The organism is Bacteroides caecimuris (assembly GCF_001688725.2).
Taxonomy (GTDB): domain Bacteria; phylum Bacteroidota; class Bacteroidia; order Bacteroidales; family Bacteroidaceae; genus Bacteroides; species Bacteroides caecimuris.
Map to the genome: position 1 here is coordinate 2823029 of NZ_CP015401.2, position 57671 is coordinate 2880699.

48 protein-coding genes, 3 tRNA genes and 4 pseudogenes (2 of these 55 running past the window's edge) are annotated in these 57671 nt (G+C 42.8%); 20 read left to right on the top strand and 35 right to left on the bottom strand.

Going from position 1 to position 57671, the window contains the following annotated elements; translation table 11 throughout:
* On the bottom strand, nucleotides 1–675 hold the 5' end (the start) of the coding sequence (gene istA, locus A4V03_RS12340) for an IS21 family transposase (protein ID WP_065539103.1). 891 nt of this gene lie to the left of the window's left edge; 675 of the gene's 1566 nt are visible here — the first part of the coding sequence; the start codon lies at nucleotides 673–675; its stop codon lies beyond the left edge, outside the window.
* A gap of 182 nt (nucleotides 676–857) precedes the next feature.
* Between istA and A4V03_RS12345 the strand changes: the two are divergent.
* Nucleotides 858–1211: pseudogene (locus A4V03_RS12345) on the top strand (transposase); the annotation flags it as partial.
* A gap of 74 nt (nucleotides 1212–1285) precedes the next feature.
* Here A4V03_RS12345 and A4V03_RS12350 read toward each other — a convergent pair.
* The 3 genes from A4V03_RS12350 to feoB all read right to left on the bottom strand — a co-directional run bounded on the left by A4V03_RS12350 (nucleotide 1286) and on the right by feoB (nucleotide 4107).
* A tRNA-Cys gene (locus A4V03_RS12350) sits at nucleotides 1286–1357 on the bottom strand.
* Nucleotides 1358–1408: 51 nt separating this feature from the next.
* The gene (locus tag A4V03_RS12355; RefSeq protein ID WP_065539105.1) at nucleotides 1409–1624 is read right to left on the bottom strand and encodes a hypothetical protein; all 216 of its coding nucleotides are present in this window, start codon (nucleotides 1622–1624) and stop codon (nucleotides 1409–1411) included.
* Entirely contained in the window at nucleotides 1621–4107 is a 2487-nt protein-coding gene (gene feoB, locus A4V03_RS12360) for a ferrous iron transport protein B (RefSeq protein WP_065539106.1), read from the bottom strand. Before feoB ends, A4V03_RS12355 begins: the two co-directional genes overlap by 4 nt.
* Nucleotides 4108–4252: 145 nt before the next feature.
* On the opposite strand from feoB, the gene tilS reads away from it, so the two are divergent.
* A complete protein-coding gene (tilS, locus tag A4V03_RS12365) occupies nucleotides 4253–5533 on the top strand; it encodes a tRNA lysidine(34) synthetase TilS (RefSeq protein WP_065539107.1) in 1281 nt (426 codons plus the stop codon).
* Here tilS and A4V03_RS12370 read toward each other — a convergent pair.
* Nucleotides 5518–6354, bottom strand: a complete 837-nt coding sequence (locus A4V03_RS12370) for a 4Fe-4S binding protein (protein ID WP_065539108.1) — start codon at nucleotides 6352–6354, stop codon at nucleotides 5518–5520. The genes tilS and A4V03_RS12370 overlap by 16 nt on opposite strands.
* Nucleotides 6355–6592: 238 nt before the next feature.
* Between A4V03_RS12370 and rho the strand changes: the two genes are divergently transcribed.
* The 9 genes from rho to A4V03_RS12415 all read left to right on the top strand — a co-directional run bounded on the left by rho (nucleotide 6593) and on the right by A4V03_RS12415 (nucleotide 17452).
* Entirely contained in the window at nucleotides 6593–8812 is a 2220-nt protein-coding gene (rho, locus tag A4V03_RS12375; RefSeq protein ID WP_065539109.1) for a transcription termination factor Rho, read from the top strand.
* Between the two features lie 285 nt (nucleotides 8813–9097).
* The gene (locus A4V03_RS12380; protein ID WP_065539110.1) at nucleotides 9098–10564 is read left to right on the top strand and encodes a sulfatase family protein; all 1467 of its coding nucleotides are present in this window, start codon (nucleotides 9098–9100) and stop codon (nucleotides 10562–10564) included.
* Between the two features lie 207 nt (nucleotides 10565–10771).
* Nucleotides 10772–12094, top strand: a complete 1323-nt coding sequence (locus tag A4V03_RS12385) for an MATE family efflux transporter (protein WP_065539111.1) — start codon at nucleotides 10772–10774, stop codon at nucleotides 12092–12094.
* 104 nt (nucleotides 12095–12198) lie between these two features.
* Complete coding sequence (gene ffh / locus A4V03_RS12390) at nucleotides 12199–13521, top strand: signal recognition particle protein (protein ID WP_065539112.1); 1323 nt, start codon at nucleotides 12199–12201, stop codon at nucleotides 13519–13521.
* A 271-nt stretch (nucleotides 13522–13792) separates the two neighbouring features.
* Entirely contained in the window at nucleotides 13793–14674 is an 882-nt protein-coding gene (folD, locus tag A4V03_RS12395; RefSeq protein ID WP_004312924.1) for a bifunctional methylenetetrahydrofolate dehydrogenase/methenyltetrahydrofolate cyclohydrolase FolD, read from the top strand.
* Nucleotides 14671–15852 carry a CapA family protein gene (locus A4V03_RS12400; protein WP_065539113.1) on the top strand — a complete coding sequence of 394 codons (1182 nt, stop codon included), beginning with the start codon at nucleotides 14671–14673 and terminating at the stop codon, nucleotides 15850–15852. Before folD ends, A4V03_RS12400 begins: the two co-directional genes overlap by 4 nt.
* 37 nt (nucleotides 15853–15889) lie before the next feature.
* Nucleotides 15890–15965: transfer RNA gene (locus tag A4V03_RS12405), tRNA-His, on the top strand.
* Nucleotides 15966–16104: 139 nt separating this feature from the next.
* Nucleotides 16105–16476: an ISAon1 family transposase N-terminal region protein gene (locus A4V03_RS12410; protein ID WP_065537581.1), complete on the top strand. Its 372-nt coding sequence runs from the start codon at nucleotides 16105–16107 to the stop codon at nucleotides 16474–16476.
* Entirely contained in the window at nucleotides 16469–17452 is a 984-nt protein-coding gene (locus A4V03_RS12415) for an ISAon1 family transposase (RefSeq protein WP_236588618.1), read from the top strand. Before A4V03_RS12410 ends, A4V03_RS12415 begins: the two co-directional genes overlap by 8 nt.
* Nucleotides 17453–18267: 815 nt before the next feature.
* On the opposite strand, the gene A4V03_RS12420 is transcribed toward A4V03_RS12415, so the two are convergent.
* Nucleotides 18268–20133, bottom strand: a complete 1866-nt coding sequence (locus tag A4V03_RS12420; protein WP_065540410.1) for a DNA polymerase III subunit gamma/tau — start codon at nucleotides 20131–20133, stop codon at nucleotides 18268–18270.
* 160 nt (nucleotides 20134–20293) lie between these two features.
* Between A4V03_RS12420 and A4V03_RS12425 the strand changes: the two genes are divergently transcribed.
* The gene (locus tag A4V03_RS12425; protein ID WP_065539114.1) at nucleotides 20294–20590 is read left to right on the top strand and encodes an FtsB family cell division protein; all 297 of its coding nucleotides are present in this window, start codon (nucleotides 20294–20296) and stop codon (nucleotides 20588–20590) included.
* A 3-nt stretch (nucleotides 20591–20593) separates the two neighbouring features.
* Nucleotides 20594–20935 carry a hypothetical protein gene (locus A4V03_RS12430; protein WP_065539115.1) on the top strand — a complete coding sequence of 114 codons (342 nt, stop codon included), beginning with the start codon at nucleotides 20594–20596 and terminating at the stop codon, nucleotides 20933–20935.
* 112 nt (nucleotides 20936–21047) lie between these two features.
* On the opposite strand, the gene A4V03_RS12435 is transcribed toward A4V03_RS12430, so the two are convergent.
* Entirely contained in the window at nucleotides 21048–21650 is a 603-nt protein-coding gene (locus A4V03_RS12435; protein ID WP_008771479.1) for an OmpH/Skp family outer membrane protein, read from the bottom strand.
* 27 nt (nucleotides 21651–21677) lie between these two features.
* Nucleotides 21678–21911 carry a hypothetical protein gene (locus tag A4V03_RS12440; protein WP_008026083.1) on the bottom strand — a complete coding sequence of 78 codons (234 nt, stop codon included), beginning with the start codon at nucleotides 21909–21911 and terminating at the stop codon, nucleotides 21678–21680.
* Nucleotides 21912–22044: 133 nt separating this feature from the next.
* Here A4V03_RS12440 and A4V03_RS12445 point away from each other — a divergent pair, with 133 nt between their 5' ends.
* Nucleotides 22045–23505: an aminoacyl-histidine dipeptidase gene (locus tag A4V03_RS12445; protein ID WP_065539116.1), complete on the top strand. Its 1461-nt coding sequence runs from the start codon at nucleotides 22045–22047 to the stop codon at nucleotides 23503–23505.
* Nucleotides 23486–24700 carry an endonuclease/exonuclease/phosphatase family protein gene (locus A4V03_RS12450; protein WP_065539117.1) on the top strand — a complete coding sequence of 405 codons (1215 nt, stop codon included), beginning with the start codon at nucleotides 23486–23488 and terminating at the stop codon, nucleotides 24698–24700. The genes A4V03_RS12445 and A4V03_RS12450 overlap by 20 nt, the downstream gene beginning before the upstream one ends.
* Nucleotides 24701–24962: 262 nt before the next feature.
* On the opposite strand, the gene A4V03_RS12455 is transcribed toward A4V03_RS12450, so the two are convergent.
* The 19 genes and pseudogenes from A4V03_RS12455 to A4V03_RS12550 all read right to left on the bottom strand — a co-directional run bounded on the left by A4V03_RS12455 (nucleotide 24963) and on the right by A4V03_RS12550 (nucleotide 47285).
* Nucleotides 24963–26573 (bottom strand): ATP-binding protein, encoded by a 1611-nt coding sequence (locus tag A4V03_RS12455; RefSeq protein ID WP_065539118.1) that lies wholly within the window; start codon nucleotides 26571–26573, stop codon nucleotides 24963–24965.
* Nucleotides 26574–26680: 107 nt separating this feature from the next.
* The gene (locus A4V03_RS12460; protein ID WP_065539119.1) at nucleotides 26681–27856 is read right to left on the bottom strand and encodes a mechanosensitive ion channel family protein; all 1176 of its coding nucleotides are present in this window, start codon (nucleotides 27854–27856) and stop codon (nucleotides 26681–26683) included.
* 66 nt (nucleotides 27857–27922) lie between these two features.
* Nucleotides 27923–28672 carry a nucleotidyltransferase family protein gene (locus tag A4V03_RS12465; RefSeq protein WP_065540411.1) on the bottom strand — a complete coding sequence of 250 codons (750 nt, stop codon included), beginning with the start codon at nucleotides 28670–28672 and terminating at the stop codon, nucleotides 27923–27925.
* A 35-nt stretch (nucleotides 28673–28707) separates the two neighbouring features.
* Nucleotides 28708–30138, bottom strand: coding sequence for a RapZ C-terminal domain-containing protein (locus A4V03_RS12470; RefSeq protein ID WP_065539120.1), 1431 nt, complete (start codon nucleotides 30136–30138; stop codon nucleotides 28708–28710).
* Between the two features lie 113 nt (nucleotides 30139–30251).
* Nucleotides 30252–30509 (bottom strand): annotated as a pseudogene (locus tag A4V03_RS12475) (transaldolase family protein); the annotation flags it as partial.
* A gap of 274 nt (nucleotides 30510–30783) precedes the next feature.
* Nucleotides 30784–30864, bottom strand: a pseudogene (locus A4V03_RS20805) (histidine phosphatase family protein); the annotation flags it as partial.
* Between the two features lie 266 nt (nucleotides 30865–31130).
* The gene (gene tnpC, locus A4V03_RS12485) at nucleotides 31131–32891 is read right to left on the bottom strand and encodes an IS66 family transposase (protein ID WP_065539123.1); all 1761 of its coding nucleotides are present in this window, start codon (nucleotides 32889–32891) and stop codon (nucleotides 31131–31133) included.
* Between the two features lie 87 nt (nucleotides 32892–32978).
* Nucleotides 32979–33323: an IS66 family insertion sequence element accessory protein TnpB gene (tnpB, locus tag A4V03_RS12490; RefSeq protein ID WP_065538204.1), complete on the bottom strand. Its 345-nt coding sequence runs from the start codon at nucleotides 33321–33323 to the stop codon at nucleotides 32979–32981.
* 1 nt (nucleotide 33324) lies between these two features.
* Nucleotides 33325–33693 (bottom strand): hypothetical protein, encoded by a 369-nt coding sequence (locus tag A4V03_RS12495; RefSeq protein WP_065538241.1) that lies wholly within the window; start codon nucleotides 33691–33693, stop codon nucleotides 33325–33327.
* 365 nt (nucleotides 33694–34058) lie between these two features.
* Complete coding sequence (locus A4V03_RS12505; protein WP_008026044.1) at nucleotides 34059–34574, bottom strand: RNA polymerase sigma factor; 516 nt, start codon at nucleotides 34572–34574, stop codon at nucleotides 34059–34061.
* 95 nt (nucleotides 34575–34669) lie between these two features.
* Nucleotides 34670–36136 carry an ATP-binding cassette domain-containing protein gene (locus tag A4V03_RS12510; RefSeq protein WP_065539125.1) on the bottom strand — a complete coding sequence of 489 codons (1467 nt, stop codon included), beginning with the start codon at nucleotides 36134–36136 and terminating at the stop codon, nucleotides 34670–34672.
* Between the two features lie 130 nt (nucleotides 36137–36266).
* Nucleotides 36267–38408 carry an alpha-glucuronidase family glycosyl hydrolase gene (locus A4V03_RS12515; RefSeq protein ID WP_065539126.1) on the bottom strand — a complete coding sequence of 714 codons (2142 nt, stop codon included), beginning with the start codon at nucleotides 38406–38408 and terminating at the stop codon, nucleotides 36267–36269.
* A 43-nt stretch (nucleotides 38409–38451) separates the two neighbouring features.
* On the bottom strand, nucleotides 38452–39429 hold the full coding sequence (locus A4V03_RS12520; RefSeq protein ID WP_065539127.1) for a glycoside hydrolase family 43 protein: 978 nt from the start codon (nucleotides 39427–39429) through the stop codon (nucleotides 38452–38454).
* Between the two features lie 224 nt (nucleotides 39430–39653).
* On the bottom strand, nucleotides 39654–40790 hold the full coding sequence (locus A4V03_RS12525) for an endo-1,4-beta-xylanase (protein ID WP_065539128.1): 1137 nt from the start codon (nucleotides 40788–40790) through the stop codon (nucleotides 39654–39656).
* A gap of 29 nt (nucleotides 40791–40819) precedes the next feature.
* On the bottom strand, nucleotides 40820–42304 hold the full coding sequence (locus A4V03_RS12530) for an MFS transporter (RefSeq protein WP_065539129.1): 1485 nt from the start codon (nucleotides 42302–42304) through the stop codon (nucleotides 40820–40822).
* A 33-nt stretch (nucleotides 42305–42337) separates the two neighbouring features.
* Complete coding sequence (locus A4V03_RS12535) at nucleotides 42338–43972, bottom strand: sialate O-acetylesterase (protein WP_065539130.1); 1635 nt, start codon at nucleotides 43970–43972, stop codon at nucleotides 42338–42340.
* Nucleotides 43973–44358: 386 nt separating this feature from the next.
* A complete protein-coding gene (gene pulA, locus A4V03_RS12540; RefSeq protein ID WP_065539131.1) occupies nucleotides 44359–46365 on the bottom strand; it encodes a type I pullulanase in 2007 nt (668 codons plus the stop codon).
* Between the two features lie 54 nt (nucleotides 46366–46419).
* Nucleotides 46420–46986 (bottom strand): crossover junction endodeoxyribonuclease RuvC, encoded by a 567-nt coding sequence (gene ruvC / locus A4V03_RS12545; RefSeq protein WP_004312686.1) that lies wholly within the window; start codon nucleotides 46984–46986, stop codon nucleotides 46420–46422.
* A complete protein-coding gene (locus A4V03_RS12550) occupies nucleotides 46983–47285 on the bottom strand; it encodes a DUF4286 family protein (RefSeq protein ID WP_065539132.1) in 303 nt (100 codons plus the stop codon). Before A4V03_RS12550 ends, ruvC begins: the two co-directional genes overlap by 4 nt.
* A gap of 118 nt (nucleotides 47286–47403) precedes the next feature.
* On the opposite strand from A4V03_RS12550, the gene A4V03_RS12555 reads away from it, so the two are divergent.
* Nucleotides 47404–47477, top strand: a tRNA-Ala gene (locus A4V03_RS12555).
* Nucleotides 47478–47527: 50 nt separating this feature from the next.
* Here the strand turns inward: A4V03_RS12555 and A4V03_RS12560 are convergent.
* A complete protein-coding gene (locus tag A4V03_RS12560) occupies nucleotides 47528–48418 on the bottom strand; it encodes an Rpn family recombination-promoting nuclease/putative transposase (RefSeq protein WP_065539133.1) in 891 nt (296 codons plus the stop codon).
* A 216-nt stretch (nucleotides 48419–48634) separates the two neighbouring features.
* Between A4V03_RS12560 and A4V03_RS21335 the strand changes: the two are divergent.
* A pseudogene (locus A4V03_RS21335) lies at nucleotides 48635–48727 on the top strand (transposase); the annotation flags it as partial.
* A 313-nt stretch (nucleotides 48728–49040) separates the two neighbouring features.
* On the top strand, nucleotides 49041–49508 hold the full coding sequence (locus tag A4V03_RS12565; RefSeq protein ID WP_201442220.1) for a lipocalin family protein: 468 nt from the start codon (nucleotides 49041–49043) through the stop codon (nucleotides 49506–49508).
* A 104-nt stretch (nucleotides 49509–49612) separates the two neighbouring features.
* Here A4V03_RS12565 and tnpC (A4V03_RS12570) read toward each other — a convergent pair whose 3' ends face one another.
* The 5 genes from tnpC (A4V03_RS12570) to A4V03_RS12585 form a co-directional block, all read right to left on the bottom strand.
* The gene (gene tnpC / locus A4V03_RS12570; RefSeq protein ID WP_084081121.1) at nucleotides 49613–51214 is read right to left on the bottom strand and encodes an IS66 family transposase; all 1602 of its coding nucleotides are present in this window, start codon (nucleotides 51212–51214) and stop codon (nucleotides 49613–49615) included.
* A gap of 78 nt (nucleotides 51215–51292) precedes the next feature.
* Complete coding sequence (gene tnpB / locus A4V03_RS12575; protein ID WP_065538284.1) at nucleotides 51293–51649, bottom strand: IS66 family insertion sequence element accessory protein TnpB; 357 nt, start codon at nucleotides 51647–51649, stop codon at nucleotides 51293–51295.
* Complete coding sequence (locus tag A4V03_RS20810; protein ID WP_065538285.1) at nucleotides 51636–52205, bottom strand: hypothetical protein; 570 nt, start codon at nucleotides 52203–52205, stop codon at nucleotides 51636–51638. The genes tnpB (A4V03_RS12575) and A4V03_RS20810 overlap by 14 nt, the downstream gene beginning before the upstream one ends.
* A gap of 195 nt (nucleotides 52206–52400) precedes the next feature.
* Nucleotides 52401–52613, bottom strand: a complete 213-nt coding sequence (locus tag A4V03_RS12580; protein WP_065540412.1) for a hypothetical protein — start codon at nucleotides 52611–52613, stop codon at nucleotides 52401–52403.
* Between the two features lie 810 nt (nucleotides 52614–53423).
* Nucleotides 53424–54440 carry an energy transducer TonB gene (locus A4V03_RS12585; protein WP_065539135.1) on the bottom strand — a complete coding sequence of 339 codons (1017 nt, stop codon included), beginning with the start codon at nucleotides 54438–54440 and terminating at the stop codon, nucleotides 53424–53426.
* A gap of 360 nt (nucleotides 54441–54800) precedes the next feature.
* Between A4V03_RS12585 and A4V03_RS12590 the strand changes: the two genes are divergently transcribed.
* On the top strand, nucleotides 54801–56036 hold the full coding sequence (locus tag A4V03_RS12590) for a site-specific integrase (protein WP_065539136.1): 1236 nt from the start codon (nucleotides 54801–54803) through the stop codon (nucleotides 56034–56036).
* A gap of 13 nt (nucleotides 56037–56049) precedes the next feature.
* Nucleotides 56050–56412 carry a RhuM protein gene (locus tag A4V03_RS12595; RefSeq protein ID WP_065539137.1) on the top strand — a complete coding sequence of 121 codons (363 nt, stop codon included), beginning with the start codon at nucleotides 56050–56052 and terminating at the stop codon, nucleotides 56410–56412.
* 107 nt (nucleotides 56413–56519) lie between these two features.
* On the opposite strand, the gene A4V03_RS12600 is transcribed toward A4V03_RS12595, so the two are convergent.
* Nucleotides 56520–57533: a DUF2971 domain-containing protein gene (locus A4V03_RS12600; protein ID WP_065539138.1), complete on the bottom strand. Its 1014-nt coding sequence runs from the start codon at nucleotides 57531–57533 to the stop codon at nucleotides 56520–56522.
* Between the two features lie 57 nt (nucleotides 57534–57590).
* Nucleotides 57591–57671, bottom strand: partial view of a helix-turn-helix domain-containing protein gene (locus A4V03_RS12605; protein ID WP_065540413.1) — the 3' portion only. Its footprint extends 225 nt past the window's final position; the window shows 81 of its 306 coding nt (coding positions 226–306); its start codon lies off the right edge, out of view — the gene reads right to left on this strand; it ends in the stop codon at nucleotides 57591–57593.

A 57671-nucleotide genomic window follows, 5' to 3' on the forward strand; every position in this document is an offset into this window, starting at 1 on the left:
TACAGGTTCAACACCTCCAGGCTTTGTTACGGCTGATCTCAGGTTGTCTGGAACTATGGCATTGGGGACACCTCCAAAATAATGGAAAGCATTTTCACATGCCTGGATAAGGTGTTCTTTCTTTTGTGATGGTACAGCCTCGTAATAGGTAATCTGGCTGCATGGAAGTATGGCGGCAAATACTTCTACGGGAACCTTATTGCCTGTTCTTTCGTATGAGAGATAAAGTTTGTCACCGGCAAAATCCACATACATCTGATCACCGGCTATATGATCTATGCGTCCAACAGGAATCTTTACTTCCCTTTCTCGTCTGATATACAAACAAAAAGAACAGTAGCTGTAACCTTGTGGACGATTTTTAAGATATTCCTCATACAAGGACCTTCTTGTTGTCCCACGGACCTTAAGTCGTTTCATGTAATCAGGTATACGTTCTTGAAGATACTTATACTCTGCAGATCCAGACGATTCTTTGTCAGTCTCCGTACCGAAAAGCTCATGCAGATGCTGCTCGTCCATTTTCAACAGACGCTCAAGTTCTATACCCATATCTTCGTATATACGGATATAACGTTTGACTGTATTACGTGAAACAAGGAGAGAAGAACTGATACCGCGGATACTCATTCCTGACTGATAACACCGCAGTATGTGCTTGATTCTTATTTTCATTCTTTAAAATTTTATTCGGTTAATAATACCGGGTTAAAATGCTTTGTAAAGTACGAAAACAAGACTGAAATATGGTAATTATATAGGGGCAATTTTTATTATAATCACAGCGGATCAGTTTCGGTTATAAAGGTGGGTCAGAAGACTTTTATAATAGTGGGTCAATCGACTTTAAATTTTCCAACAGGACGATAGAACTGAATCACAGGCTCAGAAAATACAGGCAGAAAGCTAAAGAGTTGCTATGTTCCAAGGAAGGACTGAAACACAGAGGACAGAGATGCATAGAACCGGAAGCCGTGTTCGGACAAATGAAAAACAATATGAATTACAAACGTTTCCGCCATTTTGGAAAGGATAAGGTCTTCATGGACTTTGCCTTCTTTGCCGTTGCCTTCAATATAAAAAAGATGTGTGCAAAAATGGCTAAAGAAGGTATGGATTGGCTGATTAGACGGTTTTATGAGTTTACAGTAGCTATATTTAGATGTTGCGAACACATAAATCAAAGAAATCCTCAAAATATCGCAGCTTAAAGAAAATGAACCGAGTTGTATAGTAATGAATAAAAAAGAAGGTGTATCGTACATTACGACACACCTCCTTCTTGAGGTTCCTGGCGGATTCGAACCGCCGTACACGGTTTTGCAGACCGCTGACTAAGCCACTCATCCAAGGAACCATTATTTCTCGTTTGCGGTTGCAAAGGTAGTACAAATTTTGAAACTACCAACTATCCGCAGCAATTTTTCTTTGTACTTTTTTTCTTTACATCACACTCTCTGCGTTTCGTTTCCATCATATCCTTTAGTTCACAGCCACTTACGCAGCTTTCACAAGGATTCTGATTTTCCTGCGTACGACGAAAAAAAAGAAATATTCCATATACGACACGGGCAATGCAGAGCACAACGAGTAGTCCGACTACCCACTCCTGCCAATTACTCATACAAACAATCCTCCAATCTGATAAACAGCAAATGATACAAGCCAAGCTAATGCCGTTGTATAGCAGGCAGCAAAAAGCGCCCATTTCCAACTACCCGATTCCTGTTTGATAGCCGCCAACGCCGCAATACACGGGAAGTAAATCAATACAAACAGCATATAACAAAAAGCAACCAATGGAGTAATCGGAATACGTTCTGCCAGACTTACCGAGTCAGCATCCGGATCATCTGCATACAAAACGCCTAACGTACTTACCACCAATTCTTTCGCCCCTACACCGGAAAGCAAGCCAATACCTAATTTCCAATCAAATCCCAATGGTTTTATTACTGGCTCTATCCCGCGTCCCAACTGACCGATATAAGAATTTTCCTGCTGCTCGGCAACCGTTTCATAAGCATCATGATTCGGATAATAGCCCAAAAACCAGATAATAATAGAAGCAATCATAATAATTCCGCCCATCTTTTTCAGATACTGTGCTCCCTTTTCCCATGTATGCCGGAAGATAGACTTCGCTGTCGGCATTCGGTAAGGAGGAAGCTCCATCACAAACGGCGTATCATCACCCTTTATCAGAAACTTGCTAAACAAGCGAGCCATTACCACAGCCAGCACAATACCAATCACATAGATACTTAACAGCACCAAACTTGCATTGTTCGGGAAGAAAGCACCCACCAACAATAAATAAATCGGCAGACGTGCACTGCAAGACATCAATGGATTCACCAACATGGTAATGAGACGACTCTTCCGGTTCTCAATGGTACGGGACGCTATTATCGCAGGCACATTACATCCGAATCCCATAATCAGAGGAATGAACGACTTTCCGTGCAACCCCATTTTATGCATGATCTTATCCATGATAAAAGCCGCACGAGCCATATAACCAGAATCCTCCATGATAGAAATACAGAAATAAAGAATCAAGATATTCGGTAAAAAAACAATGACAGCTCCTACCCCACCGATAATTCCATCAATCAGCAGATCTTTAAATGGACCTTCCGACATGTTATTGCGCAACAATTCACCAAGCTGCTCTACCATCCATTCAATCCCCATCATCGGATATTCGCCAATGACAAATGTACCCTCAAACATCAGATACATAAAAAGAAAGAAAATAGGGAATCCCCAGACACGATGAGTTACAATCGAATCCAATACCTTTGTTGTCTGCGCCTGTTCCAGATGATTATCCGTAAACGTTTCTTTCAACGCGCCACTGATAAATCCATATTTAGCATCAGTAATAGCCGATTCACAATCCTCATTCATTGTCTCCTGAACACGCTTCGACATCTTGTCGCGGACATGAAGAATTTCATCCGCATTCGGCAATGTGCGTACAATACGCTCAATGTCAGGATCATTTTCCAACAATTTAATGGAGAGGAAACGGGTAGAATATTTATGCCGGATAAACTCATTCTTAGACACTTCACTTTTTACAGCCTCAATGGCTTTTTCTATATCAGGACCGTGATTTATATGAATATGCCGGAAGACACGCCCCGTCTTTTTATGTTCACGCACATAATCTTCCAAATGCTCTTCCTCATGGTTCTTACGGTCTTCCAAAGAGTCATGCCATTCAGTCAGGTCTTTGAGAACTTCCGGATTCATGTTTCCCTGTTTATCGAAGAAGTCTACTCCTTCATACAGATTGATAACTACATGAAACAACGTATCCAATCCACGATTTTTCTTACTGGCAGTAGGCAGCATCGGCACCCCGAACAGCTTGCTCAACAAATGGTAATCTAATGTATTTCCACTGGCTTCCAGTTCATCATAGATATTCAGAGCCACTACCATGCGGACATTCATATCTATCAATTGAGTAGTCAGATATAAGTTTCGCTCCAAATTAGAAGAATCGACGACATTAATAATCACGTCAGGAGTTTCATCGATAATATGACGGCGAACATAGATTTCTTCCGGTGTATAAGCAGATAAAGAATAAGTTCCCGGCAAATCGACAATACGGAAATGATAGCCTTCGAAGTCAAAATAACCTTCTTTGGCATCCACGGTCACACCGCTGTAATTTCCTACATGTTCATGAGCACCGGACGCAAGATTAAACAAAGAAGTCTTGCCACTGTTCGGATTTCCGACCAAGGCAACATTGATGGTACGACGTTTACCTAACGCCAACCGTTTCATATCTTCTTCTTTTACTGAAAGGTCTTCGGGTAATCCTTCATGATAAACAGTCTTTTCAGCCAGTTCTTTTGCCTCCTCCTCGCTGATTACTTCGATCATTTCAGCTTCCTGACGACGAAGGGATATCTCATAACCTAAGACTTTATATTTTATAGGATCTTTTAGCGGAGCGTTCAACAGCACTTCAACCGTTTTACCTTTAATGAAGCCCATCTCCACAATACGTTTACGAAAACCACCGTGCCCCAATACCTTTACAATAACACCTTTTTCTCCTGTTTCTAATTCGGACAAACGCATAACTCTCAAAATTTTCGGCAAAGATAATTCATAACTTCGGAGCACGCAAATTATTTAGAATGTTTTTAAATAGCAGTTATTTTTCTCCTCCAAAAGATTTAGAAAAAATAAAAGAACTTATTGATAAACTCGTATCTTTGCAAGTATGATACAACAACGAGTTACAAAATATATAGAAAAAGAACATTTGTTCTCACCAGATGCCAAAGTCCTGATTGCATTGAGTGGCGGCACCGACTCGGTGGCACTGCTATGTATTCTGCACACAGCAGGTTATCATTGCGAAGCCGCACACTGTAATTTCCACCTACGAGGCGAAGAATCAGACCGGGATGAACAGTTTGTCCGCCAACTTTGCAAAAGAACCGGAATCCATTTGCATACAATTGATTTTAACACGACACAATACGCACAGGAAAAGCAGATTTCGATTGAAATGGCTGCACGCGAATTACGCTATGCCTGGTTCGAAAAAACGAGAAAAGAATGCCAGGCAGATGTGATCGCCGTAGCACATCATCAGGATGATAGCGTAGAAACCATACTACTCAACCTGATTCGAGGTACAGGAATTACCGGTTTATTAGGAATCCGCCCCCGCAACGGAGCAATCGTGCGACCTCTGCTTTGCATCAACCGGGAAGACATCATTCATTATCTGGAGAGCATCGGACAAGATTATGTAACAGACAGCACCAATCTGGAAGACGAATATACCCGTAATAAAATCCGGCTCAATCTCCTTCCTCTTATGCAGGAAATCAATCCGTCAGTCAAAAAGAATCTGATAGACACAAGCAATTATCTGAACGATGTAGCTACCATATATAATAAATGTATAGAGGAAACCAAAAAGAATATTGTAACGACAGAAGGTATCCGAATCAGTGAGTTAGTAAAGGAACCGGCCCCCGAAGCTATTCTATTCGAAATCTTACATCCTCTAGGCTTCAATTCTGCACAAATTAAAGATATTGCCTTTTCGCTTCACAGCCAACCGGGCAAACAATTTTGCAGTAAAAAATGGAGAGTGATAAAAGACAGAGAATTCTTATTAATAGAAGCTATTGAATCGGAGAATAAAGTTCTTCCTCCTTTTCAAATCATCAAAGAAGAAAAAGAATACACCCCTGATTTCCTAATTCCACGCGACAAAGGAATAGCCTGTTTTGATGCCGACAAACTGAATGGAGATATTCATTACCGGAAATGGCAGACAGGAGACACTTTTATTCCTTTCGGAATGAAAGGAAAGAAAAAAATAAGCGATTATCTGACCGACCGCAAATTTTCTATCAGTCAAAAAGAACGCCAGTGGGTACTCTGTTGTGGAGAACACATTGCGTGGCTGATAGGCGAACGAACAGACAACCGCTTTCGTATTGATGAAACAACTAAGCGTATCGTAATCTACAAAATAGTTTGAGGCAATTTCTGTTTCTTGAAGCAATCTGACAACAAAGCCGCAAAAGGAGTATCATACACCCGTGCTTTCTTAACGCAGACTTTTACACAGGCACAACACTTGATACATTTAGCTTCATCTGTATGCAGTTCATCCCCTTTCGTTATAGCTCCTGCCGGACAACGGACCACACACAACCCACAATGGGTACACAAATTCTCATCCTCCACCCAAGGAGTACGGGGAAGCGGTGTTCCACTTTTACGCAACTTGATAACCCTCCTCAAAAAACGGAACAAAGGAAAGAATGGCTGGATCGGACGTTTAATAGCACGTACATCTACCGGATAAAGGGTATCCATACTATCGGCAATCTGTATTTTTCCCATGATTTTCTTCCCAAATTCCGTAGCAAAGGCTAAATCCGACTCATCAGGACGTCCCACCGCAATCGGATGTTTGTCAGTACTATATGAATGTTCTCCAATAAAAGTTGCCCCGGCAATCACTTTCAATCCATGAGGAATAGCAAAAGCATCCAGTTCCATTAAAGCTTTTTCATAAGCACGGTTTCCATATACCACCACTAAAACGGTCGGAGTATCCACTCCCCGGATATACCGTAAACGCTCCATTGCCAGAGGGGCGACATGACCTCCATACACAGGTACTACAACAACAGCCAAAGCAGATGCAGGAATCACAATTTCATCTGCAATTTGCTGCGTCACATTGATAGGAAGAATATTTTTTATGCCCGTTCCGTGAACAATCGCTTCCGCAACTTGTTTAGATGTATGTGTAGGCGAAAAATAAATTAAATAAGCTTCATTTACTGTCATACTATTTTCTTTTCTTCCTGCAAAGATACACTTTTACGTAGAAAAAAATGTTTGATTGTTCATGAAACCAAAAAAAAATTATTATCTTTGCCCCCGTTGAAACATACTACGATTCAACATATACATCCCTAATTCAGAATAAAAAACAAAACGTATGCTTGCATATCTGTAGCTATAAGCTGTAGTAATGCTGTCTATAATTCAGCAAAAAAGAAATATTAATAACTTACCATACTATATGTATAACATTATCCAATTAAACGACAAAAATCTGTCGGAACTTCAAGCTATTGCCAAAGAGTTAGGCATAAAAAAAGCAGACTCATACAAAAAAGAAGACCTCGTTTATAAAATACTTGATGAACAGGCTATTGTAGGAGCTACTAAGAAAGTTGCCGCAGATAAACTCAAAGAAGAACGCAAAAATGAAGAACAAAAGAAAAAGCGTTTACGGGTAGCTCCTGCCAAAAAAGAAGACAAGGTAGTTTCCGCAACAAAGAATGGAGAGGTTACTAAAACCAAAGAAGCCATTCCTGTAAAAGCACAACAACCTTCCAAGAAAGAAGAAAGTACAAACAAAGATAAAGAAGCTCCTGTTGTAGAAGCTAAATCAGAAAACGCTACTACTGCTCCCAAGCGTAAAGTGGGACGTCCACGTAAGAACGCTGACGCAGAAGAGAAGAAAGAAGTAGAAAATGCAAAACTGGCTGCTCCCAAAGCGGTGGAAACTGGGTCTGTTGTTGCAGAGAAAACTACTGAAACAACAGAAAAAACTGCTCCAGTACAACAGCCGACTGCTGAGAAGAAAGCAAAAAGCAAACCAGTTGCAGAAATAAATAAACCAGCCGCAGACCCCAACAAGCCTGTTGCAGAGAAAAAAAATATAGATAAACCACAAAAGAAAACTGCACTTGTTATCGACGAGGAAAGCAATATCTTATCCAGCGTTGACGATGATGATTTTATTCCAATCGAAGATCTGCCTTCTGAAAAAATAGAGCTTCCTACCGAACTCTTCGGCAAATTCGAAGCAACTAAAACAGAACCTGTACAAACAGCACCCGAACAACCATCTCATCCTCAACAGCAGCAACAACCTCAACAGCAGCAAGCGCAACAACAACGCCCGCGTATTGTCCGTCCACGCGACAATAACAACGGTAATAACAATGCTAATAACAATAACGCTAATAATAATTTCCAGCGTAACAACAATAATCAAAACCAACAGCGCTTACCGATGCCGCGTGCCACTCAACAGAACCATGCGAGCGATAATCTTCCGGCACAACAGCAGCAGGAGCGCAAGGTTATTGAACGCGAAAAGCCTTACGAATTTGATGATATTCTCAACGGAGTAGGCGTTTTGGAAATTATGCAGGATGGATACGGATTCCTCCGTTCTTCCGATTATAACTACCTTTCTTCTCCGGACGATATTTATGTATCACAGTCTCAAATCAAACTATTTGGTTTGAAAACCGGTGATGTAGTGGAAGGTGTTATCCGTCCTCCCAAAGAAGGAGAAAAATATTTCCCATTGGTAAAGGTTTCGAAAATCAACGGACGTGACGCAGCTTTCGTTCGCGACCGTGTTCCTTTCGAACATCTGACACCTCTCTTCCCGGATGAAAAGTTCAAACTTTGCAAAGGCGGTTATTCAGACTCTATGTCTGCACGCGTCGTTGATCTTTTCGCTCCTATCGGTAAAGGACAGCGCGCTTTGATCGTCGCCCAACCAAAGACAGGTAAGACTATCTTAATGAAAGATATCGCTAACGCCATCGCAGCCAATCACCCGGAAGTCTACATGATTATGTTGCTGATTGACGAACGTCCGGAAGAAGTAACCGATATGGCACGTAGCGTGAATGCAGAAGTTATCGCTTCTACTTTCGACGAACCGGCAGAACGTCACGTGAAAATTGCAGGTATTGTATTGGAAAAAGCAAAACGTTTGGTAGAATGTGGTCACGACGTAGTGATCTTCCTTGATTCTATCACCCGTCTGGCCCGTGCATACAATACAGTATCTCCTGCATCCGGTAAAGTTCTTTCCGGTGGTGTGGATGCAAATGCACTTCATAAACCTAAACGTTTCTTCGGTGCTGCCCGTAATATTGAAAACGGCGGCTCGTTGACCATCATCGCTACCGCATTGATCGATACCGGTTCTAAAATGGACGAAGTTATCTTCGAAGAATTTAAGGGTACCGGTAACATGGAGTTGCAGCTCGACCGCAACCTGTCTAACAAACGTATCTTCCCGGCAGTCAACATTACTGCATCCAGCACTCGTCGCGACGACCTGTTGCTTGATAGGACAACTCTTGACCGCATGTGGATATTACGTAAATATCTTGCAGACATGAATCCAATCGAAGCAATGGACTTCGTTAAAGACCGTTTGGACAAGACCAGAGATAACGATGAATTCCTGATGAGCATGAACAGCTAATCAACAGCAAACGATAAATGATGAACGGTGAACAAACTGCGTCCTGATAATTGCAGTTTGTTCACCGTTCTCTTTTTTAGCCACCCGGTTAATTAATTATCACATGCCGTTTATTTTTCACAAGCCAACATTCATCAACAATAGCCCCTTAATAATCCATCACATATTACATTTTTGTACAAAATACTTTCATTTGCGTCCAAAACCACGACTTCACCCTTTTTTGCGTTTCCCTTTTTTCCTACTTTTGTTTCAAAATCAACTATTACTTAATTCTAGCCAATAATGAAAACTATTTATCCATTTATGGGATTAACCCTGTGCGGCATACCAGCCCAAGCTCAAGAAAAGCCCAATTTCCTGATCATCCAGTGCGACCATCTGACACAACGCGTCGTAGGAGCATACGGGCAAACACAAGGCTGCACCCTTCCTATTGACGAAGTCGCTTCACGAGGAGTTATCTTCTCCAATGCCTATGTGGGTTGCCCTCTCAGCCAACCTTCACGCGCAGCTTTATGGAGCGGCATGACACCTCATCAAACGAATGTGCGTTCGAACTCCAACGAACCTATCAACACACGTATTCCCGAAAATGTACCGACATTAGGAAGCCTTTTCTCTGAAAACGGTTACGAAGCCGTACACTTCGGAAAAACACACGACATGGGGTCATTAAGAGGATTCAAGCACAAAGAACCGGTAGCCAAACCATTCACTGATCCGGAGTTCCCGGTTAACAACGACAGTTTCCTAGACGTAGGAACCTGCGAAGACGCAGTTGCTTATTTAAGCAATCCTCCCAAAGAACCCTTCATCTGCATTGCCGATTTTCAGAATCCTCACAACATTTGCGGATTCGTAGGAGCAAATGAAGGAGTACACACCGATCGTCCCATCAACGGAACTCTTCCTGAACTACCAGCCAACTTCGACGTGGAAGACTGGAACAATATCCCCCAACCGGTGCAGTACATCTGTTGCAGCCATCGCCGCATGACACAGGCATCTCAATGGAATGAAGAGAATTACCGCCACTACATTGCCGCTTTCCAGCACTATACTAAAATGGTGTCCAAGCAAGTAGACAGTGTATTAAAAGCTCTTTACTCCACTCCTGCCGGAAGAAACACCATCGTTGTTATCCTGGCCGATCATGGCGACGGAATGGCTTCGCACCGCATGGTAACCAAGCATATCAGTTTCTATGATGAAATGACAAACGTTCCGTTTATCTTTGCAGGTCCCGGCATCAAACAACAGAAAAAACCGGTAGATCAACTATTGACACAGCCTACGCTGGATCTTTTGCCTACCCTTTGCGATTTGGCAGGAATTTCCGTTCCGGTCGAAAAACAGGGAATCAGTCTCGCACCTACATTAAAAGGAGAGAAACAGAAAAAGACTCACCCTTATGTAGTTTCCGAATGGCACAGCGAATATGAATATGTCGTTACCCCCGGACGTATGATACGCGGACCGAGATACAAATACACACACTATCTGGAAGGCAACGGAGAAGAACTATATGATATGAAAAAAGATCCGGGAGAACGCAAGAATCTCGCTAAAGATCCGAAATACAGTAAAGTTCTGGCAGAACACCGTGCTATGCTTGATGATTACATCGCCCGCACAAAAGATGACTACCGAAGCTTGAAAGTAGATGCTGACCCACGATGCAGAAACCATACTCCCGGTTACCCCAATCACGAAGGTCCCGGAGTCCGGGAAATACTCAAAAGAAAATAAATAATAAAAAGAGGCTGTCTAAAAGTCGGTTCTATCCTCATTCTCCTCCTTCAGGAAGGGAATTAAAGTTACTGACGACTTTTTAGACAGCCTCTTTTTAGTTCTGATAAAACTCCCGAAGGTCCGGAAGTAGTTTTCATCTACCCCATCACTTCCGAATCGAAATAAAGCACTATCTTTGCAAAGTGTAAACTTAAACACTTAATTATGTACACCAACAAACAAATTTGGAGTGTCAGTTATCCGATACTACTAAGCTTGCTGGCACAAAATGTCATCAATGTCACCGACACAGCATTCCTCGGACACGTGAGCGAGGTAGCTCTTGGAGCATCGGCCATGGGCGGGTTATTTTATATATGTATATTCACCATCGCATTCGGATTCAGCACCGGTTCGCAGATTGTCATAGCGCGACGCAATGGCGAAGGACGCCATTCAGATGTCGGTCCTGTCATGATTCAGGGAATCATGTTCCTGTTCGTGATGGCACTGCTGCTATTTGGATTCACCAAGTTATTCGGTGGGAACATCATGCGCTTGCTAGTTTCTTCAGAATCCATCTACGAAGGAACAATGGAGTTTCTAGACTGGCGTATTTACGGTTTTTTTTTCTCTTTCATCAACGTTATGTTCCGAGCATTGTATATCGGTATTACACGCACTAAAGTGCTAACCATCAATGCTATTGTTATGGCATTTACCAATATCGTACTGGACTATGCATTAATCTTCGGAAAGTTCGGTTTGCCGGAAATGGGTATCAAAGGGGCTGCTATTGCTTCTGTATTGGCAGAAGCCTCCTCCATTCTCTTTTTCGTCATCTATACGTATGCCACGGTCGATTTAAAGAAATACGGTATGAACCGCCTGCGCACATTCGACCCTGCATTGTTGATGCGGATTCTTAGTATTTCCTGCTTCACCATGCTGCAATATTTCCTGTCGATGGCTACCTGGTTTGTTTTCTTCGTAGCCGTAGAACGGTTGGGACAACGGGAACTGGCGATTGCCAATATCGTCCGAAGTATTTATATCGTATTGCTGATTCCGGTCAATGCACTGGCTACGACTACCAATAGTCTTGTCAGCAATGCTATCGGTGCAGGAGGCATCCAGCATGTAATACCGCTTATTAATAAGATTGCACGGTTCTCCTTTTTCATCATGCTGGGATTGGTAGCGTTATCGGCACTTTTTCCGCAATTCCTGCTCTCTATCTACACCAGTGAAACTGCGCTCATTACGGAATCCGTCCCCTCAGTATATGTAATTTGTTGCGCCATGCTTATCGCATCCGTAGCCAATGTAGTGTTCAACGGAATCTCCGGAACAGGAAATACACAAGCAGCCTTGTTGCTCGAAACAATTACAATCATCATCTACGGATCCTATATCGTTTTCATCGGAATGTGGCTGAAAGCACCGATCGAAATTTGCTTTACGATTGAGATTGTGTATTATAGCTTGCTATTGACAACAAGTTATATTTATCTCAAAAAAGCAAAATGGCAGAATAAAAAGATATAAATACAAGAGATTTTTGTACATTTGCAAGCTCAAATAAAGAGTAGACGGAAAAGTCCCTCTTTCGCCCAAGTAAATTGTAATTAGTAATTCGTAATTAAATAACTATGTTCGATAATTTAAGTGAAAGACTAGAACGGTCATTCAAGATTCTGAAAGGTGAAGGCAAAATCACCGAAATCAACGTGGCGGAAACGCTGAAAGACGTACGTAAAGCACTTCTCGATGCCGACGTAAACTACAAGGTGGCAAAGAATTTCACGGATACGGTAAAAGAAAAAGCTCTTGGCCAGAACGTGCTTACGGCTGTGAAGCCAAGCCAGTTGATGGTGAAGATCGTACATGATGAGCTTACACAGTTGATGGGTGGAGAGACAGCCGAAATCAATATCAACGCCCGTCCGGCAGTTATCCTGATGTCAGGTTTGCAAGGTTCGGGTAAGACCACCTTCTCCGGTAAGTTGGCACGGATGCTGAAAACCAAGAAAAACCGTAAACCATTACTGGTGGCTTGTGACGTTTACCGTCCGGCAGCTATCGAACAGTTGCGCGTATTGGCAGAACAAATCGAAGTACCGATGTACTGCGAACTGGACAGCAAGAATCCGGTAGAAATCGCACAACACGCTATTCAGGAAGCTAAAGCCAAAGGATATGACCTCGTTATCGTCGATACAGCCGGACGTCTGGCAGTAGACGAACAGATGATGAACGAGATCGCCGCTATCAAAGAAGCAATCAATCCGAACGAAATTCTGTTCGTGGTAGACTCCATGACCGGTCAGGACGCTGTAAACACGGCTAAAGAATTTAACGAACGTCTGGACTTCAACGGTGTGGTACTGACCAAACTTGATGGTGATACCCGCGGTGGTGCGGCTCTTTCTATCCGTTCGGTAGTGAACAAACCGATCAAATTTGTAGGTACAGGTGAAAAGCTGGAAGCAATCGACCAATTCCACCCTGCCCGTATGGCCGACCGTATTCTCGGTATGGGTGACATCGTTTCATTGGTAGAACGTGCACAGGAACAATATGATGAAGAAGAGGCTAAACGTTTACAGAAGAAAATTGCCAAGAACCAATTCGACTTCAATGACTTCCTTAGCCAGATTGCACAAATCAAGAAAATGGGTAATCTGAAAGACCTTGCTTCCATGATTCCGGGAGTAGGAAAGGCAATCAAAGATATTGAAATTGACGACAATGCTTTCAAAAGCATCGAAGCTATCATCTATTCCATGACTCCGGCAGAACGTTCCAATCCGGAAATACTGAACGGATCACGTCGTACACGTATCGCAAAAGGTAGCGGAACGACTATTCAGGAAGTAAACCGCCTGCTGAAACAGTTCGACCAGACTCGCAAAATGATGAAAATGGTAACTAGCAGCAAGATGGGTAAGATGATGCCTAAAATGAAAAGATAATCATTCAATAGCTCCAAACTGATTATAACCCCAAAGAGGCTGTCTAAAAAGTCGGTTCTATCCTCATTCTCCTCCTTCAGGAAGGGAGTTAGAGTTACTGACGACTTTTTAGACAGCCTCTTTTTTGTATCCGGAAGCCTACAGTAGAAAGTCGTTTCTCCACTAACCGACTGATAATATACTGCTCAACTCCTGACAAAAATTCCAATCCTTTTGGAGAGTTCAGTTATTTATTTTACTTTTGCCTATCACCAATAAATACTCTGAAAATATGACTCTGATAGACGGAAAAGCCATTTCCGAACAAGTGAAACAAGAGATTGCAGCCGAAGTAGCCGAAATTGTGGCTCGTGGCGGAAAACGCCCGCATCTGGCAGCTATTCTTGTTGGACACGATGGTGGTAGCGAAACGTATGTAGCTGCCAAAGTAAAAGCCTGTGAAGTATGTGGATTCAAGTCCTCCCTCATCCGCTATGAAAGTGACGTGACTGAAGAAGAACTGCTTGCCAAAGTACGCGAACTGAACGAAGACGACGATGTAGACGGCTTTATCGTACAACTTCCCTTACCTAAACATATCTCCGAACAGAAAGTAATCGAAACAATAGATTACCGTAAAGATGTAGACGGCTTCCACCCGATCAACGTAGGCCGCATGTCCATCGGACTTCCGTGCTATGTATCCGCTACTCCCAACGGTATCCTCGAATTGCTGAAACGTTACGAAATAGAGACTTCCGGCAAAAAATGTGTTGTACTCGGACGTAGCAATATCGTCGGCAAACCAATGGCTGCCCTGATGATGCAGAAAGCCTATCCGGGCGACGCCACGGTGACGGTATGCCACAGCCGCAGCAAAGACCTGATAAAAGAATGTCAGGAAGCTGATATTATCATCGCTGCCCTAGGACAACCCAACTTTGTAAAAGCCGAAATGGTGAAAGAAGGTGCGGTAGTTATCGATGTAGGTACTACTCGTGTGCCGGATGCAACCAAGAAATCAGGCTTCAAACTGACTGGTGACGTGAAGTTTGACGAAGTTGCCCCAAAATGTTCCTTTATCACTCCCGTACCGGGCGGTGTTGGACCGATGACGATTGTATCGTTAATGAAAAATACACTCTTAGCTGGCAAGAAAGCTATTTATCAATGAGACATAGCTTGTTTCTAATGATTTTACTTCTCTCTTTGTCCTGCACCTCCCGGTCGCAGGCAAAGAGAGATTCAATCATCGATACCCTGTCGGACAGCCTTTCCGCAACCGACAGTATTTCCCCCACTGATACCCTACGACTTCTTTTCGTAGGTGACCTCATGCAACATCAAGGACAAATCAACGCTGCACGGACCTCAACCGGCTACGATTACTTCACCTGTTTTACGTACGTTAAAGAAGAAATAAGGAGAGCCGATCTCGCTATCGCCAATCTGGAAGTTACGTTAGGAGGCAAACCCTACAAAGGTTATCCAGCATTCAGCGCACCGGACGAATTTCTGACCGCAATTCATGACGCAGGTTTCAATGTTTTAGTGACTGCCAACAATCATAGTCTCGACCGTGGCAAATCCGGACTGGAGCGTACCATTCAACTTATCGACTCGTTGAAAATTCCACATGCCGGCACGTATATCAACACCGAAGAACGCGACAAGAAATATCCTCTTTTATTGGAAAAGAACGGGTTTCGCATCGCCCTGCTCAACTATACGTATGGCACAAACGGTATCCCCGTTACTCCTCCCAATATCGTGAACTATATTGATACAACAGTTATCGCCAAAGATATTGAAGAGAGCAAAGCAATGAAACCGGACGCAATCATAGCTTGTATGCATTGGGGAATCGAATACCAGTCGCTCCCGGACAAAGAGCAGAAGTTCCTTGCTGACTGGCTGATTCAAAAAGGAGTAAATCATGTCATCGGCTCCCATCCTCACGTAGTTCAACCCATCGAAGTTCGTACAGACAGCGTGACGAACGACAAACATCTCGTAGTCTATTCACTGGGAAATTATATTTCCAATATGTCCGCCCGCCGCACCGATGGTGGACTGATGGTAAGAATGGAATTAGTAAAAGACAGCACAGTCCGTCTCAATAATTGCGAGTATAGTTTAGTCTGGACAGCCCGCCCCATTCAGTCCGGGAAAAAAAATCATCAATTACTCCCCGTCAATTTTCCGATTGATTCAATTCCTTTACAAGCACGTAACTCTCTGAAAATCTTCACAAATGAGGCGCGAACCCTTTTCAACAAGCACAATCAGGGAATAAAAGAATATACTTTTTTTGAAAAAAAACAGCAGAATCTTTTGGAGATTAAAAGATAATATCTATCTTTGCACCGCGTTAGAGAAACGCAGACATGGTGGATGTAGTTCAGTTGGTTAGAGCGTCAGATTGTGGTTCTGAATGTCGCCGGTTCGAGTCCGGTCTTCCACCCAACAAAAGCCCTTGTAAGTTAAGTACTTATGAGGGTTTTCTTTTTGTTGGTAGTGGTTATTTGGAAAGTGAAGGCTCAGTCTGAAAACGGCTCAGTCTGAAAATTTGGGGGATTGCGTTAAAATTCTTATTTTTGCATCATGAAAACATCCTCTTCCCAAACGATTGATCCTGTTGCTTCTTTAAGCTTGTTCTTGCCTTCAGGAATCCTTGATTACTTCACCCTAGTCAATCATGTATCTCAGGATACTTGCTTTATTCTTTATTTAGAGGAGAAAGCGACTATTCCTTCCGAGTACTCTGATCTCCATCTTCACTCAAAAGGTTTCCTCCCTGAGATTGAAGTTCAGGACTTCCCTATCCGTGGTAAAGCCGTTTATTTACGTATCAAGCGTCGTCGCTGGGAAGATCCATCCACCGGGCAGACGTATAGTCGTGACTGGAGTTTGGTAGCCACCGGTACTCGCATAACCGCTGAGTTCGGTGCTTTTTTAAAAGAATTACTTGGATAATCACGCTGTTAGCTGCCAAAGTGTAGCCGAGCATTACTGCATGGATGGCAAACAGCTTCAAAGCCAATATAAGGACCACCTGAGTGACTTCCAGAATTGGGATCAGAGAGCACATGCCCAAGAGTATATCCTTTATCCAAAGAATATGGGTTATCACCTATGTATTGACGAGACGGCTTTAAGCAAGGGAGATCTTTATACCATCTTAATAAATAGAGATAAGCGAGGCAGGAAAGGTTCTATTATAGCTGTAATTCAGGGCACTAAAACCGATGATATCATTGCGGTACTTACAAAGATGCCACAGGAGCTGCGGAATCAAGTCAAAGAAATCACACTGGATATGGCAGGGAGCATGCAAAAGATTGCGAAAACGTGCTTTCCACGTGCCATGCAGGTGATTGATAGGTTTCATGTACAAAAACTTGTATATGAAGCTGTACAAGAGTTGCGCATTACATATAGATGGCAAGTGATAAAAGAGGAGAATAAAGCCATGAAAGCGGCAAAAGAGAAGGGGGAAGTATATAAAGCGGAAGAACTCGAAAACGGAGATACACTCAGGCAATTATTGGCCAGAAGCAGATATTTATTATTTAAATCACCTGATAAATGGACCAAGAGTCAGAAAATCAGGGCAGAATTACTTTTCAAGCAGTTTGAAGATATTAAGCACGTATATTACTACTCATTGGAGTTGGGAAAGATATTTTCCACAAACTATGACAAGGATGTAGCAAGAGCAAAGCTGGCACTATGGTATAATAAGATTGAAGAATATGGATACGATACATTCACAACAGTAGCAAACTCTATTGAGAACCATTACGAAAGGATTTTAAACTTCTTTGTGAACAGGAGCACAAATGCAGCTGCAGAAGCATTTAATGATAAAATCAAAGCATTTAGGGCATCATTTAGAGGAGTCGTGGATATGAGATTCTTCCTTTTTAGGCTAGCAAAGGTATATGCATAAATGGAAGTTACAAATATTAATCCCCCAAGAATTACAACTGAGCCGTTATAATACTGGTACCCAATCAAGCGGTTGTCTGATATACTTAATTTATAATGCCTTAAAAGAACTTGTATTCTTACATTGCAATATTGAAATTTTCTCAAAATATTATGCCCACAGAGTTTTCAGACTGACCCAATAGTCCTTAATAGATTTTTCTAATCATTTCAAAACAGCTTCTGAATGTCGCACTTGTTCCGGTCAATTCTACTTATACATTACATATCGCAATTATGCCTTCACCCTTCACTTTTCCCTGTTCATAGGCGATAGCGGGTGAAGGGCATCCCTTCACACTCACCTTCACCCCTTTTCACTTTTTTCTCTCATTGGCTATAATGAAAAAACAATATCATTATAGCTAATAGACATATCATTATAGCAAAAGAAAATATGCTAATAGATTATTTTTTCTTCCCAATGTTTGAAAAAAACATCGCAGTCTTTTCGGGAAAACACCGGCATCTTTCTCTTAAATCTATCCCCCTTTTCACAAACTACATTTCAGGCCCTGTGAAGGAGGGGTGAAAGATTGCCCTTCACCCGCTATCCCCGATAAACAAGGAGATGTGAAAGGTGAAGGGAATACATGCTATTTCTGCAAATAAAACGAATAGACCTCTTATTGGCTCTCAAAAGCATAGGTTTAGTCAGTCTAAAGCTATGCTTTTCATTCCATAAAGCTATGCTTTAGTCAGATAAAACAAGCTCCCGTAAACTACAGAAACAAATTATATAATAAGGACAGAGATAATCTGATAAAAATAAGTACATTAGTATAGTTCCAGTCCAAACACATCTTTCAGCTGCATCAACGCCTGATTCTTTTGAGCCATCATCTGGAATCTCTCGACACGTCCCACAGGACGTATTGTTTCTGTTGCCTCACTTACCCGCACTGTCATCACCACTTTGCTGTTTTTCAGCCTACTGCGAAGATAACCCTGCAATTCAGGAATCAAAGCTGTAAAATCCTTTGCAGCAAACTCATTATCAACTACCACTTCAAAAGTCGTTGAGTTATTAAGCAATACCGGACGGAGCATCTGCATACGTTTAGTAAGAGCATCCTGTTCTTTCGGCAACTGACCGGCATATTCCTGCCAGTAATAATTCAAATCCCGGTCATTGAATATAAAATCTTCTTCCGGTTGCTGCACCTTAGGAACATGAGTGGCAGCTGTATTCTGCGTTGTCTGATCGCGCTGCGGATTCTTGATAGACACACCTAAACTAGACATCTTCATCACCGGAATTTTCCGCTCTTCCTTAACAGTCGGGGCAACTTTTGCTCCTTGCGACGGAGCAGACGAAGCCGAACCAGAAGAAGCCAATGCTCCCGGTTGCGCTGTCGCAGATGCTTGCGGATGCCGGGCAGTAGTGCCATTAGCAGCCTGTGTTGTTACTGAAGACGGAGACGAATGAAGGGAAGCCAGCTGAACCTGGGGTGCAGAAGCGACCTGCGGCTGCTGAACTGCGGCAGGCTGTGTGAATATGGGTTTTATGGTCTTCGCAGGGCCACGCCCACCACTCACGTCATCCCCCTCGATGGTAAGCTGTGCAACCTGTATCAAGGTCAGTTCTACCAGCAAACGCTTGTTTTTGCTGATGCGGTAATTCAAATCGCACTCATTACAAAGCTTCATGGCACGATACAAGAAAGATAACGGACATTTCTGCGCCTGTTCCTGATAGCGTTGACGTATACTCGCTCCCACTTCCAGTAAAGGCAGTGTCACCGGGTCTTTCCCCACCAACAGATCACGGAAATGAGACGACAATCCGGTAATAAAATGACTTCCGTCAAAGCCTTTATTCAATATATCATTGAAAAGCAACAAAGCATCACTTACCTTGTTTTCGAGGAAACAATCCGTCAGGCGGAAATAATATTCGTAATCAAGGACGTTCAGATTATCAATCACACTCTTATAGGTGATATTTCCTCCGGTGAAACTTACCACCTGATCGAAGATAGACAAAGCATCACGCATACCACCGTCTGCCTTCATAGCTATCACGTTCAGTGCTTCCGGCTCCGCCGTGATTCCTTCTTTCGAAGCCACATACGACAGATGATTCACCGTATCTTCCACACTTATCCGGTTAAAGTCATAAATCTGACAACGGGAAAGAATGGTAGGGAGAATCTTATGTTTCTCCGTCGTAGCCAGGATAAAGATAGCATGACGGGGAGGTTCTTCCAGCGTTTTCAGGAACGCATTGAAAGCAGATGCCGAAAGCATGTGCACCTCGTCGATGATATATACCTTATATTTACCAATCTGCGGCGGGATGCGTACTTGCTCCACCAATTGGCGAATGTCATCTACCGAGTTGTTGGAAGCAGCATCGAGTTCGTGAATATTGTATGACCGCTGTTCGTTGAAAGCTACACATGACTCACACTGATTGCAAGCCTCTCCATCGGCAGTAGGCGTCATGCAATTGATGGTTTTGGCAAAGATACGCGCACAAGTGGTCTTTCCTACTCCACGCGGTCCGCAAAATAAATAAGCATGAGCCAGTTTCTGGGTAGCAATTGCATTTTTCAGCGTAGTAGTCAATGCCCGCTGTCCTACCACCGATTCGAACGTGGACGGACGATACTTACGGGCTGAAACAATATAGTTTTCCATATCCAAGATTCCCTCTGTTTTTTTTGATTTTTTGCTTACTTTGCAAATGTACACAAAAAAAGTGAGATGTAATAAGGGATAAAGAGAGAAGTTTTGAAGCCGAAGCGATAAGTTTTTAAGTTATTAGTTTTATCTTTGCGGATATTAAAAAGGAGAAATTATGGGTAAACTAATCAATATCTGGAGTTTCATACGCAGACGGAAGTATCTCATTACGGTCGTCGCGTTTGCTGTTATCATTGTTTTTCTGGACGAGAACAGCCTGATTCGTCGTCTTGGATATGAACGGGAGATCAGCCAGCTGAAAGAAGAGATAGAAAAATATCAGGCAGATTACGAAGAGAACACCAAGCGTCTCAACGAAATAACGACTAATCCGGACGCCATCGAACAGATCGCCCGCGAAAAGTATCTGATGAAGAAACCCAACGAAGATATTTACGTTTTTGAAGATTAAAGAATGAAACAATTAGTACCCGCCCTTTTTGTCGTAGGTGCCATCATGGCTCTCACCGGAGCAGCAGTATTTATCACCGGATGGTTCTATGCTCCTTACATATATACTATCGGAGCCGGACTTTTCGCATTGGCACAAGTGAATACGCCTGTCAAAGGAAAAGGCAAAACACTGAAACGCCTACGCGTTCAGCAGATATTCGGAGCATTGGCGCTGATCCTGACTGGAGCCTTTATGTTTACCACCCGAGGCAATGAATGGATTGCCTGCCTCACGATTGCCGCTATCCTCGAACTTTACACCGCTTTCCGTATTCCGCAGGAAGAAGAAAAAGAAAAGTCATAAAAAAAGCCTGTTCATAGCTTTGCAGTCTTGAACAGGCAGAAATCAAAAAATTATTGGGTTACATTCCGTCCTTTTATCAGGAAACGGAACGTTTATTTTTTATCCTTCACTATTATTTCTTCACAGGTGAATATCTTGCATTCAATCCGTCAACAATTTCTTTTGTGATATTAAAAGCGCTGTCAGCATAAAGCAGGTTATCAAACCCTGTGTTGCTGAAAATCAAGCTATATCCGTGAGTTTTATTATATTCTTTCAGGAAAGCGTTGATAGAATCGCGGAACTGCAAGCTATTCTTGTTGTTCTCTTCCATCAAACCATTCTGAAGTTTGTTGCTCAACTCTTGCAAGTCTTGTTCCAACTTCACCAGACGGTTATATTCTTGCTGTGCTCTATCTTGTGACAGGAAAGCATTGTTTTCTACTTTCTTCTGGAAGTCTTGTTTTTCCTTGTTCAAAGAAGTAGCCTTCTGATTCAATGTCATACGAACGTTTTCGCTCTTCTTTACCATCGCCTCATTCAAGTCAATACAGAAATTGTATTTGGCAAGCAGCGTATCTATTTCAACATAGGCAATTTTCATTCCTGACAGTTCGGCATTAGCCTGCGCCGGAGTACTTGTAGTTTGATTGTCAGTTTTGCCAGCACATTGTGAAAATAAAACGATAAATGCAAGAGCAGCCAAACCGTTCATGAGGTAGTTCATTCTATTCATAATTAATAAGTATTATTTTTAATAAATTTAATTCATACTATCGTTCAAGGCTTTTTCCAACTCATCAATAGAAAAACGCGGTTTCTTTTGTGCTTCACGATCCTGCGACTGTGCGCATCCGATACCTTTCTGACGCAACGTTTTATTCCCGCTCACATGACCATTCGGGAATTTCCCACCCTTCGTAAAGAATACTTTCACCCCTAATAATACCAGGGAAATAGCAACTATTAACAAAGTTATCAGTATAGTCTCAACCATTTCTATTAATTTTGTGAGTGCAAAGATAGGCTTTAATGAGATATGAGTTCAGATAAGTCAATCAAATTAACCATATTTAGCAATAGAAGAAGCGAAAACAGCCCTTCTATTCCTATTATAAAACAAAAACAGCATGGAAAAAAAAGACTTAAAGCCGACTGGCGTATTCAAGTATTTCGAAGAAATCTGCCAAGTGCCACGCCCTTCGAAGAAGGAAGAGAAAATGATTGCCTACCTAAAGGCATTCGGAGCAAAACATAACCTGGAAACCAAGGTGAACGAAGCCGGCAACGTATTGATTAAAAAACCCGCTACTCCGGGAAAGGAAAATCTTCAAACCGTCGTATTGCAATCACATATCGACATGGTGTGCGAAAAGAACAATGACGTTCAACATGACTTCCTCACCGATCCCATCGAAACGGAAATTGACGGTGAATGGCTGAAAGCCAAAGGCACTACCCTTGGAGCCGACAACGGTATCGGTGTAGCTACCGAACTGGCTATTCTGGCTGACGACAGCATTGAACATGGTCCGCTGGAATGTCTGTTTACCGTAGACGAAGAAACCGGACTTACTGGAGCTTTTGCCCTGCAAGAAGGTTTTATGAGCGGTGATATTCTTCTGAACCTCGATTCGGAAGATGAAGGGGAAATCTTTATCGGCTGTGCCGGAGGTATTGACTCCGTTGCAGAATTTACTTATAAGGAAGTGGAAGTTCCTGCCGGATATTTCTTCTTCAAGGTGGAAGTGAAAGGTTTGAAAGGCGGTCACTCCGGTGGTGATATTCATTTGGGACGGGGAAATGCCAACAAAATACTGAACCGTTTCCTTTCACGCATGGCTGCCAGACACGATCTGTACCTTTGTGAAATCAACGGTGGTAACCTGCGTAACGCTATTCCCCGCGAGGCATACGCTATCTGTGCAGTTCCTGAAGATGCCAAACATGATGTCCGCACCGAACTAAATATCTTCACCAGCGAAATGGAAGACGAATTATCCGTTGTAGAGCCCGACTTAAAGCTGGTTCTCGAATCGGAAGCTCCCCGCAAAATGGCTATCGATCAGGATACCACTACCCGTTTATTAAAAGCTCTGTATGCAGCTCCTCACGGTGTATACGCCATGAGCCAGGATATTCCCGGACTGGTAGAAACTTCTACTAATCTGGCATCTGTCAAAATGAAGCCGAATCATGTCATCCGCATTGAAACCAGTCAGCGAAGCTCGATACTATCCGCACGCAACGATATGGCGAACACGGTTCGTGCCGTATTCCAACTGGCGGGAGCCAATGTTACGTTTGGCGAAGGTTATCCGGGATGGAAACCGAATCCCCACTCGGCTATCCTCGAAGTGGCAGTTGAATCTTACAAGCGCCTGTTTGGTGTAGACGCGAAAGTTAAAGCCATTCATGCAGGATTGGAATGTGGCCTGTTCCTTGATAAATACCCAACGCTGGATATGATCTCCTTCGGACCGACACTGACAGGTGTTCACTCGCCCGATGAACGGATGCTTATTCCTACTGTAGAAAAGTTCTGGATACATCTATTGGACATTCTGTCACATGTTCCTGCCAAGAAGTAAAAGACAGATAAATCAACAAGAAGAGTATGGTAACAGTCGAAAAAGAACAACTGTTGCCATGCTCTTTCTTACAATGAATTTAATAGCCGTAAGTTTCTTAGCTCCTTCTTATGTGATCGCACAAGATTCTCATGAAAGACAAAGTTATCACGCCACACAAGCCTCCTTTCAACAAGAAAAAATCCCTTTCCGCGTTGTAAGTTGGAACATAGAAAACCTGTTTGACACACACCACGACAGTCTGAAGAACGATCATGAATTTCTTCCCGACGCGATGCGTCATTGGAATTATAGCAGATATAAGAAAAAGCTGGTTGACGTTGCCCGTGTAATTACGGCTATTGGCGAATGGAGTCCGCCTGCATTGGTCGGACTATGTGAAGTAGAAAATGATACAGTACTTCGTGACCTGACCCGCCGTTCTCCTTTAAAAGAGCTTAGTTATCGTTATGTGATGACCAACTCCCTTGATTTAAGAGGAATTGACGTAGCCTTGCTTTATCAACGGGATTTATTCAAACTATTATCCTCTCGTTCCATTTCCATCCCTCCGTTGAAGCAATACCACCCGACAAGGGATTTGCTACATGTCAGCGGACTTCTACTGACAGGAGATACGCTCGACGTATTTGTCTGCCACCTCCCCAGCCGATCGGGTGGAGCCAAAGAATCGGAACCATATCGCTTATATGCAGCTCACATTCTGCGCATGGAAGTTGATAGTATTATGAATATTCGTTCTCTTCCGCAAGTCATTATTATGGGGGATTTCAACGATTACCCGACCAATCAATCCATTCGGAAAATACTAAAAGCCGAAGCGCCTCCTGTTACTGCCAATAACCTAGCCTCAACAACCAACCCCGCCAACAACTCAACAGTTGCCCCCTCCTCATTAAAACTATATCATCTACTCGCCCGGAAAGCAAAATCAAAAGACTTCGGTTCTTACAAATACCGTGGCGAATGGGGATTGCTCGACCACTTGATTGTTTCAGGCGCTTTATTAAATCAATCAAGTCACTTTTTCACCAGCGAAGAAAAAGCAAATGTGTGCCTTCTCCCCTTTTTACTGAAAGATGACGAAAAATATGGCGATAAAGAACCTTTCCGCACTTATAAAGGAATGAAATATCAAGGAGGCATCAGTGACCATCTTCCTATCTATACAGACTTTGAACTGATTCTATATTAACGTGAATTCGATATAAACATTTAGACTATCAATTTGAATATTAGGAACATAGTGATAAAAGTATTAAATTTATAGTTAACCATTATCAGGGAAGTACAAACGCCGTTACAACATGCTCTAACAAGGGAGAATTCTCACCGCTATGAGAATAGTTGAGAAAATACAATGCCTCATCAACGCCCATTAATCAATGTATTCAAAAGAAGGGATTTGATATTTTATTATTTTGTATTTTTCTATGAAGTTCATAATTCAACTTTTGTCATGCGACGGAAATTTCCTCCCAGTCTTCTACTGTCCGTGTGACGGATGAGAAGTTCACTCCGATACCAATCACTTTTCGCTTGTCTGCCAGATAAGGCTTGGCGTAGCCGGTCTTTTCTATTTGTTCCAACGCTTCCTGTGCCGTTCCGTCCATTTTGAATTCAAAGATATAGACGTAATCCTCCATCTCCAGTGTACAATCCACCCGTCCGTAGCTTTGGCGGTCTTCGCAATGGATAGCGATGCAATATACGCCTATCAGTCGAAGCAATAGATAAAAAGTATATTGAAAATGCTTTTCTGTTATATCTATATCTTTCAACGAGCCGTGGGAGTCATAAGGAATACTTGCCAAAAAAGAGGTGAGGGAACGGCGGAACGCGTCTGTATCACCTCGTTCAAGATCCATTACTGCATCTGTTATCCAACTCGTCACTTCCTTACTCTTCGGCTTCATATAATTGGCTGCCAACACGGAAAGGAATCCCTTCCGTACTTCGTTGTTTGGGAAATCGAGCAGATAAGTTCCCATTTTTTTATTATATTCTTTGATTGTGAGGTATCCGCTTTGAAAAATCATTGGTAGGGGCTGTTCCACATCCGCTTTATAGTCTATAAACATAGTTGGGTCGTAGAATTTTCCTGTTAGTTCGTTCATCTGTTCGCTACTGTGTTGTAGCAGACGTATCAAATAAGTCGGGGTACCGGTGGCAAACCAATAGTCACGGATTTCATTCATATCAAAGGCATTAAGTATGCTAAACGGATTATAGATGGCGGTCATGTTCGTACTAAAATGATAGCCATCGTACTGCCGTTTCAACCAGTTCTTCATTTCCTCCACCGTACATTCGTATTTAGTTGCCAATCGCGAGATGGGTTCTGCGAAGTATTTCTCCAATTCTTCTTGAGTGATTCCGCATAGTGATTCGTAGCGTTCATCCATACTAATGTCTTTTGGTTGGTTGAAGCCACTGAACACACTTACTTGTGAAAATTTCGTAACTCCTGTCAACAGAACGAATTTCAAGTATTCGTCAGCTCCTTTGAAGGTGGAATAAAAAGATTTCAGAATTTCCCTGTGATGGTCTTCAAGCAAAAGTTTCTCTCCTACATGGTTGCAGGTGTAAGTTCCGGTATCCAACACATCGAGAATGGGTTTGTCATATTCATCAATCAGTACTACCGCACGCTGTCCTGTCCGTTCATAAGCACGGCGGAGCAGTTCCTTGAAGCGGTCACCTATAGTAGTGTAGTTCAGATTTTTGCCATAGATGTCTTCCCAATTGCCTAAATACCCTTCAATAGTTGCTTCGAGCACTCCCGGTTGGGTGTATGGCCCACCGTTAAAGTCAATACGGAAAATAGGATATTGTAACCAGTCTTTTTCAAGGTCGGCAATTGCCAGTCCGTCGAAAAGTTCTTTCCGCCCCTGAAAATAACAGGCAAGTGTACTCACCAACAGACTCTTCCCAAAACGACGGGGACGACTCAAGAAATAGATTGAACCCGTTTGCACAAGGCTATAAACTAAGGCAGTCTTGTCTACATAAACAAAACCGTCTTCACGAAGGCGGTCAAAGCTCTGTATTCCAATAGGATATTTCATCTTTTTATCGGCTTTTTATGAATCACTAGACGAAGATACGTGAAAACAGGCATAAATACAAACGATTCCGGACATTATAAAACGAATTTTGTTATATTACTTAACATTTAATCCGAATACTGATAAACCTTCAAGTCAAACTTGGGAGCCATTGCCAGCAAATGGTCGAAGATGTCCGACTGAATACGCTCGTATTCTTTCCACACCTTATTGCGGGAGAAGAAATAAACCTGAATAGGTACTCCGTACATCGTAGCTTCTTTCTGACTGATAATCAGATCCAACTCCTGATTGACCACAGGCAGGCTACACAAATAGCGTTCGATATATACCCTGTACACTTGGGAATTGGTAGGAACGACTCCTTCTTCCGGCTGATAATCCGCCATTAATGGGATCTCCTTCCGGTAACGGTCCAGCATTTCCGAGGTACAGAATTGAAGTGTAGTCAAATCCAATGTTATATTCTTCATCACCCGCCGTCCTCCCGACTGTGTCATTCCCCGCCAATTCTGAAAAGGACTGCTCACTAATGTATAAGGAGGAACGGTGGAAATGGTATTATCAAAATTCTGAATCTTTACTGTATTCAGCGTTATCTCCTGTACAATACCGTTTGCGTCACCGGAAGGGAGCGTCACCCAGTCCCCCGGACGAACCATATCGTTGGCAGAAAGCTGGATACCCGCCACAAAACCTAGTATGGAATCTTTGAATACTAGCATTAAAATAGCCGCCGAAGCACCCAATCCCGCAAACAAAGTAGTCGGAGACTTATTCACGACAATAGCGATAATTACAATTCCGCCTACAAAGAAAAGAAGCACCTGCAACACCTGAATAAAGCCTTTCATCGGACGGTCTTTCATCGATTCTCTTCCGTCATAGATATCCATTATCATCAACAGAATTCCATTAATAGCCAATAGTAAAGAGAAAATTATATAAATGACACACGCTTTCTGGGAAATCAGCAACAACTCTTTTCCACGGATTAAAGCCATTGGCAACAACAAATAAACCAGAAAAGCCGGGATCGTATGAATCAAATGATGAAATACCTTGCGTTTCATTAACAACGTGTTCCATTGATGAGGTCTCCGCCTCGTATACTGTTTCATACCTCCGATAAGAATCGCTTGGCAGAGGTAATTCAGAACGATAGCAACCACTATCATCAGCAAAGCCATAATAGTCTCATCAAAACGATCGGCAACTACCGGATTTATTCCCCAGTTGATGAGGATTTCATTCATCCATTTTCCTAAATCTACTACTAACATAACTGCTGTCTTTTTCAATTAATAACAGCAAAATATTCATTTGGTTTAGACAGCCTCTCAGTATCTTTATTTCGCCTTTTGATATAAGAAGTCTGTTGCTTTCGCTAATGTTTCCGGTTTACCAATATCAATCAGGTGCAACTTTTCTGTCAAGCAACCACTATAGTTTACTTGCCGGCATGTGGCAAGATAAAAATCCATAATAGAGAATTTACCCTCCCAACAGGGAGAAGTCATCCATTGAAAAATGGCGGGCGAAAGAACATGGATTCCACTGAATGCATATTCTTGATAAAGAGAAGGATCATACTGAAAACCTTCCGGTTTCACCTGTTCCGTATCCTTGTTTATCCATCCGCAAAGTCTCTTGTCTGTATCAAAAAGAAGATAACGGGAGGTTTTACGTTGGCTGGCAAGCAAAGTGGCAACAGCACCGCTTTGTAGATGGTAGTCATATAAATCTTTCAGATTCACGTCTGAAAGAATATCTACATTGTGTATCAGGAAAGGTTCATCGGAATTTTCAAAGAAAGAACGGGCTTTCTTAACTCCCCCACCGGTGTCGAGCAACAGGTCGCGTTCGTCGGAAATATGTATGATAAGTCCAAAATTCTCATTGGCTTTCAAGAAGTCAAGTATCTGTTCGCCAAAATGATGGATGTTAATCACTATTTCTGTGAATCCGGCAGCTTTCAGTTTTAAAATCACATGTTCCAACATCGGACGTCCGGCTATGGGAACCAAAGCCTTCGGCATGGTATCGGTGAGCGGCTTCAGCCGGCTACCCAAACCGGCTGCAAATATCATTGCTTTCATTCTTTCGGTCACTTTCTTCTTTATATTTACTCTTCTTAGATTGTTGCCTCAAACGTATGCTCTATGTTCTGTTCCCGATGCACTAGTTCGACTTTCACACCAAACTTCTGATTCAGGTGCTCTGCCAGGTGCTGGGCTGAATAAACAGAACGATGCTGTCCGCCGGTGCAACCGAAGCAGACGGACAAATTGCTGAATCCGCGTTCCATATAACGTTTCACGGAGGCATCTACCAAAGCATAGACATGATCGAGGAAACGGAGTATTTCGCCATCTTCTTCCAAGAAAGTGATTACAGGTTCATCCAGTCCGGTGAACGGTTTGTAACGCTCATACTTGCCGGGATTATTCACGGCGCGGCAGTCGAATACATAACCTCCTCCATTGCCGGTAGAGTCATCAGGAATTCCTTTCTTATAGGCAAAGCTCATTACTTTGACGGTTAGCTGCCGCTTTTTCAGGTCGTCCGTGAATTGTTTCAGTCCGGTAAGCTCCCGCAAAACGTTACAGAGATACGGATATTCCGGATATTCTTCTTTCAACAATTCACGCAGGTTTTCGATGGCATAAGGAACGCTTTGGATAAAATGCGGTTTCTTTTCAAAGTAACCGCGGAAACCGTATGCTCCCAGCACTTGCAGCGTACGAAAAAGGACAAAGTGGCGAAGTTGGCTATAAAAATAAGATTCGTCAATCGGTTGGTATTTACGAAGAGCTTCCATATATTCTTGCAGCAGTTCTTTACGGAGGCTATCGGGATATTTCGCTTTCGCCTGCCACAGGAAAGAGGCTATGTCATAATAGAACGGACCTTTGCGTCCGCCCTGAAAGTCAATAAACCACGGTTCCCCGTCTTTTATCATCACATTACGGCTTTGAAAATCACGATACATGAAAGTGGCGGAAGAACTGCGGAGCAAGACACTGCTCATTTTCTGAAAATCATCTTCCAGTTTGTCTTCCTGAAACTCCATACCGGTAGCTTTCAGGAAGCAATATTTGAAGTAATTCAAATCCCACAGAATGGAGCGTTGATTGAACTCCGGTTGAGGATAACAACGGGAAAAATCAAATCCATCCGCCCCGACAAACTGAATAGCAGGAAGCAGACGAATCGTTTTGCGAAGCAACTCTTTTTCCTCTTCGGAAAAGACACTGGTAGCACGTCCTTTCTCTATGGCATGGAACAACAGAGTATCGCCCAAATCTTCCTGCAAATAACAGGTCTTATCTTCTGAGGCAATGCGCACTTCAGGAACAGGCAGTCCACATTTGCGGAAGTGTCCTGCCATATAAAGAAATGCTTCATTCTCATCTATAGAAGCCCCGTAGACTCCAATCAATGTTTCTATACCCGTCAACCGAAAATAACGGCGGTTGGAACCGGAAGACGGTAATTCTGTTATGTTTTCAGCGGGAACGCCCGTATATGACTGATAAAGTTTCTGTAGCTCTTCGGTAATCATAGTCGTATATTTTCGAGCAAAGATAGAAAATATAGTTAAATATTAGTATAAACCTGCCACACTAAATACAGTACGTTGAAAGGCTTTCCTAATCCTATCAACGATTTAACAGATAATGTACAGTTCGTGCGGATTCCCTTTTCCGTGAAATATTTGATAGCTTTAATGCCATCGGCAATACAGGGAACTTTGACTTCGATATGCGGATTGAGCGCGGCAAGTTCTTCGCCTTCACGAATCATTCCTTCATAATCGGTTGCTATCACTTCAACACTTATCAGCGAAGAGTTGGTAGTCACTCCGTCAAGCACTCTGAGGTCATAAGCCTCCAGGATTTGCTCTAGATTAGCTGTGTCAATAAAAAACTTCATACTCTTAATTTTTAATGGTTAACGATCTAATAGTCAAAGATAAGAATTTACTTCTATTCATCTCTGATTAAGCAATCGTAATTGACGAATCAAAATATACATCCTGAATGGTATTCAATAATTCTACTCCTTTAGGCATAACCTCTTTTTTAATGTATAACTTTTCTATTTTTTCTTTCCCTGATTGGCTACCGCTTCCATCAGTTTTCTGATCTCTTCTGGGTTTCCCAGGAGATACCCCGCAGGCTATTACCATGAGCCACAACTAATAAAAATCGACACCTGTCCAGCCTGTGAAGCGGTTTTCTTTATTCCATGCACTCTCTCCGTGACGAAGCAATACTATCTTTTTCATTTCTAAAATTCCCCTTTCTTCTTTTTGCATATACAACAGATTGTTTCTTCACAAAGTTCACTAGAAAACAAATAGTTGTCAATACCCAGAAATAATGATTCTTTCTGCAAAGAGGCGGGATGTAATAATCAGGGACATAAAAAAATACCCTCCTCTAATTCTAAGCTTGCATTATGAATGTAATCATTCTATTTTCCGCCACGACAATTTTATCGGCTGTTTTTCAGCCGATAAAATAAAAATGCCCGCAAGAAAATATTTTTGTTTTAACATTCCGGTTTATAAAAACATGGTAGAAGAGTCTTCTTGTCGCAGTCCTTACCATGAAGAATACATTCGAACAGGTGCTTCAGGTAATCCTGAGGGTCTATGCCATTAAGCTTACAGCTTTCTATCAGAGAGAAGATGAATGCCGAGTTTTCTGCCGCATCCTCACTGCCTATGTTCATACAGTTCTTGAGCAACAGCTTTACCGGTTTCATCCTTTGTTCACAGAGGTTGTTCGATATTTCCGCTGCACCGTCCTTGAGGATATTTCTCAGGGACTTCCACTGGTTTAACGTATAATTGACAGCCTTTCTCATCAGTTCGTTAGCCATAATCTTCGCATCCTGCATCATCATGACCACCTTATGATGGATACTTTCAAGGATCGGTCCTGTAAGCTTCCGTCTTTTCCCCTTTATCTGCTCACCGCTGAGCTTCATGGTGCGGAACAGATCTTCATTCATGAACATATCGCCGATGGAGTCTATTATCTCCATCGCTGTCCTGTCCGAAGGCAAGGCGTCAACCCACAACCTTCTGCAGTGCGTCCAGCATCCTATATGAAGCACCTTTGAGTCTTCTCCATCAAACATTCTGTAAACCGTATATCCGTCAGTGGAAAGGGTCCCCATAAAATGTTCCAGGAACGACTTCGCCGCATCGGATGACCTGCTGCCGTTGTTATAGTGGTAATAGACCATCTTCATATGCTTTGCAAAGAATGCCCATAAGTACTTTCTCCTGTAAGCCTTGCCTTCCTTTGTTTCGACGCCTACAAGTTCGGTCGTCTCATCAACCATAAGATATTCAGCCTGCTGTACAAACCCCTTGAATACCTCTCCGATAAAACCCTTGAGTTTGGCGATTCCGTTATGGATATAGCTGTTCAGTGTGGTGTTGCTTATGTGGATGCCCTCTCTGGCAAGCAGTCTTATCTGCCTGTTCTCCGGCATGCTGAAGTCGTATTTCAGACAGAGCAGACGGGCAAGCAGTTCAGGAGAGAAGATGCCTCCAAGGTCTTTCAGCGGATGTTCCATCGTGTTCGCGAAAGTGCCGTCTGCAAGCTTTACCCTTGCCACCTTATACACATGCTCCACGTTATGAGCCCTTACATGTTCTATAACCCTGTATTCCCACACATCAGGCATACCGTTGCGGTTCATGAACCGTCCTCCTTCGGGAAGCGTGTAATACTCGTCCACTTCATGTACTACCACTTTGTCAACTTTCAATTTGGTTCTCACGGCACGTGGTGCAGTTTCCTTTCTTCTTGAAGGTTGGCTGTCCTGTGCAGGTGTGCTACCAGAAATGGTACTGCTGCCGGTTTCGTTACCGTCAGCCTTATCGTTGTCATCATCCTTTCTGTCAGAACCGTCATATTCGGACTTATGCAGTGCAGACCTGTCAAGGTTACGGTTGTTCAGCAGTTTTCTTTGCTCGGATGTACGGCCGAAACGGTGTTTCCTGCTGTCCTCAAGCTGAAGCCTGAGATTGGATATCTCGTTTGCCAGCATCCGGTTCACCTCGTCTTTCGCTTCAAGCTGCTTTCTCATAAGCTCCATTTCTTTTCGATAGTTCTCGACTGTTACGGATAATTCATTGATTGTATCAACCAGAGCCTTGGAGTTCTCCTTATTGGATTCTTCAATGGCCTTAAGCCTCGCAATCAGTTCGTTTACCTGTTTGCGAAGCCCTGCCTTTTCCTCATTCGCCAGACCCAACTGGCAGCAAAGTAACTCGTATGCCCTTTCATCAATCATGATATAAAGGTACGAAAAATCAGGCAGTTACGCAAACTTTTTATCGTTTATTTTTATATCATTTTACTGATAATCAATATATTAATATTAATCTTTTGAACTAACGTACATCTTGTCAACTACAATACTTTCCGTAAGATAGGCCATGTCTGACCATTGTATCCGGTAGCATTTGGAGACCTCATCAAATACCGGTTTCTTGAACTTTCCCATGACAGGACGTTTCTCGTAAAGCACATAAAAACCGCGTTCATAATGAAGTATCTTCACAACCTTCCGGTTACGGGACATGAACATATAGACGTTGGAGGCATCGCTCGGGTCAAGTGACATCTCTTCCCTTATACTCTCACACAGACGGAAAATACCTTTCCGCAGATCAACATTACCGTTGAACAGGTAATAGTTCAGGTTAGCACTCAGTCCCAGCATGTCATCCTATCATTTTATTAAGCAACAAGCTCAAATCAAGAACTGTGGTGTTTCTCAGGAACAGCGTTGCGCCTGATGCCAATTGTAATTTTACCCATCTTATCGGAGCTTCACCTTCGGGCTGTCTCACTTCCATTTTCACGGTTGGACTGTTGCAGGGATTGCCGGTTATCTGGACTTTGGCAACCTTGGGGTGATCAACCTGAACTGTCTTGCCTAACTTCTCACTCCATAGCTGGTGGCGCTGCCAGTTCATGAACTTATCGTAATTCACTCCATAATCCGCACAGAACTCGCGAAGGTCTTTGGTTTCGCAGCACAGCTGATAGAGGTCGTACACCTCCTGGTAGTTTACTTTTTCTTTTGCCATAATCTTTGTTAGTAATTGGTTATGGCGCAAAGATATGCTGGGTTGCGATGCGTGTCAAGGCGGAAAATAGAATGGTTACATTCATTAGCGTGCTCATGCAGACTTAATGGGATAAACTCATTCGATTACTTCAAAGACATACTGAACAAATTTATTGAGATTAAACCAAACACTGACAAAAAGGTGATAAGGGAACTGTTACCGGATAAATGGAAGAAGTAACGACATCGCGGAGACGCTTACTATAAGTGCGTGAAGGGTGTGAAGGGTTATTTACTTTGTTTTTCCTACTTCCATTCACCATAAATATTTGATTTATAACCATTCAGCTAAAGTATAAAACAAGTGAAGAGCAGGATTCCACATTAAACTGTAATAAGTAAAAAGACACTCAATCGTTTACGGAGTATTTTTAAAGCCCGGGCAATATGGGTTCTGACTGTATTATCACTGATATTTAATATTTCACTAATTTCCGCACATTTCTTTTCATTCAGAAAAAACTCTTCCACTACTATGCGCATTTGCGGCGCCATCTGGCGGATACTCTCCTGCATCCGGTCTATTTTATCTTCGTAGTCCCGATACTCTTTGGCAGTCCAACCGCTATAAAGTTCTTCCAAGTATCTTTCCGCATTCCGGTTCACTACATTCTGATGACGTATGTGGTCAATGCAACGGTTTTTCACCATGACATAGAATAAAGGCAGCAAATCAGTCTTCCCTTCAAACTGCTCGCTGTTTTCAAGTACTGAGCAAAACACATCGCTCAATACATCCTTTGCGCTTTCTCCGTCATTCAGCAGATTATATGCATGAATATAGAGCTTTTGCCAATATTTCCTATACAATACAGCTATGGCATTTTGGCTACTATTCATATCTTTGTGGTTACTTTTTGCATTTAATTAAGCACAAAGATAACTAAATAACACAAAAAGCAATCAATTCATTAAAAAATATTAGAAATCATATTCTAATATATTAACGTATCATTCCTTTTCAAGAAGATGTGGTTTGTAATCGTATCCGGAAGTTCTGATTCATAATGCGTTACCATAATCATCGTCTTATCTTTACGCTTGCAGAAGGCTTCGATCACCTTTTTGACCCGACGACGATTGTAAGTATCCAGTCCATGAAGCGGCTCGTCCAAAATCAGCAATTCCGGATCTTTGACGAAAGCACGTGTCAACAGAGCCAGACGTTGCTCCCCACTGGAAAGCTGCAAGAAAAGTTTGTCTCTCAAACCGGCAATGCCGAATATATCCATCCACCATTCACAGATAGCCATCTGCTCCGGTTGAGGACGTTTATACAGACCGATACTGTCATGCAGACCGCTAGCTACGATTTCAATAGCCGGCAAATTTTTGAGATAAGCACGATGCATCTCCGGACTTACATAGCCAATGTGTTTCTTGATTTCCCAAATACTTTCTCCTGTTCCGCGTTTACGTCCGAAAAGACTGATGTCGCAAGCATACGATTGCGGATTATCCGCACAGACAAGACTCAACAATGTTGATTTTCCAGCACCGTTTTCGCCACTCAATGCCCACTTTTCTCCACGAGATACTGTCCAGTCCAATTCTTTCAGAATGGTTCGATCACCATAACGGATGCTGACTTTATTCAGTTTTACCACTTCATCCGAATCGTAATTGTTGCCATCATAAGGCAAGTTTATAATTCGCTGCTGCAAGTCATCGAAAGAGGTAGTCACATCTCTGCTGCGAAAAGCGTACAGATAGGCTTCACGTTCCATTTTAGGAAAGACTTCCATCTTGTCCACGGGAATGACATGAGTGATAAATGAGGGTATATCATCCATCATGGAAAGTACCAGAATGATCTGCACAGACGATATTTTCGTCAGGCGTTCGAGCAAAGTGAATAACAATTCGCGTGTAGAAGCATCCAATCCGATAAATGGATTATCCATTATTAAGACACGGGGAGCTGTTAATAAGGTTTTGGCAAGTTGGAATTTACGCAATTCACCACTGGAAAGAAGAATGATTTTTTTATCAAGTAACGGCTCGATACGGAAGAGTTCAAACAGTTCATGTTGCAGTTGTTCGTCTTTGATTTCTCCCAACATTTCACGAACATCGGGAGCCTCATCCTGATCGTGAGCATTCCAACGCTGCTGATAGTAGTAATTGATATCAGCCGCTCCATAAGTATCGCGAAAGGCAATGTATTTCACATTATCATAAAGAGTTTGGGTGGCAGAAGGGGAAAAATCATATTGTACAGTCCCTTCACGCAATGGATATTTTCCGATGAGAGTGTCTACAAAAAGACTTTTACCACCACCGTTGGGACCTACAATGGCTATGTGTTCGTTCGCTCCGATAGTTGCCGTGATAGGTTTGGCTAAACGCACAAGCGGGTTGCGTGCTACGCCCCCCGCCATGCAGAATGTATTTTGACTCATATTTTTTTATTCTGTTTCGTTATTGCCCGCAAAGGTAACAATTTCATCATAAAAGTCGCCTATACACAAACACATTCTTATCATTTCTGTTGATTGGATATCTTTAGTTCATAAAAAAACAAAACGTCTTTTATTTAGTAAATCCATAAAGAGGACATTCAAAATTGGTTATATCGAGTTGATATTCCATCATGTCTTTCAACTCGTGTACCGGACGTTCAAGTTCATAGGGTATCGGTTGCTTGCTGAATTGCCCGAAGTAAAGCAAACAAGCATCCCGCCACCAGACTGCATCACGTGACTGAATCTTCAAACGATGTCGTACTTCCTGAAAACGTTCGGAATCGATATATGGCTCCATAGTATCCCACACTTTCTGAAAGTTTCTCACTTCTTTTACACCGCGGTCATACGCATGACACATTTCTGCCCAAAGCGTACGTCCACTCTTCATCTGATGGTTCCAGGAAGCATGGTGAAACCAAAGAAGCAGGTTTTCCGGGCAAGTATCCACGTTGTCCAATTCTTCACACAGCGGGGAATGATATTGCCCGGCAGCATTACTTCCCGTACTGCTACGGTCGAAACCGATTCCTAAACTGTCAGCACGGTGATAATAGGAAGGCATCCAGTCGGGACGGGCACCGGGAATATCGCACCAAGGTTCCGGTCCGTAATGATGCCCCCAGGCAAAAATATGATGTAAGCCAAGCGGCATCATATAGTCCACCACTGCTTCTCTTGACTTTTGAAGAACTTGAGAATTGAGTAGAGAAAGTTGAGAGAATAATTGTTCTTTCTCTTTTTGCACAACTTTTGCTGTTAAAAGATTGGCCTGTGCATCAATGACCGGAAGAAAAGTCTGCCTCAACCATTCTTCACCTATCTGCTCGGAAGAAAGCGAATGTTTCCATGCCAGACGACCGAAAGCATACCAGTTGGCTTGGGCAAAAGGATGTCCGCACCAATTAGGATCATCACCGATATTGGCAACACCGGCAATAGCAGTCAATGGATGGGGGAACAAGGAACCGTCCGTCACACGGGCAATGGTGGAGCCTTCACCTTGCATATATGTATCGCTATCCAGACATTCTTTCCACATAGGTGCAAGAAAAGCAAGATGGTTAGAAAAGCCGAGATATTCCTGTGTTATCTGGAATTCGGGCATAACCGCTGTTTTCTTCATTGCTCCAAACAACGGACTGAATGGTTCGCGAGGTTGGAAATCAATCGGGCCGTTCTTTATCTGTACAATGACATTATCCCGGAATTTTCCGTCCAAAGGCTCAAATTCAAGATAGGCTTGTTTGGCACGGTCGCTGTCGGTAGGCGAGTATACGAAAGCACGCCACATCACGATGCCGTGATAAGGTTTCAATACATCGGCAAGTATATTAGCTCCTTCGGCATGAGTACGCCCGTAGTCACACGGTCCGGGTTGTCCTTCGGAGTTTGCTTTCACCAAAAAGCCTCCGAAATCGGGTATCAGCGAATAAATATCTTTGGCTTTTTTCTTCCACCAGGCAATCACCTCTTTATCCAACGGATCGGAGGTGGATAAACCACCTAAAGCTGCCGGGGAAGAAAAGTTAATTGAAAGATATATTTTCAAACCGTAAGGACGGAAGATGTCTGCCAAAACTTTGACTTTCTGCAAATAATCATCAGATAGTATCTCAGGACTTGCATTGACATTGTTTATCACAGTAGCATTAATACCGATGGAAGCATTGGCACGTGCATAAGCTTCATAACGAGGAGAAACAACAGAAGGAAGTTCGTCCCATTTCCAAAGCGAATGTCCGGCATAACCACGTTCGATTGTACCGTCCAGATTGTCCCAATGATTCAAGACGCGAATCCGGTAATCCGGTTTTTCGGAGACATTTAAAGACTTCAATGTTGATTCGGATAATTGCCCGGTGGCTTGCAGACGAAGCAGATGATAAGCTCCGTAAAGTATTCCTTGCTCACCGGAAGAAGTGATTGTCAGGTGTTTACCATCTTTAGAAGCGCGAATGATGTATCCATCATTTCCTAATGCACGCAGTTCCTTATTTTTCTGTATTTCCAGCGTTATGGGGATTCCTCCCTGCCAGAAGTTCCGCAATTCGGAAACGGCGATATTTAATGTGGGAGACTGTTTCTTATTCATTATTATCGCTTTTGCTCCCGTTGGATAACGAAGCCACAAAGCGCTCCCATCTTCCGCATGAATAGAGAAACAGCTAAAAAACAGGACAAATGTCAATATAGATATAATCCTCATAAGTAATAGTTCAAAATTCGTTTCACGAATGGGTATTTATCGACTATTCATCCAATCCTTCAATCGTGATGATTTTTCCATCAGCATCGTATTGCAGTTCACAGACTTTTAAGCTGCGAAGCCACGTTTTCCCTTCGGAAGGTACGCAATCGTGATGGAACAGATACCATTTTCCTTTGAACTCAACAATAGCATGATGAGTAGTCCATCCCACTACCGGAGTCAGGATAACTCCCTGATAAGTAAATGGTCCGTATGGGTTGTCACCTATCGCGTAACAAAGTAGATGGGTATCGCCTGTAGAGTAAGAGAAATAATATTTCCCATTATATTTATGTACCCATGAAGCTTCGAAGAAACGACGTTCTGTATCTCCAGCTGTCAGAGGTTTACCGTTTTCATCCAGAATGACTAACGGACGCGGTTCTTCCGCAAACTCCATCATATCATCACTCAAACGAACAACACGGGATGGTAAGGCCTCTTCCTCTCCTTCGGGTAAAATGGCTGATTCCAATGCTTTATTATTCCGGTAACGTTGAAGCTGTCCACCCCACAGTCCGCCGAAATACATATAATAATTACCATCTCCATCATTCCAAACAGCCGGATCAATGCTGTAACTTCCTTTCATCGGGTTTGCTTCCGGAATAAAAGGTCCGTATGGCTTATCGCTCACAGCTACTCCGATACGGAATATGTCGTTTTGGTCTTTCAATGGAAAATACATATAGTATTTGCCGTCTTTAAAAGCAACATCACAGTCCCAAAGCTGACGGCCCGCCCAAGGAATATCTTCCGTAGAAAGTACAACCCCGTGGTCAGTAATCTCTCCATTCATTACATCATCCATAGAATACACATGGTAATCTTTCATGTTGAAATGATCTCCATTGTCATTTTCGGCAATACCACTCTCCCAGTCATGCGAGGGATAAATGTAAAGTTTGCCATCAAACACGTGTACGGCAGGATCAGCCATATAATCACCAGGAACTAAATATCTTTTTTCTGTTTTCATGATTTTATTCTTATTGCAACAGTTCTAAATTAATTTTATAAATGGGAATTTCTATTTCACCACAGAGGACACGGAGGACACAGAGGTTTACTATTTTTACTCACTATAGAGTAACACAGAGTCTCACGTAATCGTATATTTATCGCTCTGTTTTACTTACGGAAAGAGAGAGAGAAGAGCTCTGTGTCCTCCGTGTCCTCTGTGGTGAAGTGAACTCCAAATGATCATTTCTGCATAGCCTCTTTTATAATCAAATCAACTACCGGTTTCGGCTGATGATTGCGGTCGAAAAGCAATGGATAATCCGTACGTCCTCTCATCGGCCAGTCGTTACGCCAGGAATCCTGATCGGCTACTCCCCAAACAGTAACTCTTGTTATGATATCCTGATGTTTCAGGAACAGGCGGAAAAAGTCATTCATTCTCTCTGTCCATGCTTTTGATACTTCTTCCGGTAATCCGTCCGAATAAGGATTCATCTCTTTTTTATATTCGAAAGATGCTGAGACTTCCGCACCAACCTTGGGGTCGGGTGATGGCAATATAGTCAAGTCCAATTCTGTTATCATCACCTTCACTCCCGCTTTGGCAAAGGCAAGCATACTTTCTTCAAACTCGCTGATTTTCGGATAGTCCATGCCGATATGTCCTTGCATACCCACTGCATCAATACGGATACCGCGTTTCTTCAAGTCTTTCACCATCTTTACAACTGCCGCTCTTCTGCCCGGTTGAGCCATTGAATAATCATTGTAATAAAGCTCTGCATCCGGATCGGCCTCGTGCGCATATTGAAAAGCCAATGGGATATATTCTTCACCTAGAATTTCATAAAACTTAGTCTTACGATATGCACCATTATCTTCAATCGCTTCATTCACTACATCCCAACCTTTAATACGGCCTTTGTAGCGCTTCACAATAGTGGTGATATGATCTTTCATCCGCTTCTTCAATACTTCCGGAGACACATTTTTGCCATTCTCATCCACGCAGAACCAAGGAGAAAGCTGCGAATGCCAAATCAACGTATGTCCTGTAATTGCCAAATGATTCTTCTCCCCAAAAGCAACAAACTCATCTGCCTGTGTGAAATTATAACGGTTCTCTTTCGGATGTATTTCCTGACTCTTCATACAATTCTCTGCTACAATAGCATTAAATTGTTTCTGGATCACGCGTACTCCTGCTTTATCCCGACCGGACGCTTGTCGTGTATTCACCGCTGTTCCTATCAGGAACTTACCCTTCAAAGCTTCTTTCAAAGTCTTTGTTTCTTGTGCAAAAGCTACCGAAGTACCAATTATCAGGGCTACCACAGCCAACAAAGAAACTACGGTTGTTCTTGTCAAAGTCTTCATATAGTCTATCTATTAGTTATAGTTATTAATCAATTGTTTTCCAGACGGCGTTTTGCCAAATCGTCTTGAATGTGTTCATTCAACTTTTTAGAAATAGGATAAAAGAACAAAGCAATTACTCCTACAAAGAAAGTGATGGCAGGAATCACGCTGGATGTCAAACGGATACCCAAAATAGCGTTTTCTGTCTGCACTGTGTTAGATACAAAACCGAACGAATCGACAATCGCACCGCAAATAGCTCCCCCTATACCTAGTCCGGCTTTCAGGGCAAAGACTACACCTGCAAATACGAATCCTGTCGCACGACGATGGTTCACCCATTCGGAATGATCGGCAACATCTCCCATCATTGCCCAAAGCAATGGAATAGTGGGTGCGTATGCCAAACTCTTCAAACAGTTAATAATAAAGATCGTACTTATGTTTGTCGAATCTACCACAAAAAACAGGGCTGTAAAAAAGGCTGTCAGTGCCAGACAGATCAAAAATACATTCCGCTTGCCAAAGATATTGGCAAGAAATCCGGAAAGCAATATTACACCCGCCAAAGTGATAATCTGACCAATCATATTGAACAAACTGAAACCTACAGCAAACACATTACTATGATCAGGCTGCGCAATCAGTCCGAAAGCATCAAGAAAAGTGTGCCACATTCCATAAGTTTCTCCTTCTATCCGTACTAATCCGAAGTTCTGCAAGAAATCAAAAAGGGCTGTTTTATCTACGAAGTAATTAAAGTAGTAAGACATACTGCTTCCCCACATAGCCAATGTCGTAAATAAAAAGAGGGTTAGGATAAACATTGCTTTCCATGGACGGCTGCTTACGATATCTTTAAAATCCTGTTTCACGGAAGTTTTCTGACCTACGGGAGGCGTAATACGCTCTTTGGCAGAAAAGAATGTGATTACTAAAAGAACAACTCCGATGATGGCAAACAGAGTAATCGTCAGAAACCATCCACGTTGGTCGTTGCCTTGCCCGAACTTGGAGACTAATGGCAAAGTAAGCCCCTGCACAACAAAAGTGGCTATTGTAGCTGTCACAAAACGGATGGACGAGATACTGGTACGTTCTTTGATGTCACTTGTCATCACTCCACCCAAAGAGGCATACGGGGTATTATTGAAGGAGTAAATAGACATTAATAAGGTATAAGTGATACCAGCATAAATAATCTTCCCACGCTCACTCAAATCGGGTGTCGTAAATGCCAGAATGAAGAATACGGCAAAAGGAATAGCTGTCCACAACAACCAGGGACGGTATTTACCCCAGCGGGTATTGGTTCTGTCGGACAGGATACCTACCACCGGATCGACAAACGCATCGAAAATGCGTGCGACCAGCAATATCATACCTGCTGCTGTTGCTTTTATTCCAAACACATCTGTATAGAAGAAGAGTTGGAACATCATCATCATTTGGAAAATCAGGTTCGCTGAACCATCACCTAAACTATAACCGATTTTCTCGGCCATCGACACTTTTTGAGTCTGTGTTTTCATGGTATTAATCTCTTTTTTAATTTATTTAACTCTTTATTGAGAGACTGCTTGGGAAACGCGTTGTCCCAACGTCTTTTTATCTAATGGATGGATATCATTCCATTCTCCTAAATCACCGTTTTTAATCAGAGTGACATTTTTATTTGTATTGGCTACTTCCGCCTGCACTTTCCGGAACTCCGCCCAAGCAGCACGTCCTCCTTTATCTTCGGGTGAGAGGAAGTCCGCCAATTCAATCACATAGAAAGGCATATCAGGTCGGTTCCAATGCTGTCTCCAATCCGCAATCATCGCAGTCAACAGGTCTTTATACTCATTTCTGCGAGACACATTCGATTCACCCTGATACCAGATAACACCGGATACCGTATAATTCAATAAAGGAGCAATCATGGCGTTATAAAGTCCCACGGGTTTATAATGAAAGGCTGTCTGTCCCGGAGCAGCAGGCATGGGAGCGCCGAGGTGATATTTCCAATCACCTTCGAGACTAATCTCCGATTCTCCTTTTTCCGGCTGACCTTTTCCGAAAAGTATCTTATAAGGTTTCTCCTTTACAAAATGAGGAAAACCGCCATAACTGAAAAGACGTATGGTTATCGTGTTTTTTCCGGCTTTCAACAATCCGGCGGGAATGGTATAGATACGTGGTGGATATTGATAAGAAACTGTTCCCACAAATGTTCCGTTTACATAGACGGAGTCTGCATCTACAATACATCCCAGGCGAAGAGTTGCCTTCTCTCCCGCTTGTTGCCCTGACACTTGAAAATCTTTACGGAACCAATGGGAACCATTGACTGTATTCAATCCGTTAGTAGCCCAACCGGAAGCGAACAAGTCAGTCGGTGTCCAATCACTGTCATCATAGCCGGCAGCATACCAAGGGATAGTTTCATGCATTCCTTTATCTCCCTGATACAGTGCTACATTCCAGGCACGGCTTTTCTTGCTCTCTTCTTTTTTCATTGATTCTATCAAGTCATCTGATTCATAGATACGTTTTTCGTTCAGATAATAAGGAAAAGGTTTCAGACCTTCCTCACTGATCCACGCTTCTACCGGTGAACCTCCGACACTGGAGTTTATGATTCCTACCGGAACCTTTGTTTTCTGAAAGTAATCTTTAGCAAAAAAATAAACCAAAGCAGAGAAAGACATCACATTTTCAGGAGTCATAGCCTTCCAGGAGATTCCCTGAATATCAGCCTGCGGAGCATGAAAGTTATACAATAGAGGAGTTTTTATATAACGTACCATCGGATAATCATTGTCCGCAGATATTTCATTCCGAAAACGGTCTGTAACCCGTGAAACAGGTAATTCCATATTCGACTGACCTGAACATACCCAAACGTCACCCACAAGAATATCCTTCAACTCTATATCATTAATAAGCATCGTGTAAGGACCACCAACTTTTAAGGCTGGCAAAGTCACTTTCCAGTTGCCTTGCGCATCGGCAACGGTCTTATATTTCTTTTTTTGGAAAGTTATATTAACAGTTTCATCAGGATCAGCCGTCCCCCAAATATTGACAGGCTCCCCGCGTTGAAGCACCATTCCGTCGGAAACAAGAGTGGGAAGTTTAACCTTTGCTTCACCCAACAGAGCGAAGCAAAGGAACACAACTACTAACCCAACCTTATAAAACCAATACTTATTCATTATCTATCTTTTCTTTTATGTCTTTATTTCATAGTAATCCGGAAAATGAAATAATCCGTTCTGAATTCCACATTGCAAACTTAGGAAGTTTCTCTCCGCTTACCCAAAAATTTTGATTCAAATCATTACTCGCTTGTTACATCATCGTTTACGTATGTTACAAATACCTGTTGTAATGTTACATCACAATTGATATTGCCGATGAATAGGAGGAAAATAAAGAAAATGCCGGCAACCAACGTCGAGTTGTTATATATGCCATAAATAAAAAATGCCGACTAATCAGCCGACACATGATTTCATTTGTTCCATCAGACTGAAACAGACAGCCAGCCTACTGCATGAAAAAGCTTGAGCATCCCGGAATTGTAGTAATATAGAAAAAACTACTTATACATAATCAACGCAGACTGACCGGGAACAATCACTTCCGGTCCGATTTGCGTACCTAATCCACGCACGTCTATCACTCCGTCTTTACATACTACCGTATATTTACCAACAGGAACTTCCAATCGTGCAGGAGTCGTACGAGAATTAAAGGCTACAATAATATCTTCCCAGCTATCTCCATTCGCATGCTCTTTGAGGCGAAACGCAATCAGGTTTTGCCCTTCAACCGGAAGGAACTCCAGATGCTTCCGGACCATTTCTGCATTTCCCATACGGAAAGCCGGATGAGACTTACGAAGATCAATGAGTCGTTTATAGTACGTAAAAATATCTCCATTCGTCGTTTTGCGTCTCCAGTCAATGGCATTGACGGCATCCGGACTCTTATAACTATTGTCTATCCCTTGTTTATCACGCATCACTTCTTCACCTGCATAGATAAAAGGAATTCCCTGTGAAGTAAAAACTACCGTTTGTGCCAATTTATCAAGTCGAACCAACTGTTCGGGAGTAGCTCCCGGCATACTTGCCTTCAATCGGTCCACCAGACACAAACCATCATGACAGGAAACATAGCTAATCATCTGGGTAGGCTGTTCCGCCCACGGATTCTGACTATAAATTACAGAATCACAGCGTACTTGCGGATGCTTAATAGCTCCAACAATTCCGAATTTTACGCTCATTTCTCCCCCCGGCACTCCGGCAAGGAAAGCTCCTTTATCCTTCTCCCATACAGGACCGCAAAGTCCATCGCGCAATTCATCCGAGAATACAGCAATTCCAGGCATCTGGGAAACATTTCCTTTCATCGCCAGTGAATCTGCCGGATATTGAGGAGTTTCAGCCGCCCAACCTTCTCCATAGATACAAATAGTAGAATCGACTTTGCTGACAGCCTTTCGAATCTCGTTCATTGTTTCAATATCATGCACCCCCATCAAGTCAAAGCGGAAGCCGTCAATATGATATTCTTTTATCCAATAAAGAACGGACTCTATCATGAACTTACGCATCATAGGCCGTTCACTTGCTGTTTCATTGCCACACCCTGAACCATTTGCCAATGTGCCATCCTCTTTCTGACGGTAAAAATAGCCGGGAACGGTACGTTCAAAATTACTTTCAAGTGTATTAAAAGTGTGATTGTAAACCACATCCATTATCACGCGTATTCCAGCTCTATGCAACGCTTGTACCATCTGTTTGAACTCTTTCACGCGAACAGCAGGCTGATAAGGATCGGTTGAATAAGAACCATCCGGTACATTATAATTCGCCGGATCATACCCCCAGTTATAGTGGTTTTCATCTAATTTTGTTTCGTCGATAGAAGCATAATCAGAAGAAGGAAGAAGATGCACGTGTGTCACTCCCAGCTCTACCAAATGATCGATACCTGTTGGTTGATTGCCGGAATTCACCGTCCCATGTTCAGTCAGTGCAAGGTATTTGCCTTTATTCTTTATTCCCGAAGTAGAGTCAACAGAGAAGTCACGATGATGCATTTCATAGATAATCATATCAGCAGGCGATTTCAGAGAAGGACGTCGGTCACTCTCCCACCCCTCCGGATTGGTAGTCTTCCAGTCGATGATAGCTGCACGCTTTCCGTTCACTCCTACAGCGTGAGCATTAATCCCCGGCGTGTCACCCTGCCATTTATCGTTGATTTTTACATTGAAAGCATAGTATTTGCCGAGCAGGTCTTTATCTACAGATGTCGTCCAGGTTCCATTCTCACCGAGTTCCATCTTTACTGTTTCGTAAGCATGTCCGCCTTCTCCTGCATCATAAAGCATCAGGCGTACCTCTTCTGCAGTCGGTGACCAAAGGAAAAATTTGGTTGCCAACGGCGTATATTCCATCTCTGTAAGGCTTCCCATACGAACCGGATATAATTCAAAAGAAGTATATTCCTTCTTCGTTGGAGAACAACTCATCACTGTTGTCACTGTAGTCACACCCAATATCGCTAAACAATTATTTCCTATCTTCATTCTAAACCTCCCCCTATGCTACGCACCATATCTATCCCCATAAAATTAAATGCTTTATTTCACCTTATCCGGATTCTTCGCTATAAAATCCTTCCAACTACTATACCCTTTTTCCATTGCCGGTCGTCCCATTTGCAGGAAATGACAATAAGCCGCTGCCAACCCATCTGTTGCATCCATAAAAGTAGGCATATCATCTTTTGAAAACCGCAGCATCCTTTGCAGCATATCCGCCACTTGTTCTTTTGATGCCTGCCCATTTCCGGTGATAGCCATTTTTATCTTCAAAGGGGCATATTCGGTGATTGGAATATCCCGGCTCAACGCTACTGCCATTGCTACCCCTTGTGCACGACCTAACTTCAACATCGATTGCACATTTTTTCCGAAGAAAGGTGCTTCAATAGCCAACTCATCCGGTAGATAACTTTCAATAATGCTCAATACCCGTTCATGGATATGGCGAAGTTTCAGATAGTGATTGGCAAATTTACGTAAGTCGATAATCCCCATCGCAATCATTTCGGGCTTGGTTCCCCTCACCCTTAGAACCCCGTATCCCATGATTGTCGTACCAGGGTCAATCCCCAAAATTATCTTTTCTTTTACCGGTTGAATCACTCTATCACCTCCATCAAAGTCGGAAATCCGATCACTTTATCTTTAAATATTTTTACCAGTTCGTCATTCAATCGTACCCCCTGTTCCAAATGCCAGCGATGTAACACCCCACTGCTTTCTACTTCCCATTGCAAAGAATACGCACTTCCTTCTTCCCTATGACTCAATATCCGGCAAATACGCGGTGCCTTCAACGCACCGTGTTTCTGTACTTCAGGGATATAACTCTCTTTTATCCAAATCATGAAATTGTCGTGAACGTCATCGTCCACTTGAAAAGTTGTATTATAAATCAGCATATCTTAAATTTCAAATTAATTATTTACCGCAAACATAGCAATTATTTCAGAATATTGCATTATATTTGCGGCAACAAAAAAGGATTCGTTTACAAACGTTATCATATAAGGCAAAAAAGGGGCGTTAGCTCATCTGGCTAGAGCGTAACACTGGCAGTGTTAAGGTGATCGGTTCGAGTCCGATACGCTCCACTTACACGAGAATAAAATTATTGGCCATCAATAACAAATTCAAGTTCACACTATAACTTTTCTATTTCTTCTTCAGACAATCCAGTAGCTTGTGAAATTACATCAATTGCCACTCCCAGTTTTTTCAGATTACGAGCATTATTCAAATTGGCTTCTCTTGCTCCTTCTTCTTTCCCTTTATTCAATCCTTCCTCAAGACCTTCTGCTCTTCCTCTCTTTTCCGCTGTAGATATAACACTATACCAGTCACGGAAATTTTTCAAACTGTCCCAATACTCGCTCAGTTCAGTCTTGGTAAACTTTGCTATCTCCGCTGTTTCAAAAAGGCGGTCAAAAACTCTGTTCTGCAATGCTCTAGGACGTTCAAGCAGAGAGGCAAGATTACGCAAGACAAACAGCCACTTGTCAAACATGCTATCCAACTCATCCTCACTCTTGTTGAATTTGGGCATTTCAAGGTAAACAAAAGTAAGCTTGTCATAGAAAACCTTGTGTGTATAAAGGTCTACAAGCTTCACCTCATGATGGAAATACTCCGCATCAGAATTGTCAAAGGAGAAATTCAGGATACCCACCACGTAGACAGCCTTCAACTCATAATCCCATTCCCCACGTTTGGCCTGTTCACGAATAGGGAAAGTGGAATAAAAGACACTGCGGTCCTTAAAGAACTGCTGCTCGCCACGCTGCATCTCAACCAAGAACTTCTCACCCTTCTCATTCTCACAATAGACATCAAAGACAGCTCGACGGTCATATTCCTGCGTTCCAAGATGTTCAGCATTAAGATAAGTGACATCCTTGATTACCTCCTCCCTGAATAAGAGTGCATTCAAAAAGCTGATCAACAATTCTTTATTCATTGCTGTACCAAAAAGCAACTTGAATCCGAAATCGGTATATGGATTTACATATTTATCCTGTATTCCTTCCGTTACCATGTCTTTTTCCTTTTTTTATAGTTTGAAATGCTAATCCAGCCCCTTCGTATAACAATAATATGGACCTCCTTTTGAAATGCCTCAATAACTTTCCGGAGCATTATGTACAAAAGTAGCAATAATCAGATAAAATCAAGCAGAAAAAGATTATTTTAACAGAGGGATGAAAATAATCGGGCGAAGATTATTCCTTATTGCAATCTAGCTCTGATCTGATGTACGGAATACAAAGTGAATAAAGGAAAACTATGTAGATTAAGGGTATATACAAAAACTCTCAAGAGGTTCGTTTCCTTATCCGTTGATTTTCAAAGAACTCATTTATTTACTGCCAAAGCTGCTTAGGCTTGGCCATTTTTTAACGAACTATTTCTTCTAAAAAGTAAGAAAATTATTACAAATCCTTTGAGAATTTCCTTCATTTGATATAATAAGAGAATATTACACTTTAATTATATTCCATTTAAACATCATTTCTCTACCAATAAGCCTGATTTTATTCTGTTTAGTCATAAAACACATAATTCCAATTTTTACAGATCAATCTTATTAATTACTTTTGCATCACAGAACATTAATAAGGTGAAACTTTTTTATTTACATATTAATTTATCAAATTAAAATGAAAACATTAAGATTAATCGGGATGGCTATCGTAGCCATTATTATGAGTGTGAATTTTGCAGCTTGTAGCGATGATGATGAAGACATTGACGTAAATCAACTAGAAGGAAATTGGGGATTAGTACTTGACGAGGGCTATGAGTATTATGAAGGTGAAAAAGAAAGTTGGAATGAGAGTTACGACCCTGCAAACCCAACAGAAGATTGTGAAAAAATAACAATCTCAAAAGTGTCAGACAACACCTACTCTGTTACTTTTTATTATTACTACAATAATAAATGGAATCAATCTAGCACTGAAAAATTCACGTTGGATGGCAACAACATACTTCCTGTTGATGAAGAAGATACAGAAGTTAGTTCAATGAAATTGCTTGTTGCTAACTCAAGTCAATTGGTAGTTGAAATAAAAGGAAGAGATGAAGAAGGTGATTTTTACAACAAAATGACGTACAAACGTCTATAATAAACACACAGTAATAAATAAAAAAAGGCGGCATTTGAAGTATCGTACAACCGTCCGCGATAGCAGGTAAGCCATAAAAAGAAAGCCGTCCGGATTTTGGGCGGCTATTTTTGTGAGGGTTTCCAGCGGTCGGGAAGCAGGTCGCGGTATTTTTCGATCGGGGTGTTTGGCGGCCATGCGGCACATCGGTCGATGATGTCACAGAAGTAGTCGAAGACGTTGACTCCGCACTGATGGCAGGTGATGGCCAGCGAGTGGTACAGGGCGGCGGCTTCGGCTCCGGAGTGGGAGCCGATTGTCAGTCGGCGACGGGTCAGGGATATGTAGCGGTTGATTCGCTCGACTTTGTTGTTGTCAAGTCTGTAGGTGGGTGAGGCGAAGATGCGTGGTATCACGTCCCATTGTTTAAGCGCATGTTCGGTGGCGGCAAGCAGCGGGTCGTCGGGTGGCACGCCGATGCGATTTTTGACCGCTGTCAGTCTCATGCGGATTTTCTCGAGCATCACTTTGGAGTATCGTTGTCTCCACTCAAGGTGCTTTTCCGCCGTCCATCCGTCTTTGCCTATGCGGTGCTGATGCTCGAAGTGGTAAAGGAGTCCGAAGAGCTTTGCTATTTCCTGCGCCTGCGGATTGTCTTTCAGGTCGAGGAACTTCCGCTTTATATGCTGCAGGCATGGCAAGCGTTTTATCCCGCTCATCTCACCGATTCCGATATGCCGGTATCCCGAGTAACAATCGCATTGGAACGCTCCGTTGAAGCCTTTGATATGCTGCTTGAAGACTTCGGCAGAGCGGGAACCGTCATCATAGAAGAAGTATACAAGCCCGGTTGTCATGCCGACGAACACCCAGATGTAGCCCTTTTTGATCTTCCTGCCCGAGGGAGTGGCCACCTGCAGCCGCACTTTCTGATAGGTCTCGTCACCACAGATATAATTGTCTTCGACAACTGCCGGCCCGAGAGCCTTGTACAGATTCTCCAGATGAACCCTTACCTTGCTGATCAGTTTTTGTGCCGTGCCTTTGTCAAGGTCGAAGCCGTGGGCACGGAAGTATTCGACTGCATTTTCAAGTGGCATGCAGTGGAGATAGCGTAGCTCGGCGAGTCCGGCAATGAAGGAGGATGTATACTGCGAGTTCAGCAGCGGCGTGGCGGGAGCAGAGCCTTTGTATATTTTCTCGTCCTGCACATATTTGCGTACCTTGTAGATTATTTTCTTGAAGCGCATCGGCTCCATGACGTAGCGCACGACATCGCACTCGCCGATAAACGTCGCCGCCTCGGGATTGAAGTCGGGGCTGTCCGGCTCCACCACAACCGTCTCTACCTCGCACTCGGGATGGGTCTTTCTCCTGGCTCCATTGTTGGTGCGTTTCTTCTGTGGCCTCTGTTCCGGAGTTTCTGATACGGCAGGAGCCGGCATCGGTTTTGTCTGGCGCTCTGACGGCGAGCCCTGCAGACGCTGCACGGCCTGACGAGCAGCTTTTTCTTTGCTTAGTTCCGCGCCTTTCCCTTTTACAGCATCCTCCAACGAGGCTATCTGTTTGCGCAGCTCATCTACTGTTGCCACCAGTCTGTCGTTGGTTGACTGGAGTTTTTCATTGGATAAAGTAAGAGAGCTGACAGAGGACAACGCCTCGTCAAGTTGTCCTTGAAGATACTCGATCTGACGTTGCAAAAACTCTATCAACTCGTTCTTTTTCATGGTGTAAAGTTACAAAAAATATCTGACATTTGCAACTTTCTACACCATTTATTTATTTGATTAACAAATTATTAAGCCTTATTTTACAGCCATTCTGAAGCGATTCTCGACCGTCACCTTCACAGGCGTGAGCCCCCTCATCAGCATATAGAAATCGTCCCATTGGAGCCTGCGCACGCCGTCATCGCCCTTTTTAAGTACCTCCCGGAAACGACCTTGCGACAGTCTTTTTGTGTACATCAAAAATCCGTCACCATCCCATTTCAGAGCCTTCATGGACTTGCGGTCTTTGGAGAAAAACACATACACATCGCCCGATGCCGGAGAGTGCCCCTTCCACGACCACACCATCTGGGTCAGACCGCGTATGCCGTAACGCATCGACACCGGCTGCTGGCATACCCATAGCCGTAACCCCTGCTCAAGACCCCACATGACCGACCTCCTTTCCCATCTTTCTGACGAACTTTGCAATGACAGCAACATCAGTATCAGCTGGAAAGCTGACCGCCACATGACCGTCGACCTTTACTGTTATCACATTGCCCGTGTCAGCCGGAAGAAAACCGGCCTCCTCAAAGATGACATCCTCGAAAGGCACCTCCTCAGACTTATTGTTACCCGTGCCTGTCGGTCCTGTATATCCGGGCAATCCGGCCACACGTAAATGCTTCCGATACAAATAAGAATGCAACTGACCGTATGTTACACCAAAACTCCTGCAATAAGAAGATAAGGTCCCGGGCTGTCTGCCTTGTGCGCATAATTGCTTGAACCGCTCATAAATTTCCCCGTAAAGGCGACTATTTACGCAACAATATCCCGGCAAGGTCTTTATATCCTGAAACTCGCTCTTGAGCAATTGCCGCATCTGACTCTGATCTACACCGTTGGCTATGCAATAGGCTCGGAACGAAGACGGCTGTCTTCCTTCGGCACACAGTTGCTTGAATGACAAGAAAACCTGCCTGTAAAGTTCAACTTTTCCCATAAATCAATTTTTAGGGCAAAGTTAGAAACTTTACAGGCAGGCTTCAATACGCTATCGCGGACGGTTGTACGAAGTATCTATCAAGTGTCGCCTTTTTTAATTCATTTCCTTCTCTTCTTAATCTGTTTATGTTTATTCTTCTTAGTGGAAAATGTGCTCACACATGATACTACCTTGCAAGTATTTATAGGACCTTTACTCAAGGTCCTTTTTTATCACTTCGTCCATTTCTTTTATACGTTTCTCGCGGTCTTTAATAGGATCGTCTTTCTTGTCATTATTGAATACGTCATCGGCACGGTCGACAACCTCGCCGCTCCATTCTTCAAACTGGTCCTTGGCCGGACGACCATTCGGTTCGATATTTTCTTCGGCTATCGAATCATGCCTGTTAATCATATCATCCATAAGTTCTTGTTTTAAAAGTTTATGGCTATATGACAATACAAACGAAGAAAAGTTTTCTGTTTTAATGATTTTTGAAGAAATCAATCATGTTATTATATTATCAAAAGCACTCTAATATCATCTGGCTATAGAGTAAAGGTTGTTTCATCAGCAAGAAACTACAGTTCCATCAGCATGAAACTATAGTTTCATCAGTAAGAAACAAAAGTTTCAAGCCGTAGAAACTGTAGTTTCAAGCCGCAAAACAAATAGTTTCAAAGCTTGAAACTATCAGTCACAAGGCAGATCCCGTCCCGTAAGCACAAGGGTAATAAATAGAATAGCTTATCTGCCTGTAGTTAACGTAAGTTCGATATAACTTCGTCCCACGGGGACTCCTCCTTCCCGAAGAAGGAGAATAGGAATAGTACAAGCCTATATCGAACTGACGTTAGTTAATATATTCACCAAATTTGAAGAAGCCCCCCCCAAAAAAAAGAGGAGTACTTGCAGATGTACAAAAAGCACATATATCATTATCAATCAACGAATTGAATCAAAAAGAACAAATTCGGATAGTGAGGGCAAACGTCTGCCCTCACCCTACTACCACACTTGCTCTAATAGCGGAAAACACCATGAATAAAGGGATTGAGAGAGAAGTATGAGGGCATGAGGGCAAAAATGAAAAAAACTCTTAGGAGAGAATTGCAAAAGCTGAATTCAATTTATCAATGCGGGTAGCACAGTGGATATATAGTAAATCGCTGAATTCAAGTTGTAAATGCAATATCTCTTTTTTACCAATCGGACCTTAGATGCAAAGTTTGCTTATTTATTCCGATAGAGTTGCGGACGGAAAGGAATATAAAGAGTATAATTACTATCCGCCGGCTTTCCTCCCGCCAATGCAGGGGACCATTTCGGCATCCCTTTGACAATGCGGAGAGCCTCCTCAGCAAATTCCGGATGAGTGGAACGTAGAATATGAGGGCGAAGGATCACCCCTTCCTTATCAATGGTAAACTCACACAAAGCATAACCCGAAACATTCTTCTCTAAAAGTCCTGCCGGATAAACCATTTCATTAGCAATATATTCTTCCGGACTCATCGCAGAGAAATGAGCAGGTTCTTCCACCGGCTTTCCGGAAAGCGTCTTTGCGCGGGGACCTACCGGATAAATTCCAACATACATCGGTTGTTTATAAGCATCCGGTTCTTCCTTGCTACGCTGCTGCAATGCTTTCAATAAAGAGGCAGCCTCTTCCGCCAGTGCCTGTTCCGAAATATTCTCTTCCCGGGATAACATATATGCCGACTGACAAATCAATACAAGACGTTCCATCAACGTTCCTTTTTCCGGCGACCATTTTCGTCCCATCCGTTCTTTGCCTTTTGCATCCGTAGAAGAAAAGTAATAGACAATTCCGTCCAAACCGGCCGTAGAACCATCCAGATCCTGCACCTGCTCTGTCACCAAACGAAAGATAGTCCCTAAAGACTGATACAAGGAAGCACTGATGACAACCGATTTAGTATCCACCGTCACCGTCCCCTTCTCCGCCTGCCAATAGGTACGGGATAGTGTATTCGAAATCAGCATATAACGTCCGTTTTTCCTTTCTACCGACATTGCATACTCCGGCGAAAAGGAAGGGATAGCTGCGAAACGCGCGTATGGCTGTTTCTGAAAGCCAGTATTAAGTAAAGAAAACACACTACGGTAATATTCGCCCAACTCGCCTGTATAAGAAGAAAAAGGTTTCATCGGCTCCAAATAGTCAATCTGGGCCGCCAGGCGAAAAGAACAAGTTAAAAGCAGAAGACAAAAAACAATCATTTTCATAAGTTGCCGGATTTTCGGTACATATCGGCAACAAAGTTACTACAAAAAAGTGAAATGCGGAAAGATATAGTGATAGAATTGAGTTACAGGGGTTTCTGTTGTACTTCCGATTATTCGTGAAGCCATCGCAATCACTGCTGAAGCCAAATCAAGACACCGCTACGTTACTTGTCCGTAACCACGCCCGAAAGGGCGACAAACGGACACGGACAGCGAAACAAGGCGTTAAGGATTAGTGAGTTATTGACAACTCACGCAACAAATCCGGTTACGGAAAAAGATTGCGCCGTTCCTCCCCGTTTTGCGTACCGACACCGGACTCTTCACCAACTAATTTTGAACCTAAAAAAAGTAAGGACGATGAAGAGTACATTTTCAGTAATCTACTACCTCAAACGTCAGGTAGTGAAAAAGGACGGGACAGTACCCGTCATGGGACGCATCACGGTGGACGGCAGCCAGACACAGTTCAGTTGCAAGCTGACCGTCGATCCCAAACTGTGGGATACCAAAGGGGGACGTGTCACGGGCAGAAGCTCGGCGGCACTCGAAACGAACCGCATGCTTGACAAGATGCGTGTGCGCATTAACAAACATTATCAGGAAATCATGGAGCGTGACAACTTCGTCACGGCGGAGAAGGTCAAGAACGCCTTTCTCGGACTGGAACACCGCTACCATACGCTGATGCAGGTGTTCCGCCAGCACAACGAGGACTACGAGAAACAGGTGGAGGCTGGCATGAAAGCCAAAGGCACGCTCCTGAAGTACAAGACCGTTTACAAGCACCTGCAAGAGTTCCTCACCATCCGCTACCGCGTGAAGGACATCGCGCTGAAAGAGCTTACGCCCGCCTTCATCTCCGACTTCGAGATGTTCCTGCGCACGGACAAGCACTGCTGCACCAACACCGTGTGGCTGTATGTCTGCCCCTTGCGGACGATGGTGTTCATCGCCATCAACAACGAGTGGCTCACACGCGACCCGTTCCGGGAGTACGAAATCAAGAAGGAGGAAACGACACGCAGTTTCCTGACGAAAGAGGAAATCCGGCTGCTGATGGAGGGCAGGCTGAAAAACGCCAAGCAGGAGCTTTACCGCGACCTCTACCTGTTCTGCGCCTTCACCGGCTTGTCGTTCGCCGACATGCGCAACCTTACGGAAGAGAACATCCATACCTACTTCGACGAACACGAGTGGATAAACATTAACCGCCAGAAGACGGGCGTGGTGTCCAATATCCGCCTGCTCGACATCGCAAAGCGCATCATCGACAAATACCGGGGGCTGTGCGGGAACGGCAGGATTTTCCCCGTTCCCCACTACAACACGTGCCTTGCCGGAATCCGTTCCGTCGCCAAGCGTTGCGGCATCACCAAGCATATCACGTGGCATCAGAGCCGCCACACGGCAGCCACGACGGTGTTCCTCTCCAACGGCGTACCCATCGAAACAGTAAGTTCCATGCTGGGACACAAAAGCATAAAGACGACGCAGATATACGCGAAAATCACCAAAGAGAAGCTCAACCAAGACATGGAGAACCTTGCGGCAAGGTTGAACGGCATCGAGGAATTTGCAGGGTGCACCATCTAAAAACAGAAAAGCCATGAAACGAGATATAATCATCATAGAAGACAATACGGTCAGCGTAACCGGTAACGAGATATGGATGACAGCCACAGAAATCGCCGGGCTGTTCCACAGTGGCGTCCCGGCAGTGAACGCAGCCATCAGAGCTGTCCGCAAGCCGGACGTGTTGAACGATTACGAGGTGTGCCGCTACATGCGGCTTGAAAACGGGCTGCATGCGGATGTTTACTCGCTTGAGATAATCATCCCTGTCACCTTCCGGCTGAGCACATACCATGCCCATCTTTTCCGCCGCTGGCTGATGGACAAGGCACTTGCAAAAGACAAGCATACCGCCTACATGGTATTCGTACATAGCGGAAAAGGCGGTTACTGCTGAAAAGACGATGAAAATCAATTAAAAACGGACAACCATCAAGCTGTCCGTTTTAACTTTAAGATAGTCAATTTGGAATATACAAATTATGTGCTAAAGAATATGAGGTATCAAAATTGAGATGGCTTATATAACATCTCATACTTTAACGAGCCACAATCAATGTACATATCATATTCCGCAATTCCTTTTTCTTGTGCTATATAATGCAAAATTTTCTTGTGGATGTTTGAAATTCTCTCTCCATAATAGATTGCTTTAGGAACAATTTTCAGGCTTGTTGCACGAGAATGTGCGGCAGGTTGTTTCTCTGAATGAATAATACGCCATTCATTTTCATATTCCCACTGTGTGGATTTGTGAATAGCCATTTTCAAATGCGATAGTGAATCTATATTTTTAACATCCAGCCCCAAGCTCTTTGCTATATACCATTGAATAAAGCTATTTGCATCAAAACGGTTATTATCATATATAACAGGCAAGATACAACAATTCATTTCTCTTTGTTCTAATAAGAACCTTAAATCATATTCCAATGCAAACCCTTCATGATTTTGGGCATAGTGACTCCACATTATAACAGAATCTATGCTTTCACTTAAACATGCTATTGTAGATACGACCTTTAATGTATCCCCCATTTTTAATAGGATTTCTTTCAATATGTTTTCCATTGCAACACTAAAAAGAGCTAATGTCAATGGATTTATGCCGTTACACGATATTACCTGTTTTTTTAAACCTGCCAAATTGTTTCTTCCGAAAAATTGGATTACACTTGGAGGAAAATCGAAATCTTTAGTTTCAAGTATCTGTTTGAATTGTTCAAGAAATTCTTCTGTACAACAAGCTCTCATTTGCTCTTGAATATTATCCAAACTATAATAAACAAGAGTGTCATAGGGGTCATTAAACTTATCAGCAGTAACAGCATAAACCAGATCCTTGTCAAAAGCATCAAGGTTTAATGTTGAACAACTCCTATATCTATACAGTTTTTGTGGTAACATTGACATCAATGCAGCACTTATAGGATAGATTCGGGATTTTATGTCCTCTTGCTCAATTCCTTCAGGAATTATTGTGGATTCTAACAATTTTGCAAATTCACTCCGAAGCATAATGGTATTTCATTTTTAACTACAAAGGTACGCATTTTATTCCGGAATGCCAGAACATTATTCCAGCGGCTTGCGGTAGTTCACCTCTAATAGCTCACGCAACCCTGATTCGGGGTAAAGCACCTTTCCACCCAAAAG

Bases quoted from the DNA above. Each gene is read 5' to 3' on its own strand.
- A4V03_RS12460 (WP_065539119.1), bottom strand. From the start codon at position 27,856: ATGTTAGTAGTAGATTTAGGAAAATGGATGAATGAAATCCTCATCAAC.
- A4V03_RS12595 (WP_065539137.1), top strand. From the start codon at position 56,050: ATGAAACGAGATATAATCATCATAGAAGACAATACGGTCAGCGTAACC.
- rho (WP_065539109.1), top strand. From the start codon at position 6,593: ATGTATAACATTATCCAATTAAACGACAAAAATCTGTCGGAACTTCAA.
- A4V03_RS12495 (WP_065538241.1), bottom strand. From the start codon at position 33,693: ATGGCAAAAGAAAAAGTAAACTACCAGGAGGTGTACGACCTCTATCAG.
- tnpB (WP_065538284.1), bottom strand. From the start codon at position 51,649: ATGTGGGGTCTTGAGCAGGGGTTACGGCTATGGGTATGCCAGCAGCCG.
- A4V03_RS12525 (WP_065539128.1), bottom strand. From the start codon at position 40,790: ATGAAGACTTTGACAAGAACAACCGTAGTTTCTTTGTTGGCTGTGGTA.
- A4V03_RS12550 (WP_065539132.1), bottom strand. From the start codon at position 47,285: ATGCTGATTTATAATACAACTTTTCAAGTGGACGATGACGTTCACGAC.
- A4V03_RS12400 (WP_065539113.1), top strand. From the start codon at position 14,671: ATGAGACATAGCTTGTTTCTAATGATTTTACTTCTCTCTTTGTCCTGC.
- A4V03_RS12510 (WP_065539125.1), bottom strand. From the start codon at position 36,136: ATGAGTCAAAATACATTCTGCATGGCGGGGGGCGTAGCACGCAACCCG.
- A4V03_RS12445 (WP_065539116.1), top strand. From the start codon at position 22,045: ATGGAAAAAAAAGACTTAAAGCCGACTGGCGTATTCAAGTATTTCGAA.
- A4V03_RS12465 (WP_065540411.1), bottom strand. From the start codon at position 28,672: ATGAAAGCAATGATATTTGCAGCCGGTTTGGGTAGCCGGCTGAAGCCG.
- ffh (WP_065539112.1), top strand. From the start codon at position 12,199: ATGTTCGATAATTTAAGTGAAAGACTAGAACGGTCATTCAAGATTCTG.
- tnpC (WP_065539123.1), bottom strand. From the start codon at position 32,891: ATGATTGATGAAAGGGCATACGAGTTACTTTGCTGCCAGTTGGGTCTG.
- A4V03_RS12370 (WP_065539108.1), bottom strand. From the start codon at position 6,354: ATGACAGTAAATGAAGCTTATTTAATTTATTTTTCGCCTACACATACA.
- A4V03_RS12455 (WP_065539118.1), bottom strand. From the start codon at position 26,573: ATGAAATATCCTATTGGAATACAGAGCTTTGACCGCCTTCGTGAAGAC.
- feoB (WP_065539106.1), bottom strand. From the start codon at position 4,107: ATGCGTTTGTCCGAATTAGAAACAGGAGAAAAAGGTGTTATTGTAAAG.
- A4V03_RS12420 (WP_065540410.1), bottom strand. From the start codon at position 20,133: ATGGAAAACTATATTGTTTCAGCCCGTAAGTATCGTCCGTCCACGTTC.
- A4V03_RS12450 (WP_065539117.1), top strand. From the start codon at position 23,486: ATGTTCCTGCCAAGAAGTAAAAGACAGATAAATCAACAAGAAGAGTAT.
- A4V03_RS12515 (WP_065539126.1), bottom strand. From the start codon at position 38,408: ATGAGGATTATATCTATATTGACATTTGTCCTGTTTTTTAGCTGTTTC.
- pulA (WP_065539131.1), bottom strand. From the start codon at position 46,365: ATGAAGATAGGAAATAATTGTTTAGCGATATTGGGTGTGACTACAGTG.
- A4V03_RS12430 (WP_065539115.1), top strand. From the start codon at position 20,594: ATGAAACAATTAGTACCCGCCCTTTTTGTCGTAGGTGCCATCATGGCT.
- tilS (WP_065539107.1), top strand. From the start codon at position 4,253: ATGATACAACAACGAGTTACAAAATATATAGAAAAAGAACATTTGTTC.
- A4V03_RS12600 (WP_065539138.1), bottom strand. From the start codon at position 57,533: ATGCTTCGGAGTGAATTTGCAAAATTGTTAGAATCCACAATAATTCCT.
- A4V03_RS12440 (WP_008026083.1), bottom strand. From the start codon at position 21,911: ATGGTTGAGACTATACTGATAACTTTGTTAATAGTTGCTATTTCCCTG.
- A4V03_RS12385 (WP_065539111.1), top strand. From the start codon at position 10,772: ATGTACACCAACAAACAAATTTGGAGTGTCAGTTATCCGATACTACTA.
- folD (WP_004312924.1), top strand. From the start codon at position 13,793: ATGACTCTGATAGACGGAAAAGCCATTTCCGAACAAGTGAAACAAGAG.
- A4V03_RS12355 (WP_065539105.1), bottom strand. From the start codon at position 1,624: ATGAGTAATTGGCAGGAGTGGGTAGTCGGACTACTCGTTGTGCTCTGC.
- A4V03_RS12585 (WP_065539135.1), bottom strand. From the start codon at position 54,440: ATGAAAATGATTGTTTTTTGTCTTCTGCTTTTAACTTGTTCTTTTCGC.
- A4V03_RS20810 (WP_065538285.1), bottom strand. From the start codon at position 52,205: ATGGGAAAAGTTGAACTTTACAGGCAGGTTTTCTTGTCATTCAAGCAA.
- tnpC (WP_084081121.1), bottom strand. From the start codon at position 51,214: ATGAAAAAGAACGAGTTGATAGAGTTTTTGCAACGTCAGATCGAGTAT.
- A4V03_RS12565 (WP_201442220.1), top strand. From the start codon at position 49,041: ATGAAAACATTAAGATTAATCGGGATGGCTATCGTAGCCATTATTATG.
- A4V03_RS12580 (WP_065540412.1), bottom strand. From the start codon at position 52,613: ATGGATGATATGATTAACAGGCATGATTCGATAGCCGAAGAAAATATC.
- A4V03_RS12470 (WP_065539120.1), bottom strand. From the start codon at position 30,138: ATGATTACCGAAGAGCTACAGAAACTTTATCAGTCATATACGGGCGTT.
- A4V03_RS12535 (WP_065539130.1), bottom strand. From the start codon at position 43,972: ATGAATAAGTATTGGTTTTATAAGGTTGGGTTAGTAGTTGTGTTCCTT.
- A4V03_RS12505 (WP_008026044.1), bottom strand. From the start codon at position 34,574: ATGAATAGTAGCCAAAATGCCATAGCTGTATTGTATAGGAAATATTGG.
- A4V03_RS12590 (WP_065539136.1), top strand. From the start codon at position 54,801: ATGAAGAGTACATTTTCAGTAATCTACTACCTCAAACGTCAGGTAGTG.
- tnpB (WP_065538204.1), bottom strand. From the start codon at position 33,323: ATGCTGGGACTGAGTGCTAACCTGAACTATTACCTGTTCAACGGTAAT.
- A4V03_RS12530 (WP_065539129.1), bottom strand. From the start codon at position 42,304: ATGAAAACACAGACTCAAAAAGTGTCGATGGCCGAGAAAATCGGTTAT.
- A4V03_RS12410 (WP_065537581.1), top strand. From the start codon at position 16,105: ATGAAAACATCCTCTTCCCAAACGATTGATCCTGTTGCTTCTTTAAGC.
- A4V03_RS12560 (WP_065539133.1), bottom strand. From the start codon at position 48,418: ATGGTAACGGAAGGAATACAGGATAAATATGTAAATCCATATACCGAT.
- A4V03_RS12520 (WP_065539127.1), bottom strand. From the start codon at position 39,429: ATGAAAACAGAAAAAAGATATTTAGTTCCTGGTGATTATATGGCTGAT.
- A4V03_RS12435 (WP_008771479.1), bottom strand. From the start codon at position 21,650: ATGAATAGAATGAACTACCTCATGAACGGTTTGGCTGCTCTTGCATTT.
- A4V03_RS12425 (WP_065539114.1), top strand. From the start codon at position 20,294: ATGGGTAAACTAATCAATATCTGGAGTTTCATACGCAGACGGAAGTAT.
- A4V03_RS12380 (WP_065539110.1), top strand. From the start codon at position 9,098: ATGAAAACTATTTATCCATTTATGGGATTAACCCTGTGCGGCATACCA.